Source organism: Psychrobacter sp. Arc29 (genome assembly GCF_041431175.1).
GTDB lineage: Bacteria > Pseudomonadota > Gammaproteobacteria > Pseudomonadales > Moraxellaceae > Psychrobacter.
In genome coordinates this window covers 428,132-484,739 of the sequence record NZ_JASMRR010000002.1, presented here as the reverse complement: position 1 = coordinate 484,739, position 56,608 = coordinate 428,132, and the positions used below count along the sequence as shown (strand labels likewise).

Genomic DNA, 56,608 nt, shown 5'->3' with positions numbered 1-56,608 from the left:
CCTGTTTAATGTAAAAAGCCAAATACTCAGGGTATCTGGCTCATTAAAAAATCATCAATCTATTTTAGGACGGGACATAGATATAATTAACTCGATTTTTTCAAATCATATATAGGGTAGAATTAAAAAATAATCGATACTATTGGTGTAAACATGAAAGAGTCCTTTATTCTATGTTCAAGTTGTTTTTCTAATCAAGGTTTAAAAATCTCGGCACAAAAACTTGGTATTAAAAAAGATATGAGATGTACAAATTGTGAAGATACTAAAGGTTACAAACTGACAAAAAGCATTTTAGAGGATTTAGCTCATCAATTTTTTGTAATGGGAAGTGGTGTTAAAGGTGATTATGGAAGTGCACCCCGCATCAAGTTCAATGAGTATCAAGAAACAAGCATCGTTTGTACAGACGACATTAATCAAGATATAAGGTTATTTGAAAAATATCTAAAGGTGGGTTTTTTTCATTATGGACCTAGGTTATGGACTCTTGGCTATATCACGCCCTTGGAAGACTTTCAAAATAAAGATAAGAGAATGGAGGTAATAAAGAGAATAATCAACGAATACCCTATTCTTGAACTTGATACTTCAAAAATATTCTACAGATTGAGAGTTGCACCAAGTGAACCTAGTAATATAGGTGAGTATGATAGCTCACCCTTTCCAGGAAAAGGTAGACTGGATTCAGAAGGCTTCAAGATATTCTATGCTTCACAAGATTTGGAGGTTTGTATTCATGAGTGTAGAGTAAGCGTAACTGATGAATTGTACGTCGCTACAATTAGACCTTTGAAAAATTTAAAGATGTTAGATTTAAGCACAGAAATTTTAGAAAACGTTACTGAGTTTGAGAGCTTAAATATTTTTCTTACAATGTTGTTCTATGCTGGCAAGCATTCTTACGAAATTTTGAGACTTCTAAGCTTGGAAGCTTACAAAAAAGGATTTGACGGTATTATTTTTCCATCTTTCTTTACACAGGCCAGACTAGGAGCGCTCCCATCACCTTCTACATATCAGAGTTTAAATAATAATATAGATGATTTTAAAGAAATTGAAGAATCTGGTAAGATCCCGAACATTGCTATTTTTGGCCAACCTATAGAAGATAAACTGGTTGAAGTACTAAGCATAAATAAGTTGTTTCTAAATAGAGTAGTGTATGATTACTTTTTTGGTCCAGCAGATGTGAACTAAACTTATTTCCACCTTATTGATTCTTAATACATGAGCATCTTTGAAAGCTTGTAATAGCAGGCGAATATAATTTTTAACTACCTACTTTTTCCCGAAGAAAAGCAGCACCTCAAAAGAGATGCTGCTTTTTTATAATATTTGACTGCTAAGCTAAAGAGTTAACTCTTCACATTCACCACATAACGCCCAACCACTTTGCTCGACATAAAGCGATCTAAGTATTCTGGCGTTTGCTCAAGGGTGATTTCTTCACCATAGCTCTCAAGATTAGGCAGTTTCATATCGGTGGCGACACGCTGCCAAATGGCTTCTTTGTCAGCCAGCGGGATATAGACAGAGTCAATACCCAGTAGCGACACCGCTCTGGTGATAAACGGCATGACCGTCATCGAAAACTCAGCACCGCCCGCTAAGCCGCAACTGGTCACCGCGCCACCTGCTTTGGTTTGTTTGAGTAAGTTAGATAAATACTCGCCGCCGATGGTATCAATGGCATTGGCCCATAGCTCACGGCCGATAGGTTTGCTACCGATTTCATTGATCGTATCGCGATGACGTACTTCACTCGCGCCCAGCTCTTTTAAATGCTCACTCTGTTCTGGTTTACCTGAGAAGGCAATCACTTCATAGCCGAGCTGTGCGAGGATAGCGATACTGATGCTACCCACGCCGCCCGTTGCACCAGTCACAGCGACTGGACCATCACTTGGTTTTGCGCCCATTTTCTCTAATTTTTGCACACTGAGCGCTGCGGTCAAGCCGCCAGTACCATAGGTCATCGCTTCTTTTAGCGTTAGTGTTTCTGGACAGGCCAGCGCCCAATCTGCTGGTATAGAGATCATTTGACCCAGACCGCCATCCGTATTCATACCGAGATCATAGCCGAATACCAACACTTCTTGTCCTACGCTAAATGTTCCTGATTTGTCACTGACGACGACGCCAGCTGCGTCGATACCGGGAGTATGTGGGTATTGTTTAGTGATTCTTTTATTACCCGTGGCTGACATGGCATCTTTGAAGTTCAATGATGAATAATGCACTTCGATGAGCAAGTCGTTCTTTGGTAAGTCACTGACATTGCGCTCTTGAATGCTTTTTTTGAATTCGCCATCGCTGGTTTCTTCAACGACTAAGGCTTTGAACGTTTTCTCATTTGACATGGTGATATCCCTATTACGTTTTATTGTTGATGTTCATAAGTCATGGCTCAACTATCGCATGCTTAATTATCTCATGACTGCAAAGCCAATAAAGCAAAAAAAGCCCACTGTACTTTAGGATAAATACAAATGGGCTTATTCTTATTCTATCGTACCTATAATGACGATAGTCATTGAAAGGTCAGTGTGTGAATTATAGTTTTGACGGTACTTTAAAGGTACTAAGGTTTTAATAATACCTTACCTTTTTTGCCAGATTGCACATCACCTGAGACGGCTTTGGTAATCTCATCAAGCCCATAAACCGCTTCAATTGGTAGTTTTAGATTGCCGTTGGTCGCGCGCTCTAGTAGCTCATCAATCAGACGCTGTTTATTGTCTAGATCCATTTCTTGGCTGGTTTTACTGCCCCAGAAGCCTTTAACAATCGCTTGTTTAAAAATTAGGCTGCCAGCGTCTAGCTGCATTGGTTTGCCTGACATAATACCAAACGAGACCAACGTACCATTGCTGCCCAGTAGCGACAGTAGCTCATTACTCGATTCACCGCCGACCGAGTCAACGGCAGCAGTGATTTTGTCTTCACCAATGATAGCGCGGACTTGGTCCTGCCAGTCATCATCAGCAGTGACAACATTATTTTTGATATCCAGCGCGGTCAGCTCTTCTAACGAGTCTTTGCTGCGTACAAGATTAATAGTGTTCACACCGCGTGCCGCTGCCAACATGGCTAGTGTTTTACCAACAGCGCCATTAGCCGCGTTATGGATGATCCATTGTCCGCTATCTACTTCCAAGAATTCTAGCAGCATTAACGCAGACAGTGGCATAGCAATCAGCTGAGCAGCCAGTTCGTCTTCGATGCTATCAGGGATGACAAATACCATGTTGGCAGGGGCGACGAAATACTCTGCCCATGTTTCGTGCACACTGGCACAGGCCACGCGCTGACCGACACTTAAGTCTGTGACCTCATCACCGACCGCATCAATAATTCCTAACGCTTCGCTACCGCCAACTGCTGGCATTTCTGGCTTGTAGCCGTATTGCCCGCTGACAGTCAGCATATCGTGGTTATGAATGGGAGAGAGGATGGTTTTGATACGTACTTCGTTGGCAGCAGGCTGCGGCATAGGACGCTCGCCCACGCTCAGTACGGTAGAGGGTTTGCCAAAGTGATCATAAGTAGCAACGCGCATAAATTATCCTTAATCAATTATTTGTTGTTATGTGTGTGGGACCCAGACCACCACGTTATGGTGTAGCTGTCGTACTGTGTGATCTGGTTTAAATATAATCAGTATGGGTCATACTATAGATAACAATAGACTGGTCGTCTAGTAAATAGATGATGACGTTATGTAGGGTTTTGTTTCAGGTAGATTGAATACTCAGTCATTACCTTGACAGATATTGGCATATACATATTCTGCCATTTAGCATTTCCAGCATGATTTTGTCTCAGTCTTACAAAAATAAATAGAGAGAAAATAAAATAATCAGAAGACTGCAATATAGAAAATAAGTTCGGATATCCAGACTGTTTTAGCATTGCTGCTATACCATTATTTTTACATCAATTTTGTAGACAGTGATTAGTTATTGAAAACAATATTATAAGTAAAATTTACAACATTTTTCTGGAGATTTTATTTAGCAGCCTTTGAATATCAGCATTGATAATAGTAAACACTGAGCAAAAATATCAAATAAATTTTCTGAATGAGAAATTTATGAGCGGTATTATATTGCTGATGAATGGTAAAATTATGATCAAAAAATTCATAATACAATCGGGATTCTATTTGATTTTTGTCTAGAAAAAATGATTTTTTCATGCTCCTGTCACGTCAATATGCCACTAGAGCGCACCAAAAATTGTTGACATTTATATTGTTTTTCATTACTAATGGTTATCCAATATATTACCGAATATTATCCATATTTATGCATATTAGCAGTATTAAGTGTCAATTTTGATTCAATAGTTATATCTCAGTGGTTGAATCAAGCGATGAACGGTATAAAAGTAGACTGTGAAAACAGAATGGAAGATATACTTTTAAACCTATGAAAAATAATGGTTTCAGGAGAGATAGAGTAGTTCTTGCCTTTGATAATCATTGCCTGCCGTGACTATTGTGATAGCGATTGATGAAGTGGATAGTATCAGTATACGGATAAATTAAATGGACTTACTAAAACTGAGTAAATCTGCCCAGCCACCTATTCGCTAGGATGTTATATGATACCTGCCTCTAACCACCTTTTTAAATATGCACTTTTGCCTACTTGTATAGCACTGACTATGTTCGTAACTGGCTGTAGTGATAAGTCTGCAAACGATGGCACAACCACTCAATCTTCAAATATTGACCCTAATGTATTGGCTGATAAGCAAGAATTGGTTGTCAATAATGCCGCCGAGCCAGAGTCGCTGGATCCACACAAAGTATCAGGGGTTCCTGAAGCTGGTATTGACCGACAGATGTTTGAAGGTCTAACCAATACCGATGCAGATGGTAAGACCATTCCGGGTATGGCGACCAGTTGGGAGAGTCCTGATAATAAAGTATGGACGTTTAAACTGCGTGATGCCAATTGGTCAAATGGCGATCCTGTGACAGCAGAGGATTTTGTCTATAGCCTGCGTCGTCTGGTCGATCCAAACACTGCCTCCCCTTATTCGAGCTATTTAGTCGATGCCAAAATCGTGGGCGCTGAGCAAATCGTTGAGGGTAAGGCAGGCATAGACACGCTTGGCGTTAAAGCACTCGATGATAAAACCTTGCAGGTGACATTATCAGAGCCTGTCCCTTATTTTCCAGATATGATGATCCATAACTCGGTCAAGCCCGTCAACCAAAAGAATGTCGAAGAGTTCGGTGATAAATGGACTGACCCTGCCAACATCGTGGTTAATGGCCCTTACAAAGTCAGTAAATGGCAAGTCAACGATCAAATCGTCCTAACGCGTAACCCTGCTTACTACGATGACGCCAATACCAAAATTGATACCGTCACGATGCTCGCGATTCCTTCTAGTACCACTGATGTGGCGCGCTATCAGGCAGGCGAGATTGACATGACCTACAATGAAGTTCCGACTGAGCAGTTCGCTTCTCTCAAAGAACAGCTCGGTGATGAGCTCACCGTCTCTCCTTATCTATGTACCTACTATTACGAGTTTAATAACGTCAAACCACCATTTGATGATGTCAAAGTGCGCCGTGCACTCGCCTTGGCGTTAGATCGTGACACGGTGGTCGATAAAGTCATCGGTCAAGGGCAAACAGCAGCCTATCAGCTGACACCAACTGCGACCAATGGTGATGTAAAAAATACACCAGAGTGGTCAACGTGGGATAAAGAGAAGCGTCTTGCAGAAGCCAAGAAGCTGCTGAATGAAGCAGGCTATAGCGAGAGTAATCCACTAAAATTCGAGCTGCTATACAACACCAATGACCTGCATAAGAAAACGGCGCTCGCCGTCGACTCGCTATGGAAACAATCGCTTGGATTTGTCGATGTCAGTTTGATCAATAAAGAATGGAAAACCTACCTCGATACTCGCCGTAATGGTAACTATCAAATCGCTCGTGCGGGCTGGTGTGGTGATTACAACGAAGCCTCAACCTTCTTAAATATCGTAAAAACAGGTAATAGTAATAACCACGGCAAATACTCCAATGCCAACTTTGACAGTCTCATGGCGCAAACACTAAAACCAGGTGTGACGCCCGAGCAGCGTGTTGATTTATACAACAAAGCTGAGGCTGAGCTAGATAAAGACATGCCTTTATTGAATGTCTATCACTATGTCAGCCCTCGTCTCATTAAGCCTTATGTCATTGGCTTTTCTACAAAAGATGCCCTAGACAACTGGCAGGCAAAAGACTTGTCCATCGCCAAACACTGATAAATCAGGATTTTAATAGGTGAGTGCGATGTAGACCGCTTCGGCGGGCTCATCGCACGCGCTGCTATTGTTAGTAAGCAATTACTGCATGTTATATCTGTTGTATCCTTCCGGCTTTAATCAAGCTTATGAAGGGGCACTTCCATAAAGAGGTCTTATGTTAAAACTGATTTTTCGGCGTATTTTAGAGGCCATCCCGACCTTATTCGTTTTGATCACTGTCTCCTTTTTTATGATGCGCTTAGCGCCAGGCAATCCTTTCTCCGGCGAGCGTACCTTATCACCAGCCGTACTGGCCAATATCGAAGCCAAATACAATCTCAATGATCCCTTATGGTTACAGTATGTCCATTATTTGGGGCAGCTTGCTGTCGGCGATTTCGGTCCTTCTTTTAAATATAAAGACTACACGGTCAACGAACTATTGTCCCAGTCGTTTCCAGTGTCTATGGAGCTTGGGGTTTATGCGTTTATATTAGCATTGGTCTTGGGGCTGATTTTTGGGGTATTGGCAGCGCTGAAGCAAAACTCATGGCTCGATTATGTGCTGATGGCATTTGCAATGACTGGGGTTGTGATTCCAAGCTTTGTCAAAGCACCATTACTGGTGCTCATCTTTGCGATTATTTTGCATTGGCTGCCAGCGGGTGGGTGGAATGATGGCGCACTGCAAAATCTTATATTGCCCGTCACCGCTTTAGCGCTGGCCTATACGGCGAGTATCGCGCGGATCATGCGTGGTTCGATGATTGAGGTGATGAACAGCCAGTATATTCGCACGGCGAGGGCCAAAGGCTTACCGATGCACCGGATTGTCATGAAGCACGCACTTAGACCAGCGATGCTGCCTGTCATCTCATATTTAGGCCCTGCCTTTGTCGGTATTATTACAGGCTCTATTGTGATTGAGACCATTTTTGGTTTGCCAGGTATTGGGCAGTTATTCGTAAATGGTGCCCTCAACCGCGATTATGGCGTGGTGCTGAGTTTGACCATTTTGGTGGGTGTATTGACCATTACGTTCAATGCCATTGTTGATATTTTATACGCCATGATTGACCCAAAGATTCAGTATTAAATATGGCGAATTATTATTTAAGTAGATTATTACAAGGACAACTATGAGCCTTATTGTAGACCAGCCCACCGACATCATCCTGTCGCCAGCGAAAGAGATTAAAGGTCGCAGTCTTTGGCAAGATGCGTGGCGACGTTTTTATCAAAACAAGGCGGCCGTTGCCAGCTTCTTTATCTTATTACTGATTGGCGCTTTTGTCCTATTTGTCCCTTTGCTTGCCCCTTTTGGTTATGCCGAAACCGACTGGAACTTCATGCAAGCCGCGCCGTCTATCGAAAACAAGCATTACTTCGGTACCGACTCACTGGGTCGAGACTTATTAGTGCGTACTGCTGTTGGTGGTCGTATCTCCTTGATGGTTGGCATTGCTGGCGCGACGGTTGCCGTGCTTTTTGGTACTGTCTATGGTGCGACGTCAGGCTATCTTGGCGGCAAAGTCGATATGATTATGATGCGGTTTTTAGAGATTCTAAGTGCCTTTCCGTTTATGTTTTTTGTGATTTTATTGGTCACGATATTTGGGCGTAACCTAATCTTAATCTTTGTCGCTATTGGACTGGTGTCTTGGTTGGATGTGGCACGGATTGTTCGTGGTCAGACGCTCAGCCTCAAGAGTAAAGAGTTCATTGAAGCGGCGCACGTTGGCGGTGTCTCAGGCTTCAATATTATCCTGCGTCATATCGTCCCTAACGTGCTTGGCGTGGTCGTGATCTATGCCTCACTATTGGTACCGACGATGATTTTGTTCGAATCATTTTTGAGCTTTTTGGGATTGGGTGTGCAAGAACCGATGACCAGTTGGGGCGCACTACTGCAAGAAGGCTCTCGTACCATGCAAGTCGCGCCTTGGCAGATTTTGATTCCGTCGGCTTTTTTGGTCATTACGCTATTTTGCTTTAACTTTATTGGCGACGGTCTACGTGATGCGTTTGACCCTAAAGACCGCTAGGAGAGTGACATCGTGGTAACTAAAGATTTCAGTAACACCAGTAATAACAATCTTAATGATGGTTCTAATAACAGTCTCATTACACTTCCCAACACCTTGCTAGCAGTAAAAGATTTGTCCGTGCAGTTTAAGACTGAAGATGGTCTGGTGACAGCGGTGAATGGGTTAAATTTTGATCTGCATGAGGGTGAAACCTTAGGTATCGTTGGCGAATCAGGCTCTGGTAAATCGCAGACTGCCTTTGCCATTATGGGACTGCTAGCAAAAAATGGTCATGCCAAAGGCTCGGTGCGCTTTCAAGGTAATGAGCTACTAGGCTTACCGCAAAAGGTACTGAATAAAATCCGTGCCGAGCAGGTGGCGATGATTTTTCAAGATCCCATGACGTCGCTCAATCCTTATATGAAGATCGGCGATCAGCTCGCCGAAGTATTGATCTTGCATAAAGGCATGAATAAAAAGGACGCGTGGGCAGAGTCGATACGCATGTTAGATGCGGTCAAAATCCCTGAGGCCAAAAAACGCATTGGCATGTATCCGCATGAATTTTCAGGCGGTATGCGTCAGCGAGTGATGATTGCGATGGCATTGCTATGTCGCCCCAAGTTGTTGATTGCTGATGAGCCGACCACCGCACTCGATGTGACGGTTCAAGCGCAAATTATGGTGCTATTGAACGAGCTAAAACGCGATTTTGGTACAACGATCATCATGATTACCCATGATTTGGGCGTAGTGGCGGGTATTTGTGATCGCGTCCTTGTGATGTATGCGGGTCGCACGATGGCCTATGGCGAGACGGAGGAGATTTTTTATACTCCAACCCATCCGTATACCATCGGATTATTAAAAGCCATTCCGCGTCTGGATAATGAAATCGGCAAGCTTGAGACGATTCCCGGTAGTCCGCCAAACTTATTGGACTTGCCTGCAGGCTGTCCTTTTTATGAGCGCTGCCCTCATGCGATGGATATCTGCCGTGATATACCGCCGCCGCTCGAGTTTTTGCCGCACGATCGTCAGCGCGCTTGTCATTGGCATCCTGAAACAAAAACGGATACCTCGGCAGATATTCATGCCAATCATCAATCAGAGATAGAGGGGTAGACGATGATGACACAGACTTCTAATAGCAGCGTGACCCAGCCTAAAACACCGTTACTCAAAGTACGTGACGTTCACACCACCTTTAATATCAAACAAAAAGGCACTTACTTTTGGCAAAAGCCTGCGACGTTGAAAGCCGTCAATGGCGTCTCGTTTGAGATATTCGCTGGTGAGACCTTGGGCGTGGTGGGTGAGTCGGGCTGCGGCAAATCGACCCTTGCTCGTACTATCGTGGGCTTAATCGAAGCCAATTCTGGTAGCATTCTGTTCAATGAGGAAGAGCTAGTCGGCGCGTCCAAAAAAACCATGCGAATGAAGCGAAAAGACATTCAAATGATTTTTCAAGATCCGCTCGCCTCCCTAAATCCGCGAATGACCGTGGGCGATATCATTGCCGAACCGCTACGTACATATTATCCAAAAATGAAAAAGAGCGACGTACAAAGCGAAGTACGCGAAATCATGAAAAAGGTTGGACTACTGCCCAATCAGATCAACCGATATCCACATGAGTTCTCAGGTGGACAGTGTCAGCGCATCGGCATTGCCCGCGCTTTAATCTTAAAGCCCAAAATTATCATCTGTGATGAGCCCGTCTCGGCGCTTGATGTCTCTATTCAAGCGCAGGTCATCAATTTATTGCAAGACATCCAAGAAGAGATGGGACTCGCGCTCATCTTTATTGCCCATGATTTGTCGGTGATCAAGCATATTGCTGATCGGGTGCTGGTCATGTACTTGGGTAACGCCGTCGAGCTTGGGGTGAATAAAGCCGTGTACGGCAATCCGACTCACCCTTATACTCAAGCATTGATGTCGGCTGTGCCGCTGCCTGATCCGATTGCCGAGCGTAATAAAACGATTCAACTATTAGAAGGCGATTTGCCAAGTCCGATTAATCCGCCCTCAGGCTGCGCGTTTCGGACGCGCTGTCCCCTAGCGGATGAGGAGTGTGCCCAAATTAAACCTGTGCTGGAAGGGAATATCAATCACCGAGTGGCTTGCCTAAAAAATAAAGTCGAGGTGGTATCCTAGGGTAACAATCCTTTAATAATAGACGACTGTGTTAAGTTACTTTATAAGGAAATACCAAAGGTGAATAACATCATCTTTGGTATTTTTTTAGATAAGATAGTTTGTAAAAAATGCTGTTTTGACGTTAGCAAATCCAGATCCTCAATAAAACTCAATCTTACTCAGCACATGCTCCTGCACCATATAAGCACAAAAATACGCGCTGGGCCACGCCACAATAAAGGCCAGTCCCCATGAGTGCAGCAGCTCAGCAAAAAAGCCATCAACAAAACCCACCTTGATAAGCATCAGCGCCGCTGAAATAATCAGCGACATCATCAATGCCATGAGGCCCGTAAAGATCAGGCGATAGTATTTGCGGCGGGTGCGGATTCTGATGGTGGGAAAATTGGCCATATATTTGGTTGTCCTACAAGTGATAGCAGTGCTCATGATACGCCGTGATGATGGACTGGTAAAATCGTTATTATCAATAGCTAGGTTTGTTATATCTTGATAGCTGCCTGATCATAACGATTATGTCTCGCATTTTCCGTTTGAAAGCTCTCGTTTCGCAGGTAATATCTTAAAAATAATAATGAAAAATAGTTCATTATTTATAGTCTATTTTGCGACGATAATCTATGATAACCAAGACTAAACGATAAATAGGACAATAAAATGGCAGACCAAGCACAGCGAACACTCGGCATTATTGGTGGTATGAGTTGGGAGAGCACCGAAAGCTACTATCGCATTATTAACGAAGGCATCAAAGCTAAATTGGGTGGATTACATTCAGCAGATTTATTGATCCATAGTGTCGATTTTGGCCCCATCAATACGCTACAAGAAACGGGTGAATGGGAAGAGTTGGGCGCAATGATGGCGAGTAGCGGCACGCGCTTACAAGCGGCTGGCGCGCAAGGGCTCATGATCGCCTCCAACACCATGCACAAATTATTTGGCGATGTAGAGGCGGCGACTGATCTGCCATTGATTCATATTGCAGACGCCACTATCGATGCTATCAAAGCACAAAATCTTAGCAAAATAGCGTTATTGGGTACGCAGTTTACGATGACCCAAGACTTTTATAAGCAGCGTCTGATGGATGCAGGTTTGCAAGTACTGATACCCGCCGAAGACGCACGCGCAGAAGTACACCGTATCATCAAAAAAGAGCTGTGCGTCGGTAAGTTCAAAGACAGCTCACGCCAACATTATATCGATGTCATAAGCAAGCTTGCTAAGCAAGGAGCAGAGGGCGTGATACTAGGCTGTACTGAGATTGGCCTGTTGATCACGCAAGACGACAGCCCAATCCCTGTATTTGATACCACTGCCATTCATGCCGCCGCCGCAGTAGATTTTTTATTGGCTGATGCAACGTTGTAATGTGTTAGTAATCAACACTTAGCCCAGCAAAGATTTTTACATGCGGTGATTTTTGTTAGGTCAAAGTTATACCACATACCAATGAACAAAATCCGTAATGATCAAGCGCTGTTAAGCTAGGCATATATATAAACCACGCTATGATCCTTTACTGTTCTTAATCATACGGTGTCTGTACAGTCGTCTACGAAGTCGTCGATGTAGCCTTGTGATACGGCGCAAAGGGAGTAGTTTCCATACAGTCGTCGGGGTGATATCACGACACGACGCAGAGGTGCCACCATGCACACGATATCCTTCACTCCCTTGTGCAGCCTCTTCGGCAATCAGTTTTTTACCCTTGCGCCATCCGCCATACAGATATAGCCCAGCGCCCATCAGAGCCGTGGCTACCATGCCTGCTGGGAACGACAGCCAAAGCGCGTCCTCACCGAGTAGGGGATAAAGCCCAAACGCAAATCCAAGGCGCACGGGGTACATCGAGATCGCCATAACGACCAATGGCCAAATCACATAACCGTTCGCCCGCATGGTGCCAAATAGCACTTGCGCTATCCCAAAAAAGATAAAACCCCATGTCGCCATGAGCTGAATGTGTTCCCCGATTGGCAACGCCTCGCTATCACTACCAAGGAAAAAGCCCAAAATAGTGCCATCAAAAATCGTCAGCACCGCGATAATTGTGCCTGTCAATATCACGTTAAAAATGAGTCCCCATCGGGTGATATCTGAGACTCTACCCCATTGATTGGCCCCGATGTTCTGTGCGACCATCGCACTGGCTGCGGCACTTAGCGCCATTGCTGGCATCTGCACGTATGTCCAAAGCTGTTGGGTGGCACTATAGGCAGCGGTGGTCTGTACCCCTTCACGGTTTATCAGTGACAGCATCGTCAATGCCGCCGAAGAGATGACGATCATCTGCAGGCCCATCGGCAGCCCTTTTGAAAACATTGATTTTAAAATGTCTCGGTCTGCGCGCAAAAAGCGCAGCTCTGGCATACTGAGTGTCAGCACAGAGCCACGCAGGTACATCGTGATAACCATACCAATAAGTGCTAGCGTGTTTGCGGCGGCGGTGGCGAAGGCTGAGCCAAATATACCCCATTCGGGAAAAGGCCCTAGACCCAAAATCAGCGTCGGTGTCAAAATCAGATCGATAATCACCGATATAATAATAAACCAAAGCGGCGTCGTAGAATCACCTGTTCCGCGCAGTGCCATCATGATCAGCGTAAACGTGAGAGTGACGGGCATCGCAACGAAAATCATCCGTAGATAGGTCAGAGCCAAATCCACCGCACTGGCTGGCGTGCCAAGCAAATCCAGCAGCATTGGCGCAAATATCCATCCTCCTGCCGACACCAAGATACTGATCGGAATAATACTGCCGAGCGCCGTGCCCATGGTTTTTTTGACCATCGCCTCATCACGGCGGCCCATGGCCTGACCAATCAGAATAGTAGACGCCATACCAAAACCGAAAACGAAAGAGATGAGTATAAACATCAAAATGTTGCCGTTCGCTGTCGCGGCGAGCGCCTCTTCTCCTAAAAAGCGGCCCACCCAGACGGCATTGATGGAACCATTCAACGACTGTAGCGCTGACGATCCAAGGGTTGGCAAGGCAAATAGGAGCATCGTTTTGGCAATCGATCCTTCGGTGAGGTCACGCCGTTTGTCAGTGGCAATACTGGTGTCGCTCAATGTCTTTCCTTTTGCGCCATTCAAGTGGGCTTTGATTTATGATAAAAATGCGTCTTAGGATAGGGGTAGGTAACGAACTTGAAACTGATCGCATAAAAACGCTTATTATAAATGACAATGCCCGTGCCATTTTTATTAGAACGGTAAGCAAACCACGTGCTGACATAAACCCTAGTACGAAATGTGTTACTAACGTTGTTACTGTCCTTTTGATGTCGTGTCTTATATACGGTTAGGAGGCCAGTTCAGTTTCTACTGATCAAAAATCCAGAAAAGGAGGATGCTGATTTGACTACAAAGTAAGAGATTTATAAATATAAAGCCGCATTTATCGTTAGAATCATAGCGTAGATACTTTTTATACTATAATTGATCCAATTTAAGAGTGGATTGACTGTATTTCTAACAAGGATGTTTCGATGACACTAAAACGTTTAAGCCTTGTCGCCCTATTTAGTCTTTCCGTCATAGCCTGCACCACTGCGCCCAACACGCTTGCGGTGAATGCCACCCAAAAGCTGATACAGTTCGAGCGCAATAAAGCTAAGCTTGAAAAAAAGGTATTGACGCTGGCTTCTGGCGATACCATGACCTATCTAGAAGGCGGTAATATCAACGGCGAGCCGTTATTGCTCATCCATGGATTTGGGGCAAACAAAGACAACTTTACCCGTATCGCTAGAGAGCTGAGTGATTATCATTTGATCATTCCAGACTTACTGGGTTTTGGTGAATCCAGTAAACCGCCGCAAGCTGATTATCGTGCCGATGCTCAGGCGCAGCGTTTGCACGAGCTGTTACAAGCAAAAGGGGTCGCGTCTCATATTCATGTCGGTGGTAACTCAATGGGCGGTGCCATTAGTGTTGCTTATGCCGCCATGTATCCTGATAGCGTGGGCAGCTTGTGGCTACTCGACAGTGGCGGCTTTTGGTCAGCAGGGTTTCCAAAAGACAGGTTTAATGATGATAGCTTCGACAACGACAACAGCCCGCTGTTGGTCAAAAACACAGAGGATTATTTTGCTTTGTATAATCTCGTGATGTACAAGCCGCCTTATATTCCCAAAACCGTGCAAGCCGTCTTTGCTCAGACCAATATCGCTAACCGAGAGTTGCACGCCAACATTCTCAAGCAGATTACCGCAGACAATGTGGAAGCACGTGCCAAAGTCATCGCGCAGCGCAATATACCCACGCTCGTCGTCTGGGGTGCTGAGGATAAAATTATTAAGCCTGAGACCGCCGCCATCATGACCAAACTGATGCCACAAGCACAGCTGATTATGATGTCTGAGGTCGGTCATGTGCCGATGATCGAGGCAGTAAAAGAGACGGCCAGTGATTACAAAGCGTTTCGTGCAACGCTTAAGGGTCAGTAATTCACAAGTCTTTTATTAATCGCGTTAGCAAGGCGTCTGTACTTTCGTTTCTGACCAACGTGACGCCTTGTCCTGCCCATAACGACAGATGCTCGGCGTCCAAACGCTTGGTCGCATCCGCCCGCATAAACTTGGTCATGGCATTGAGTTGCGGGTAGGGCGGTAGCGCATCCGCACGCTCAAATTGTGCAAAGTCACGCAAATAGTCGTTCAATAATCCACGCGCAAGCTTGCCTGAGAACAATCTGGTTAAGCGTGTCTCAGTACTGCGTCTACCTTGACTGGCATCAATGAGCGCTTGCTTATACGTATCATTGATACCGCATTTATCTGTGGTCAAAAACGCCGTCCCCATTTGCGCAAGCTCAGCCCCTGCCGCTTGTACTGCCTTGATATCCTGTCCCGTCATAATGCCACCTGCGGCAATCAACGGAATATCTGTGCAAGCGCGCGTTTGACTAATCAGCGTCAGCAGTCCTAATGGATCAGTTTCACTTTGTGGCAACCAACCACCGCGATGTCCGCCTGCTTCCGCCCCTTGCACGCACACCGCATCTGCACCAATCTCGCTCCATGCTTTGGCTTCCAATGGATGGTTTGCCGTACCGATGACACGCGTGCCGACACGTTGCAGACGCTGAACTTGCTCGGCGCTGATAATACCAAAAGTAAAACTGGCGACAGGTACGGGATTGTCATACAGGACTTGTAACTGCTCAGCAAAGCTCTGTGCTGGACGCGCGGGTAGCGTAAATTCAATATTATGCTCTTGGTAATACTCACTTAGCCAAGTCGGCATGGCGGTATCAAAGCTGCTCGACTCCTGCTCAGATAACACCATCAGATTGATCATAAAAGGACGGTCGGTTAGGGTTTTAATCGTATTGATTTGGCTATCCAAAACGTCTGGCGCGGTCATACCAGCGCCTAATGAACCCAGTCCGCCAAAGTTACTGACACTCGCAATCAGCTCAGGAGTGGTAGCTCCGCCTGCCATTGGCGCTTGGATAATCGGGTAGGTGAGGTTAAGCGTATTGAGTAAGCTCATGATTGGCTCCTTTTTATTAGGATATTTGCATGACTTACTGTAGCAGAGGAAGGCGGTGCGCATGTTGGATAGTGTTTATTTAGTTGCTAAATAGGGTGGTGGATTTTGACTACAGAGTTGTAGTTAAAATATTTGACTATGGTTTTGTAGTTAAGTCATGCATCAAAATCCTTAATTATAAATTAGTTTATTCGAGTATTTATAATGTAAGATACAATTATCGACTTCTCGTAACAATCCATCCAATGAGCTACCAAATGAACCCAATACTACAAGAATATGACAGTTCAAAAAATGTATTAGATAACTTGGATAAGACTCTTCTTACTTTAATAAACTCATTGCTTGAGCAAAAAAATATTAGAGTACATCAGGTACAAACTAGGGTTAAGAATAGAAGTAGCTTAGAAAATAAAATCATAAGAAAAAGTGAAAAATATAAGGTCTTGAACGATATTACGGATATAGTTGGTGTGCGTATAATTACCTATTTTGATGATGAAGTAGACCAAATTGCAACTATGATTGAAGAAGAATTTGTTATAGATCAGGACAACTCTGTAGATAAGCGAAAAATAGATAATGATAAATTTGGATATAGAAGTCTACACTATGTGGCCAACTTAAAAAAAGATAGGACAAATTTACCAGAATATTCTAGTTATAGAGACCAGAAGTTTGAGTTTCAAATTAGGACAATCTTACAGCATTCATGGGCTGAAATTGAGCATGATTTAGGATATAAGGGTGAGTTTGAAATTCCTTCTACTGCAAAACGTACTTTTTATCGGGTTGCAGCTCTTCTGGAACAAGCAGACATCGAGTTTGTAAAGTTGAAATCAACTATAGCGGAATATGAAACCAGTTTGAGTCAAGATATTAAAACTAATCCTAGTCAAATTGAAATAAACAAAGCCTCTCTAACTTCCTTTATGAGTGAGAATGCCAATGTAATAAATTTTGAAAATGATGTATTTGTTGGTGAATATAATTTGGTTGTCGATGAGTTTGATATTGAAAGGTTTACTCATGATAAATTAATAAATAGAATAAAAAAATTAGGCATTGAGAATATAAAGCAACTGGAAGAATTTTATTTGGATAATGAAGGATTACTTAGGGACAGTATCGAATCTATTCTTCCACACGAAAATCGTCCTTCCGTTATACGAGGTGATTCTGTATTAATACTAATAAATTATACATTTTCTGACCGTAAAATTTAGAAGTACTATGAAAAAATCATTAATATTTCTTCAAGTATGAAAATTTTATCTACTAATTATTATAAACCTATCTTGTCGCTACCGAACAGTTAGTAAACTGACTTACTATACAAAAAAAGAGCCAATCATCCAAGCCACCAAAAAGATGACTAAAAAAACTGACTCATTTTTATAAATCAGCAGCCCAACCACACCATCACCGCTAATCGGCAAACTCCAATGACACACCCTAAACAGACTGATTCTAGTTCTCTACTTCAACGGACTTATCGTTAGTATGACGCCGAATCCGTCTGGATCAGTTAACTCAATGCCGTTTTCATTCCAATAAGGATTTTGTGAGGTGACTGGTAGTATATCTGCCTGTTGCGCTCTATCTACAACGCTTTGGATTTCCTCTTCGCTATCTAAGTAAAATACGATCAAATCGTCCCTATCAGGATGATGGTTTGCTTTATCAGCGGAATAGGTAAATTCCATATGCCAATCCTGATTGGGAAATCCTAAAAAAACACCATCGTAACCATTATGGTCTTTGAAGCCGCCCAGCTTTTCTAGCCCAACAATGTTCTGATAAAAATCAGTAATAATGTCCAAATTATTGGTGTGTCGTGCATATCGAAATTTCATAAGTATCCTTACTCATTTAGGAGGAGCGGTATAGAGTTCAAATCAGTGACAACCAAATAAAGATAAAATGAGGATAACAGTGGTCGCATAACTGTCTTCGAACTGACCATGATATAAACAATTCAAGCACTGATTTATTGTACACAAAAAAAGAGCCAATCATCTAAGCCACCAAAAAGATGACTAAGAAAATTGACCCATTTTTATAACTTTGCTTTTTAACTTTTATGATTAATTCAACTGCAACGACCCTTTCGCATTCATCAACAGCTCAACCACGTCATCACCGCTAATCACCTCAAAGCGTTTGTCGATGTCTGCTTCTTCCAAACCATTGTGTTTCATACAGGCACCGCAGACCAATACTTGTCCGCCTTTCTCGATAAAAGCTTCTAGCAATTCGCCAGCAGGCTCAAATGGCGCGCCAATATTGACATCGTCTAGCGCATTTGGTTTTGCCAGATGTACCGCATCTACCATCAATATCACCGTGGCAGAGTGGCCTTTTTTGAGTGCTACGCCAGCCATGGTGAAAGCTAGAGTGATTTTGCTTGGGTTTGATTCACTATTATCAAATAACGTACCGACAAAATCCGTCGTGTTAGCCATATTATTCTCCTTATCAGACTATATTTAGTTGAGTCGAATGTCATACTCACTCATATCCTAACATTTATTATATATATTTATATAATGAGTTGTTATGAAATAGTAGCCATAAGGTTACTTGCTCGTGACGTGCTCTAAATGAATGCTCAGTAAGAGTCGTTTTAAGCCAAGCGGTTTGGTTGTCATTCCGTTGGTGGCCACGGACGATCAGCATCGCTCTCTATCCATTCGGCGACATAGCCAGTTGGCGGTAGGTCCCAATCAGACTGCCCCAATGCTGCCAGTACTTGTGCCGTGTCGATCACCCGACCGCCTTTGGTCACGCCTGTACGCAGTAGCGCAGAGGAGCAAGGTTTGCCTTTGACCCACATGGATTGCTCGATATAGAGCCAGCGCGCATCGATACCGACTATTTTGGTCTTTAGCGTGACCTTTTCAAAGGCGCGAATACGCTTACGGTATTGAATGGTGCTGCCAGCGATGACCAGACCCCAACGCTGTTTTAGCAGCTGCGTGCCAAGTCCGCTACGCACTGCAAAGTCCATACGCCCCAAATCATACAGCGTGAATACGCGACCGTTATTCATCTCCAAGAAGTTATCGATGTCTGACAAGCGACAGCGAAACTGAATCTCGCTGGTCTCTTTTAGGGTTAAGGTATCGCCCTTTTTTGCTTTTAGGGCAGCATGAGCGATGGTGCTGGCATAACGGATAAATGGGTACATAAAGTCGTCTCGAAGGTTTAAAGGACAGCATTAAAAGTCGTTAAAGTAGGATGTATTGTCAGGGCTGCTTAGGCCTATTTTTTACGTGACTCGACCCCAATCCAATTGAAGTAGGCACTCACCGTTTCGGGTATCCAGTTGATATCAAATTTTGAAGATTTGCCATTAATATTGTTTTTGGCTTGACCTTTATCTGAGCGATAACGCAAATAGCCGATATGTCCACCATGCTCAGTATCTAAGATAGTAACGCTATCGGAGACATCGTTTGGTGTCGCGGTAAAGCCAATAAACGGGTCGTCTTTTGCGCTGATGAGTAATAAAGGCTTGGTCACTTTTATCAAATAGGGAAGGGCGGACGAGGCTTGATAGTAGTGGTTGTTAGAGCGGTAGCCGTGACGCGGCGCGGTAAAGATATCATCAAAGTCACTGATGCGATTGACGGCTTTGATCGAGTCGATTTCCTCTTGAGTAATGTCATTGGCCAAGGCTTTTTTGATAATTGGGTTGAGCAAATAAGGCGTATAAATTCGATGGCTCAAAAAGCTGTGCATACTAAGCGCCGCTGATGACATATCGACTGGCGCGGAGATAACTACGGCACCTTTACAAAGAACCTTGTCTTCGTATTCACCCATATATTTTGCCAGTGCATTGCCACCCAAAGAGACACCGACCGCATAGATATTGGCGTATCGTTGCTTTAGATTTTGCAGCGCGTGATGCACTTCATCGGTATCACCCGCATTATAAAAAACTCTACCATTAGCAGGAATACCGCCGCAACTACGAAAATGTGCCACCACAAAGTGCCAACCTTGCGCGTGCATCTGGTAAGCCAATGCGCGCGCATAATGGCTGTCGCTGCTGCCTTCCATACCATGGAATAAGACAATCAATGGCGTTTGCTCAAGCGCACCGTTTTTTGATGTGTCTACAGGGTGCGCATCATAAAAATCGTAGGCAATATCACTTTCATCCAAAGAGTCTTTTGCTACCACACGGCGATAGGTTGGTGCTTTTGGCGCAAAAAACTTGGGCAAGATGCTTTGCAAGTGTGGATTGGTCAGCCAAAAGGGTGGCTTAAAAGGCGCTGGAGAGAAAGGTTTGGTTGAGGTTGGCATATTTGGGTCTTATTTAATGATCGTGGAAAAACAAAAAAGTAGCGTGATAAGGTTGTTTTATCATAACGCCAGTATCTGTAAAAACCAATAATTTTCAGTGAACGCATGATTACTGAAAATGGCTGACAAGCTAATAAATGGAGACTGAATACAACTATAGTGAAACCATTATAAAAATGGTATAGCAAGATTAAACGCTATTTTTCGCAGCCTCTGGAAACGCAGTCACAGCAAGCAAGAAAAGTAGCATTTAATCGAGCGCGTTTCCTATGCTGTATCAATTTTATTGAGGTTCTACTATATCTAAGCGACTAATGAGAAAGGTTAATCAGTTTCTTCTAGACTTCTGGCTGATCCAATACGCGACCATCCATCGCAAGTCGCTCTTTTAAGCTGTCGATATCTGCCTCAGCCAATGTCGCAGTCAAGGTGACTTGTTTGCTATAGGCGACATCATCGATGTGACCGCCGAGATTTTCTATCATATAGCGGCACTGTGCTTCAGTCGCAAACTCTGCGAGTATCTGAATCTGTGCCATGGGTACATAGGGATTTAATGTCATCTCATCGACCGCCGCTTGGGCAGAGCCTGCATAAGCGCGAGTGAGACCACCAGCTCCCAGCTTAATACCGCCGAAATACCGCACCACGATGATGATGACATTGCCGATGGACTTGTGTTGTAGGACATTTAATATTGGTCTGCCTGCGGTGCCGCTTGGCTCGCCATCGTCGTCAAAACCTGCACTGGTAGTATTGTCAGGGTCACCAATGATGTAGCCCCAGCAAAAATGCCGCGCATCAGGATATTGCTCGCGCAGTTGTTCCACGTGAAACATGGCTTGCTCACGCGAGCTCACCGGATACGCGTAAGCAATAAACTCAGATTTCTTAATTTCTAGGCGCGCGGTGACGGCACGTTTTAGCGTTTGATAGCTCATATTTCATCAGGCTTAGGTTGGATATGGTAAACTTAGCTCACTTTCACTGTCGTCCGTATTGGGTACAGTGTTCATTTCATTTTTCATTATAGTACCATTTCTAACCATCGAAGATAACGAGCTACTCACGGCTGAGTGCTGGCGTCGTTAGTTTCTGATTTAGGGCTGGTATCATAAAACCGATGGTAGTAAATAGTATGCGTTTAGATAAATTCATTAGTAAAGCCACCGAGCTGTCGCGCAAAGAATCAAAAAAGATCATGCACGCGGGCGAAATCACTGTAAACGATCAAGTGGTCAAAGACCCTGGCCTACATGTCGATGTCGTCAACGATGATGTGATGTGGGCAGGCGAGCCACTGTCAGTTGCTGCGGGCAATCGCTATATCTTGCTGTATAAGCCTGAAGGCTTTGAATGTACGTTAAAAGTCAAAGAATACCCAATCGTCACTGAGCTGATCGCCGTGCCAGAATTGGGTAGTTTGCGTATCGCTGGACGTCTCGATGTCGATACCACTGGCGCATTGCTCATGAGTGATGATGGTGGCTGGCTACACCGTGTCACCAGTCCTAAGCATGAACACGCCAAAGTCTATGAGCTGACTCTAGCATCGCCGATGGATAGCGATGCCCAAGAAAAAGCCGTGAAAAAAGTCGCTGAAGGGATTCTATTAGAAGGCGATTATGAGCCAACCAAGCCTGCGATTCTTGAGTTCATTGATGAGACACACGCCCGCCTGACGCTAGAGCAAGGTAAATACCATCAAGTCAAACGCATGATGGGTTACTTTGGCAATAGAGTAACTGAGCTGCATCGTGCCAGTATCGGTCATATCAATCTAGACGGCCTAGAAAAAGGCGACAGTCGCTTCTTAACGCCAGAAGAAGTCGCTAAATTTTAATTTCTAGTATTTACATAAATACTGTTTTTAAATTGCTCTCTTCTAAAAAACATCAGCAGCCACGACATCGTGTGCTGCTTTTTGCTGTCAGCTATTTTTACCTATGATTCTCCTTCGCTATTTTTGCGGTCTGCTTGTGTTGCCTATCTCTTAAAGCTCAGTAGCAATTTTGCAAAACTGCGCTTTTATAACTTTGCAAAAAATTCCTTTGTGCTAAAGTCTGTCTAATATTTTAATATACTCTTTTACATAATATAATTGTGATTAATAAGAGCTGGCTTCGTGAAGCATTGCATTTATTAAAAACCAACTGGGACTGTTTCTGTGACATTATCTGTATTTAAATTTGCGAGCTTAATCAGCGTCATCCTACTAGCCACCACTGCTTGTGCCCAATCAAGCTCAGCGGATGCGACGAGCACCCAATTGAACCAAAACAATCAAAGCGTGCAGACGAGCAAAGCGGTAAGTGCAACGGTCGATAAGCGGTTGCGCCAAGTGCTGACCCAAGCAGGTATCAAAACGCAGATTACCTCTATTGTGCCGTCCAAATTACCCAATATGTATCAGGTAAATTTGGCTGGGCAGCCACCACTACACATCACTGAAGATGGTCGCTACGTCATTCAGGGTGAGTTACAAAAGAATCCAAGTAAGCGGGTAGTGACCAAAACACCAGTACGCAGCACGAGTGCGCAGGTAGGCAAGCCTGTCAGTGCAGCAGTCAAATCGGCGATGCTTGCCAATACGCGTGCGCTCAAAAACATGAGTGCAAAAACGCCGTTCTTTTATACCGCAGTACCAGGTGTCATCTGGGGTGCGACTCTCGAAGGGGTACCTTTTTTGCTATCGGACGATGCGCAGTACATCACCGATGGTGAGATATCAGTGATCAAAAACGGTCAGTTTATCGGGCTCGATGAGAATTTTGAAAAACGTAAAAATCAATCGGTGTTTGCAACATTGGACGAAGGTCAGCTGATTATTTATCCGGCGACCAGTCCTGAGAGGGCGGTGATCTATGTGGCTGATGACGTCAACTGCCCGTATTGCCGCCGATTTCATCAGCAAATACCCATGCTCAATGCCAAAGGTGTGACGGTAAAAACCATCGGCTATCCGATATACGAGCAGTCACCTGAGCAAATGCGTGGTATTTGGTGCCAAAGTAGCGAGAGCAGTCGTCGTCAGGCATTCGATAAGGCGATGCTACAAGGTGAGATGACACCTGCACCAGCAAGTTGCAACGTCGATCACGTGACGCCCAATCGCGAAAAAGCCGCTGGACTGGCAGTGATAGCAACGCCTGCCATTTACCGTGAGGACGGTGTGCTATATCAAGCAAGTTTTGAGAGTCCTGAGTTTTTAGGATTTTTAGGTATCGAATAATTATATGGGTACCGCTCAAGATCTTTATTCATCACTATCTTGAATGAAGTAATAAAAAACCGCTTTATGAGCTGATTCATAAAGCGGTTTTTATCGTTTAACTTATCAATATTTCAAATATTAAAAGCGGTCTCAACTTGTTTATGGCAAGACAATATCGACGATCTTCCATTGAACAAGTCCTTGGCGCTGCATCTCGATAGTGAGTGGATAGCCTTTGACTTGACCACTGATATTGAAGCAATTGATACCGCAGTAGCTCAATGTTGGCTTGTCGCTATCGTTGCCTTGTGCCGCCTGCTGCTCAAGCTCCGCCGCTTGTTTTTTCATGACTTGCTGGATTTGACTCTTGACCACAGCATCGACGTCGCCACGCTGAATGATCAAGCTTTGAATCAGGTTTCTCAAGTCAACTTGATCGCTAGCGATTGCCCATGCGGCGGCTAGCTCTTTGGTTGCTGTATTCGCTTGACCCTGAGTGTTGATGACTTTTTCGATATTTTGCGGGGTGATAGCACCATCAACCGCTTGTGTGATAAAACCATTGGCAGCCTCAGTCAATGGCTCACCGCCGAGCTCAGCGATTAATGGATACTTAGTCATGGTCGTAGCAAATTGATCAGTTAGCTGAGTTTGGATGCTTGGACGCACTTGCTCGTAATCAATGGTCGCTGCGATAGCGGCACCGTCTTTGGCATCATAAGCATTTTTGAGCTGATACGCACTGTAATAAGGGGAGCCTGCATAGATTGCTACGGCAATCACGATTAATAAAACAATCAGCTTTTTCATAAGACTTGGTACCTTGTTGCATGTTGTCGCAAACGTTGTCGCTATAGATATAAATGACCGTAGATATGGCGATAAATACTAGCACGACTCGTCATTATTCAGGTATGAAAAGCTTTGTAGTAATCTTAATAAATCGTGTATATCGCAACCTAACTGCCCTAACTACGAATTTCATGACTTAAGCGCTTGATAAATCAGCAGACCATCTCCATAAATAGCGCAAACTTTTTATAATTGATTTGGCTAAGTAGCCCCCACCGTATTTGTTCGTTACATGCACATATTATCATCCTGTGACATTGTGGTTTTCCATGTTTCACATGAAACATTGCCGTGTGATTGTGTATGAGATGAAGACCGTTAATGATCAAAGCTAATGAACTAACGAGCTGGTGGTGCTACGAAGACGATAGGAGAAACCATGAGTAAACGCGATTTTTATGAAGTATTAGGTGTCAGCAAGACCGCTGACAGCAAGGAGATTAAGCGAGCCTACCGCAAGCTTGCCATGAAATATCATCCAGATCGCAACTCTGATGACCCTGATTCTGAAGACAAATTCAAAGAAGCCTCAATGGCTTACGAAGTACTGAGCGATGAAGAAAAGCGCTCAGCGTATGACCGCATGGGTCATGCTGCCTTTGAAAATGGCATGGGTGGTAGCGGCTTTGGCGGTGCAGGCGGCGGCAACTTCCAAGACATTTTTGGTGATATTTTTGGTAACTTTGGTGACATCTTTGGTCAATCACGTGGCGGCGGTGGTGGACGATCGCGTCGTGGCTCTGACCTGCGTTATGTGATTGAGCTGACATTAGAAGAAGCAGTACGCGGCTGCAAAAAAGAAATCAGCTTTACCGCGCCAGCGCCATGTGACACTTGTGATGGTAAAGGCGCCAAAGATGCCTCTGATGTCGTGACCTGTCAGATGTGTCATGGTCAAGGCCAAGTGCGTATGCAGCAAGGTTTCTTTGCCGTGCAACAAGCTTGCCCGCAGTGCGGCGGCTCTGGTAAGCAGATCAAAAACCCTTGCCCTGACTGTCATGGTAATGGTGTCAAAGACAAATCACGCACGCTAGAAGTATCTATCCCAGCGGGCGTCGATGATGGTGATCGCGTCCGTCTGGCAGGCGAAGGCGAGGCTGGCGGCGCAGGCGTACAGAATGGCGACTTGTATGTCGAAGTACGCGTCAAACCGCACAACGTCTTTACGCGTCAAGGCGCCGATCTATATATGGATGTGCCAGTCAGCATCACTGATGCAGCACTTGGTAAAGAAGTTGAGATCCCGACCTTAGATGGCAAAGTAAAAATCAAAGTGGCAGAAGGTACGCAGAGTGGTAAATTGCTACGTGTACGCGGTAAAGGCGTGACGCCAGTACGCACCACGATGAAAGGCGACTTGATTTGCCGTGTGGTCATCGAGACCCCTGTCAACCTAACTCGTGAGCAAAAAGATCTATTGCGTCAATTCCAAGATACGTTGGATGACGACAGTAAGCATCAGCAGTCGCCACATAAAAAATCATTCTTTAAAAAGATTGGCGATTTGTTTGACTGATTATTTAACTCAGACAGACTGTTGTTAGATAGCTATACTGAAAGCAAGCCCAAAGGTTTCACATGAAACCCTTGGGCTTTTTCTTGTGCTGATAAAAAACCACTCAGTTAACGATATTTGTTAAACTGACGATAAATGATATCCAAAAATAACCCCACCAAATATAAGGTATGTAAGGTAGAGATATGAGTCAACAAACAAAAGAACAAGCCATCAAAGTTGGTGTGATCGGTGCAGGTGGTCGTATGGGTCGTATGCTTATCGAAGCCGTACAAAACAATGTACACACGATACTTAATGCGGCGATTGAGCGTCAAGGATCTAGTCTCGTCGGCGCGGATGCAGGCGAGGTGGCTGCTATCGGACGTTTAGATGTGCAAATCGTTGACGAGCTAGAAGCTGTGATCAGTGATATCGATGTGCTGATTGATTTTAGTTTGCCTGATGCGACTGAAAAAAACATGCAAGTTTGTGCCGAGCATAATGTCGCGATGGTTATTGGCACGACAGGATTTAATGAGGCGCAAGAGCAGGTATTAGCAGAGGCCAGTAAAAAAATCGCTATCGTCTACGCAGGTAACTATTCAACAGGCGTTAACCTGTCATTGAAACTACTTGGCATGGCAGCCAAAGCATTTGGCAATGATGCTGATGTGGAGATCATCGAAGCGCATCACAAACATAAAATCGATGCACCATCTGGTACCGCATATATGATGGCAGAAGCCGTCGCAGAGGCGCGCGGACAGAATCTAAAAGACGTCGCTATCTACGGACGCGAAGGACAGACTGGCGAGCGCGAATCAGGCACGATTGGCATTCATGCCGTACGCGGTGGAGAAGTCGTAGGCGATCATACCGTGATGTTTATCGCTGATGGTGAGGTGGTCGAGATCACCCACCGCGCACGAGAGCGCATGACGTTTGCCGCAGGTGCTGTACGTGCCGCGACTTGGGTGACCGAACAAGCAGTCGGGCAATACAATATGCAAGATGTGCTGGGTCTGAATGATTAGGTAGCATTGAAAAAGGCTCAAGAAAAATGAGAGAGTGCATGTGAATAATGTGAAGCGTCATATAAAGCATCAGTTAACGAGCACTGTATTTGCGATCAGTGCTGCTAACAATATATGCTTACCAGCGCTTGCCTTAAGCCTGACAATTTTGCCGATAGCAGTACAAGCCAGTAGTGATCAAACCTATGTGGTTGACACTTATGGCGGTGCCGCGCTACTGCCAACAGTAAGGCAACAACTCGATAATAGCGCTGATGGTGGTACCGTCAGCGTATACCAAGATAAGCTCGTACTAATAACGACACCCCGCAATTATCAAATGATACAGCAGCTACTCACGCAGATTGACCGTCAGCCACAAGCGCTCACAGTCGCTGTGCGTGTTGGCAATAGCAGCAGTGTTCAGGATAATATTCGGCAGGGTCAAGTCATCATTACCAATCGCGGTATCCAAGGTACAGGCGTAATCGATCAATATAACCGCCAGCAGCAAGGTAGTAGCTTCTACCAAGTACAAACGCTGTCTGGTAGTGCCGCTAGTATCAGTACCGGCACGCTCTATTCATTGACGCAGAACTATCGTGCCACTATTCAACCAAATTATCATTATCCCATTGACAGTCAGCCAAGTGCGCAGATTATCATTCAGCAGCAAGTATTACTGTCAACGACGCAAGGCATTGCTGTCACACCCAGACTGCTGCCTGATGGACAGGTCGAAGTGAGGTTGTCACAAATTGAAGAGCGACTGGCACGATCCAACTCATCCTACAATAGGTACGGCACGAGCAGTAATAGCATCCAAGGTCAAAGTCTAAACAGTACGCTCACTGTGCCACGTGGACAATGGGTGACAATTGGTGAGATTTCACAACGCTCCATCAGTAGCGGCAGTCGAACGGCCAATAGCAACAATAGTGTACCGATAGCTTTATTGGTGCAATAACTCATCAATCAGATAGCCAAATACAAAAAAGCGCGGTGCTGCTATTAATAGCACCGCGCTTCTCTATAGATAATAGTTGTAAAGACTAGTCAATATAAACCACTTCAAGCGGCGGAAAACCATTGAACTCTACCGATGAATACGAGTTGGTATAAGCACCCGTAGTGAGCCAATAGATTTTGTCACCAATCTCAAGCTCTTCTGGCAACTGATAGCCTGCTTCCTCATACATGATATCCGTTGAGTCACAGGTTGGACCTGCTAGTACGACTGTCCCCTCACTGGTAGACGTTTCCATTTTCGGAGTGTAGACAGGATATTTGATGGCTTCGCCTAGCGTCTCGATTAAGCCTTGGAATAAACCGACATCCGTATATACCCAGCGCGCCAAATCTGTATCTGATTTGCGAGAGATTAGTACCACATCACTCACCAAGACACCTGAACCACCGACCAATGAACGACCTGGCTCTAGAATAATCTCAGGCATCTCGTCATCATTATAATCATCAGTCAAATAGCTGGTAATCTCTTCTGCATAGACCTTGATAGGATTGACTTCGCTGATGTAGTTGGTTGGGAAGCCGCCACCTAGATTGATCATTTGTAGCTTGATGCCTTCTTCGTTCTTCATCCAGTCAAACATATACTTAACTTTGGCTAACGCATCATCCCATGCAGCAACGTCTTTTTGCTGGCTGCCAACGTGGAACGAGATACCATAAGGTACCAAGCCAAGCTCACGCGCCTGAATGAGAAGGTCGATAGCCATATTAGGGTGACAGCCAAACTTACGTGACAATGGCCATTCTGCTGTCTCTGACCCTTGCACCAATATGCGCACAAATACTTTAGAACCGGGGGCATGTTTGGCAATATTTTTTAGGTCTGCTTCTGAGTCGGTCGCGTACAGATCGATACCTTTTTCGAAGGCATACTTAACATGGTCGGCTTTTTTGATAGTGTTACCATAAGAAATGCGCGAGGGCTCAACGCCGCAATCAAGCACACGATCCAGCTCATAGATAGAGGCACAGTCAAAGTTAGAGCCAAGTTTTGCTAGCAGATTGATGACCTCAACTGCCGGACTTGCCTTCATCGCATAATGCAATTTGGCATTCGGAAACAGGCTGACCATCTCATGATATTTGGTCTCGATACGACTCAGGTCCACCACTAAAAACGGGGTCTCGCGACCTTCAGCAGCTTTGGTAAATTTCTGCCAGCTGGCAGGTTCAAAATATTGGTCAATTTTGATCATTGTCATAGTAGTAAACCTTTGGTGAGAACAGTATCTGCTAAAAAATTGGCACCATATAGTGGATATCAGAGAGTAACATCCACTATAGGCATCATTATGTAAAGGAGAAAGAGATTAAGAATTGATCGGTTGAGGCTGCTGTTCAGCTGATGATGCGCCTTGTTTTTCGCGTATCTTGAGGACTTTACGAACTTTATCACGGGCACGTGTTTGTTTCAAACGAGACAGGTAGTCGACGAATATCACACCATTGAGATGATCCATTTCATGTTGGATACAGACGGCAAGCAAGCCTTCTACCACTTCGTCAATGACGTCGCCGTTCTCGTCTAGTGCTTCGATACGTACTTTATTAGGGCGCTCGACTTTGTCGTAGACATCTGGGACCGAAAGACAGCCTTCTTCGTACGGTTGTTTTTCTTCTACCAATGGCGTGACTTTTGGGTTAATAAACACTCTTGGCGCGTTTTTGTCTTCGGACAAGTCCATCACGATTAACTGAATGTGACGATCGACTTGGCTTGCGGCAAGGCCAATACCTTGAGCATCATACATTGTCTCAATCATGTCTGAGATTAAGGTTTTGATTTCAGCAGTCACTTCCTTGACTGGCTTGGCAATCGTGCGCAAGCGGGGATCTGGGTAACTTAAGATAGGGAGTAGTGCCATAACGCTCACCTCAATGATAGGGACAAAATAGGGTTGATATTATAAGATAAATGGGGACAAAAGTAATGCTTATCAATACTTTCCCGTCTACATCACGTCTCATGCATTCACAAATTAAATATTTTGATAGATATCTGGACAAAAAAAAGCCTCACTTAACGCAAGGCTTTTTTGTAGATACTCTATCTGATTAGCCATTATGCACGGCGTTTGTTTACAATCATTTCATACAAAAACAGCAAAATGATCGCGCCGATAACTGAGAAGATAAGACCAGTGAAACCGCCATCTGCGTTGATACCAATTAAGCTCGCTAGGAAGCCACCTAACATGGCACCGACGATACCCAATACGATCGTCATGATCCAGCCCATAGGGTCGCTACCTGGCTTGATAGCACGTGCCAATAAACCTGCAACCAAACCTACGATAATCATCCAAATAAAGCTCATGTTATTCTCCTAAATTGTTAATATTTATAATATGTTGCTAATTTAATAACTCCATTGTAAAGATTCCCCAAACGCAAGAGTAAGCAAAAAATGTTACCTGTGTAGGGCCTATGTGAGGAAAAAGTCAGATTTGCTATTACGTAGGTGCAATAGGTAAACGGAAGGTTACAAAGGTAGCCGTGGTGCTAACGAGTTGTGTATTAGCAGGCAAGCCGTGATAAGAGAATTGGTTGAAGAGTAAAGAAAAGCGCATAAAAAAGCGTAGCCCGTCTATGAGACAGCCACGCTTTTATTTGATACTGATTTATTGGATATTAATTTTTTAGATACTAAGTATTGAGTTTAAGGTTCAATCAATCGTTTATTTATCATGCAATGCCGTTAATAGACGCTGATGAATCCCCTCAAAACCACCATTGGACATCACGACTATCGCATCGCCTGCTTGAGCATGATTGCTGATATGCTCGATAATAGTATCGACGCTAGACATTACTTGCTGGTTGCCGATGGAGTCACTTGCAGCCGTGGCTTGTTCGATGACTTCTCTCAAGCCCCATTCTAGTCCCGCCGGCTCATACCACAATGTATAGTCAGCGAGGGCAGCTGACTCAGCCAAGCTGTCTTGGTGAATGCCCATTTTCATCGTATTACTGCGCGGCTCAATAATCGCCCAAATACGTCTGCCAGCCAGTTTCTTTTTGGCACCGTCTAATGTTGTGGTAATCGCAGTAGGGTGATGGGCAAAGTCATCAAAGACTAAGACATCGTTTACATCACCGATCAACTCCATCCGGCGTTTGATACCAGCAAAAGCCGATAATGCGGCGCAAGCGGTAGAGATGCTGACACCGACATCATAAGCGGCCGCGACGGCAACTAAGGCATTGTTGACGTTATGAATACCACTCATGCCCCAGTCGATGACAGCGGCTTCTTGGTCAGCAGCAAAACTGACTTTAAACTGACTGCCATCTTCGCGAATGAGTTTCGCTTGCCAGTCGCTATTGTCTTTAAGCGTACGGTCGTTTTTACTGGTATTAGATGCGGTAGTATCGATGACAGCGGTACGCCATATAGGGGTCCAAACGCCTTTTGCTAACGTATCTTCTAAGCTAATAGTTGCTGCAGGCATGATGATTTTGCCCGTGCTTGGAATCATGCGTACCATGTGATGAAACTGCGTTTGGATCGCATTCAAGTCAGCAAAAATATCGGCGTGATCAAATTCTAGATTGTTCAAGATAGCAGTGCGCGGACGATAATGAACGAATTTTGAACGTTTATCAAAAAACGCAGAGTCGTATTCATCGGCTTCAATGACAAAATAACCAGAAGGCGCTGTCGTATCACCGTTAGTTTTTTCTGCCCCTAGATAGCTACTGTGTGCAAATACTTGCTGTAAGTGCTCGTCAGTGGTATTAACTAGTGGTACACCGCCAATTAAAAACCCTGTATCGATACCAGCGTAATGCAGTATCCAAGCAAGCATGGTTGTCGTTGTCGTCTTGCCATGAGTACCAGCAACCGCTATCACGTGGCGCGATTGCAGCACTTGCTCTGACAAAAACTGCGGACCTGACGTGTAGCGCAGACCTGTATCTAGCATATATTCAATCACATCCATGCCGCGCTTCATCGCATTACCAACGACGACCAAGTCTGGCGCTGGTTGCAAATGCTTTACGAGATAGCCTTCTTCGATAGTGACGCCCGCATTTTCAAGTTGGGTAGACATAGGAGGATATACGTTGGTATCTGAGCCAGTAACAGTATGCCCAAGTTCACGCGCCAACAATGCCAGCGAGCCCATAAAAGTACCACAAATACCAAGAATATGAATATGCATAGACGTTCCGTACGAGCTTGAATAAGTGAAATAGAGAGAGTAAAAATAAAGTTTTGGGTGCTAAGGTGTTATCAGTCGTGATTAACGTTTTAATCAGTCGTTGCCATGGCAGTAGTCTGGCAGACAAGCGATCATTGTAAAGTAAACGCTGTTCGATGACCAACAAAAAACGCCTAACAAGTAGGCGTTATCTAGCTGATAAATGCTGTCTTATTTGGCAGCATACCAAGCATCTGCTGTCTATTTACGTGACAACGTATAGTCATTATTTAGGTTTTTTTGCTCATCTATCAAAATCAGATGATTGTCTTGAATATAATAAGACTCAATATGTTTGTCTTCATATACAATGGTAATTTTGTCTTTGTCTTGACGATAAACGCCAGACTCAAGTAATGGTGCGCGCTGCTGTTCAGCATCGTGATAGGTGCTAGATTTTAATACAGAACCATCAGAAAATAGGTTCAAAGTGACATCAATACTATCGCAGTCTTCACAAGGCACCATACCACCATAATCACCCATTAGCGTGGCTTGCAGCGCACTACTGTTTGATTCCGAGTGTATAGTAGAAGGATGCATATGCCCCTCATTACTGGATTGGGCAGCAGCAATAAGTGATTGCCCTTCTGTAGATTCATTCAAACTGTCATCGGGATTTGACTCAGACATACTGTCGCTTTCTATCTCTTCTGATGTGCTCTGCGGATCAGACTCTGCTGACGCATCGACAAATGAAGCTTTAGTCCTCATGTCTTGATCAGAATTCGAGGAGGCGCTATCACAGCCTATCAATAGCACACAGAGTGGTACCGCTAATAAGAACGGTCCCCAGCGTCTAATGACAGTAGATGTGGTAGAGCAAATAGGTGCAAGATATATCATGGTCATACCAAAACAGTTTTTTAAATAGTGTGTCTAAAAATCACCCATGCTATCGGTAACATTAAGCAAATATCGTTACCAAAAACGCGAGACAATGGGTCGTATAAAATTTGCGATAATATAAATATTGGAATTTGAGAGCGTACCTGATCTTTGAAATATAGACAATTCATCGCTCAAAAGCGACGGAGCTCTCATAACTACTCACTAAAAAAATAGGCTGTCTAAAGGTATCAAAGGGTTATAGATATATCTGTGGACTTTTTGTTGTGTTCAATATGCTCGGTATGGCAAAGTAGGCTCTATCGGTTTGTCTAACATAGGTAATAAGAGAGGTTTAACAGTCGCAGATAATAAAACAGACATTGCATAGCAAAGTATGAATGTCTGTTTAGAAAGAAGTGATAACGGTAAAATATAAAGCGATTTTAATGAACTATCGAGCGATAGACTGATTGGTAATAGGTCGTACGATACGCCACAATATCACCCCATGCGCCACAAGAAGTACGCTAAATAGGATCAACGACAGCTCAGGGATACTAAGTCCGACAAACGTCCAATCGATAGAAGCACACTCACCAGAACCTGCAAATACTTCTTTGAACACTTGCAACATAGGCAAGGTATCTAGCCAATAGTCCAAACCTGGGCCGCATGACGGTACTTGATCGGCAGGTAGGTGCTGTAGCCAAACATGGCGTATAGCGACAGCAGTAGACCAGCCAATGCCTGCCAGACTACCAAGCCATAATAGCAACTTCACCACTTTGGATTTTGGATTAAACAATGCTGATATCAGCGCAAAACCGCCCATGACTATTAGACCAATACGCTGAAAAATACAGAGCGGGCAAGGCGAAAGCCCTAAATGACGCTGCAAATAAAACAGCGCAAAACTCATGCCTATTATGGCCATCAATACTAAAAATATTTGCAAGTTACGGTAAGTGGTCAGCTGTCGCATGGTGCGTTACTCTTATGGTTTCATCTATACAGAGGTTAGGAGGCAATCAGGTCTAGCGATACTGCTGTAAAAAGTCCATAAAGTCTTCTGTCTCAGACTTTTCAATATCAGCCTGCTGCAAGATAGACTTTTCTGCCAATACTTCATATTTCGCTTGGGTGTTTGGACTGAGAGTCTGCTGTAATAATGACTCGCGATGCTGCTGCGCCAATGTAAAGCCAAGCTGCCATAGACTGCCTAAACGTTTGCTATCAGAGTTCACTTGCGCGGAGATCGTCGACTCAGAGTGCCCTGCTTTGCCTTGCATTAGCGCAACTGCTGCACGGTAGTCGTTACCACCGTAGTGAGCGTCTAGCAATGCGGCAAGTGGCTGCATACGCTCCAGATGCATCAGCATCCAGCCTTCAAGCGATTGCTCTTGACCGTTATTGATGATGTGTAAACCTTCACGGCGACCTTCGTTGACCACACGCTCTAGGTTAATAGCGAGTGTCTCTTCTTCTTCAGGCAGCAAATCAGGTGAATCGCTGAATAGACAGTAGAGCGCCATGACTTCTAAGAAGCAAGCACTAGAGAGACGAATACCAACATCGCTATAAGGATCGAGATCAATAGCACGAAACTCAACGTAAGCAATACCGCGACGCTCAAGCGCTTCGGTTGGTGTCTCACCACTCATCGCAATTTGCTTAGGACGGATAGGGCTATAGTATTCATTTTCTATCTGAAGGATATGATTATTGATCTGAATTGGATTACCATCTTCATCTTCCAGACCAAGCTTAGCAAAGCTCTCATGCGGTGTTTGGATCGCGCGGCGTAGTCCAGCGACATACTCTGGCAAATAGTTATAACGAATATCTAGCTGCTCTTGCACGCTATTGGTGTAGCCAAGCTTGCCCATACGCAGACTGGTGGCAGTCGGCTTATAGTAGGTTGAGTCATTTAATAGTTCTAAGTCATGCTCGCGCCCTGCAACAAAACAAGGACATACGCTTGGACTTGCACCCAATAAATACAACACAAGGCTGGTCAGTCGCTTAAAGTTGCGAATAAGCCCTAGGTATTTCTCGTTTTTGAACTCTGTTAGCGTCTGCTCTTGTGCCGTTGAGGTTTGCGCTTGCCACGTTTCAAAGAGCGTGTCACCAAAAGATAGATTGTAATGTAACCCTGCGATTGTCTGCATACGGCGACCATAGCGGATACCAAGACCGCTGCGATAAAGGGTTTTTAGCTTGCCCGTATTGGAGCTACCATAATCAGCCAGTGGGATATCTTCATCTTTAGAAGACAACATGCAAGGCATTGATAGTGGCCACATCAGCTCGCCTTCCGGCATACCTTGATACACCAATACATGCAATTGGCGCAGCATATTGAGTGTCTCTTTTGGCGAAGCTTTTGGTTCAGTGATAAGTTCAAGTAGGCTTTCTGAATAATCGGTAGTAATAAAAGGGTGGGTCAATTTTGATCCCAATTTGGCTGGATGCGGTGTCTGTGCCAAAAAACCATCAGGCTTCACGCGAAGGCCTTCTTTTTCGATACCACGAAGCATACCCGTTAAATGCTGGCTGTCAAACCAATTGGGAATGTCAAAATTAACAAAGCTACTCGCAAAATTACTCATAATAGTCATCTATTGTTATTCATTATGGCGGATCAAAACACGATGGGCGTTTGTCCATAAAAGAGGTAAATGTTCGGTCAATAATCCCGTCAGTTTAGCTCAAAGCCGTGGTTAAAACCACGAACAATTACAAATACGATAAGCTTTAGGCGAGCCGAATGGTCTAGATTTTACTTAATATTTTAAGTCAAATTCGTTAGCCAAAAAAAGCATCTACCCAAGAGATAGATGCTTTGACGGTCATGCTCTAAGCCATCAAACACAGTGCCAACGCACCATGGCATCATCCATACAGTCATGGCGTTGTCGTCAGTTTAAATAGAAAACGACGAGCCACAGCCGCAAGTGGTGGTTGCATTTGGGTTGGTCACGACAAAACGTGCGCCTTCTAACCCTTCAGTGTAGTCAACGATAGAGCCTTGCAAATATTGATAGCTTAGTGAGTCAACAACCAAAGTCACATCACCATTATCAAAATTGGCATCGTCTTCATTTAAGTCGTTGGCAAAGTTAAATCCGTAAGAGAAACCTGAACAGCCGCCGCCCGTCACATAGACGCGTAGCATAAGCTCGCTATCACCTTCCTCTTCGCGCAGACGACGTACTTTTTGTGCCGCACTGTCGGTTAGGCTTAATACCGTAGGATCTACTGGCTGATTTGAGCTTGGATTAAATTGGTTGGCTGATTCGTTCATATCTACCTCAGTTGCTAGGATCAAATGCGGTCGTCGTCCTGTTTGGGTTTGCAATAAAATGATTGCAAATAAAGATACGCACGGCGTTTGATTTAATTGGGTGCTGTCGTTATGGCAAAGCTATTGGTGCATTATAAGCTGTTTGTGCAATATCAATACGGTGTTTGTGCCACCAAAGCACTTTATTGATGGTGAGCACTTATCTTTAGCAGTATATCATAATGGGGGTATTCATTCGCTTGTCAAGAGTCATCGTCCTCACCAGAACGGATGAATCAAAACTTTTATAGCTATCAAGGCTGTACTCATGATTTGTGCGAGAATATATGACTGCCAAAAGTCTTATGATAGTCATTCGTATCGATAGGCTGACAAGGATTATATAATCTAGGGTCATTGGCATAAATACTTAATTTTAAAACACTTCGTTTTGAAATAGTTATTTAATTGTTTGCCTATGTGGCAAGCGTTTGAAATAATAGCCGCCAGTTGGCATACCCTATGTGTGTTTCTTATTGCCCTATATTTATATTATTGCTGAGATGAAGAAATTATATGATCGAATTTAAAGACGTTGGTGTTCGCCGTGATGGTCGTGAATTGTTTGCAGGTGCAAGCTTTCAGCTACATCCGGGTCACAAAGTTGGCTTAACAGGCAACAACGGCACCGGCAAATCGACTTTGTTTGCCTTATTGTTGACGCAAATGGGCAAGGGCGATACCGAAGTCACGCTCGATAGAGGTGAGGTCAGTATCCCAGATAGCTGGCATGTGGCACATATGGCGCAGGAAGTGGGTGCGACGACGCAGTCTGCGGTCGATTATGTACTCAGCGGTGATGAGCAGTGGTATGAAATCAATACGGCCCTCAATGACTTAAGCAGCGTCAGTGATGAGCAAATTGGCGTCTTGCATCAGCAGTTCGATGAAATTGATGGCTATCGCACGCCGACTAAAGCGGCGCAAATCATGGCAGGTCTGGGCTTTAATACCAGCCAGCATGAACTGCCAGTAGAAGGGTTTTCTGGTGGTTGGCGTATGCGTTTGAATCTTGCCAAAACCTTGATGAGCCGCGCTGATCTGATGCTACTCGATGAGCCGACCAACCATTTGGACTTAGATGCTATTCTGTGGCTGGAGACTTGGATCAATGCTTACATGGGTCTGGTCATCGTAATCTCGCATGACCAAGCATTTTTGGACGCCACGGTCGGTCATATCTTGCATGTCGAGCAGCAAAAAATCACCCTTTATACGGGTAACTATCAGCAGTTTATTCGCACGCGTCACGAGCGTATGGCGCAGCAGCAGCAAGCGTTTGAGAAGCAAGAAGCGACCAAGGCACATTTAGATGACTTCATTCGTCGTTTCCGCGCCAAAGCCAGTAAAGCCAAGCAAGCACAGAGCCGTATCAAACAGCTAGAGCGTATGGCAGAGCTGTCACCGATGATGGCGGACAATCCGTTCTCGTTCCAATTTTATGAGCCAGCAAACATGAGCTCACCATTGATTGAGCTGACCCACGCAGATATTGGCTATAGCGAGACGCCACTGCTACGCAATGCCAACGTGCAAGTAACACCAGATACGCGTATCGGCTTGCTAGGTATGAATGGTGCAGGTAAATCAACACTTATCAAGGCATTGGTCGGTGAGCTTGGGGTGTTAACAGGCACCTATCGTGTCTCTGATACCCTAAAGCTTGGCTATTTTAACCAGCATCAAATGGATATCCTGGATGCCAAAGCAACGCCGATAGAGATGCTGCGACGCCTAGCAGGCAAAACCTCTGATGCATTGTTACGTTCATTTTTGGGCAGCTTTGACTTCCGCGGGGATCGCATCGATACGCCAAGTGAGTTATTCTCTGGTGGCGAGCGTGCGCGTTTGACCTTAGCACTGATTGTCTGGCAACGCCCCAACGTTCTTGTACTCGATGAGCCAACCAACCATTTGGACTTACAAATGCGCCAAGCATTGACCATTGCCTTGCAAGGTTTCCAAGGCGCCGTGGTATTGGTTTCGCATGATCGCGAGTTGATTGCTAACGTCTGTGATGAGCTGTATCTGGTACATGATGGCAGAATTGATGAGTTCGACGGTGACATCAGCGACTACGGTAAATGGTTGGCAGAAAAGCGTAAGCAAGAAAACGCATCAGACAAAAGTACTAGTAAGAAGAAAAGCAAAAAAGAGAGTAAAAAATTCGTTTCACGTGAAACAAATAATGGTCAGGTAAGTAATCAAGTAAGTAATCAGGTAAACAATAAAGCGTCTGATAATTCATCAAAAAGTAAAGTGACGACGCCTGCGCTTAGTAAAGAAGAACAACGTAAACTGGCGGCAGAGCAGCGCAAACGTACCGCACCCATCCGCCGTGAGATTGAAGAGACTGAAAAAGCATTGGCCAAGATTGATGAACAGCTTGCAACGCTAGAAGAAAAGCTGGCCGATACGGATTTGTATGAAGAAAGTCGTAAGTCTGATTTGCTTGTCTTGCTCAATGAGCAAACCGCGCTACAGCAGCAGCATAGCGATAAGGAAGAAAAGTTATTGCTATCGATGACGACGTTAGAAGAAATGGAAGCTGAATTTTAGTAGCAAGTCATATGAGATTTGGCTGTTGAGCGATTTTTCTCTTAAGTAATCAAACATAAAAAAGGGAGGGCGTCAGCCCTCCCTTTTTTTACATCGTTTTTTGCAACATTATTCTTTACGATACTTACCATCACCATAAGAGAGGATTTTCATCGTTGTCGTACATAACTGGCAATCTATTTGACTGGCAGCAGCTTTTGATAAATCAAGAATACGGCCGCTAATATAGGGGCCTCGGTCTGTGATTTTGACCACGACACTTTCTTTTGTTTTTTGGTTGGTCACCTGTACTTTCGTACCAAACGGCAGAGTTTTGTGTGCAGCTGTGAGAGAGTTCATGTTAAAGATGCTACCACTCGCTGTGCGTTTGCCATGAAACTTACTACCATAATAACTGGTATTAGCAGCAAAAAGAGTTGTGCTCAGTAACAGTGATAGTGTGACAACCAAAGACTTGATTAAATAAGACATTCATTACCTTTAAGCAGTTTATGAGATAGACAGCTACTCTTGCCTATGTTGTCATACCCCCTACGAGTATGAATAATGAGGGGATTTTACAAGAATGAGATTGTCATATTATTACAGCTGTGTAAAAAACTCATCAGGTCAAATACTTGTTTTTTAAGAAGAAAAAGACAGTTTTGGTAAAAAAATTGATGTCATAATTGATACAAATGCGCTTATAGAGAGTGATTCTTATAAAGAGGTCAACAAAATACTAGAAAGCGAATAATATAATGTAAATAGGTAATATATAAATACAAAGACTATCGATATAGCATCATTAAATCGGTTTATACCTATGAAAACACTGACAATTAAATGTAATTAAAACTTTCTAAATTGTTTCTAATATGCTGATATAAAGAATTAAATACTATTTTGAGCGCTTTATAAAAAATATTTATAAATTAAAAAATATCCCTCTCAAAGTAGAAATACTTATTCATATACATTTCAAAGTCTTAGCACAGCTTCACGTCATGACTGTTAATATTTATATAACGGTATTTATTTTTATTATTGCTATCATGAAGTATGGACTATAAAAAATGGTTGTATCGAGATCCAGTAGCCGTTTATAGCGTATCGTTTGAAACTGGTAGACCGATATCACTAATGCGTTTTTATTTTGAGGAAAAATAACATGGCAGAGAAAAACTACTATGACATTTTAGGGGTTAAAAAAGACGCCTCAGCCGCTGATATCAAAAAAAAATACCGTAAGCTGGTACGTCAGTTTCACCCTGATGTCAGCGATGATCCAGATGCTGATAACAAGATTGCGGAGATTAATAACGCTTACGAAACGATTAGAGATGAAGACAAGCGTGCTGAATACGATGCGATGTTGAACAACCCATTTGCAGGGCAAAGCGGTGCGGGTGGGTTTGGTGGACAGGCTGGTGCGTCTCAAGGCGGCTTTCGTTGGGAAGACATCAAAGGCCAGTTCGGCGATGGTGAGGCGTTTGGCGATGGCGGCTTTCGTTTCGATGATATCTTTTCAGCGTTTGGTCGCGGGGCGCGTGGGTCGGCTAGTGGACAGGCAGGTGGTCGCTCTCAAAGTCAAGGATTTGACCAATTTGGCGGTGGGTTTGGTGCACAAGATAGCAAAGGTCAGGATCAACATGCAGAGATTACGGTTGATCTATCTTCAGTCTATCAAGGTGATGATTATAGCATCAAGCTAAACGTCCCTGTGCGTCAGCCTAATGGTGAGGTGAGCTACGACAACAAGACACTCAAAATCAAAATTCCAAAAGGCATCACCGATGGTAAGCAAATTCGCTTGAGCGGACAAGGTGCTGCTGGCAGTAGCAACGGCAAAAATGGTGATTTGTTCTTAAAAGTTAAAATTCGCCATGATGCCAATATTCGTATAGAAGGTGCAGACGTTTACCAGACTGTCAATATCGCACCATGGGAAGCCGCACTGGGTGAAAAAATCAATGTCAGCACGCCAGCTGGCACGCTTGGTGTGACTATTCCCAAAAACAGCAAGTCGGGTAGCAATCTACGTCTAAAGGGTAAAGGTATCCCTGCCAAGCAAGCGGGCGACTTATACTTAACCTTAAATATCATCAACCCTGATGTCAGTAGCGATGCGGCAAGACAGGCTTATGAGCAGCTCAAGCAAGCCTTTGCCGACACCACTATCAACCGTTAATCCATGCGCTTGATGGTCGACATTCATCATTATAGTTAGTCATAGAGATGAATGCACCAAGGATGAAATAAAGAGAAAACGAGGATAATAGCTATGAACCACTCGCCTGAATTTACCGATATCATTATGAGCTTAGATGAGCTTGTCTCTGCTTGTGGCCAAGAGCGCCAATGGGTCATCGAATTGATTGAAGAAAGTATTATTGAATACGATGTGCCAGAACGTGAGCAATTCACTGGCTACCAGCTGACAACCGTGCGCCGTGCCTCACGACTCAGCCGTGATTTTGATGCCAGCGTACCTGCCATTGGATTGATACTTGAGCTGTTAGATGAGGTTGAGCAGCTACGTCAACTAAAACGTCAAATAGAGATGCAAACACCAGTAATCGAAATTGATGTAGACAATTTGAAGTAGTTAAAACCTAAAAATACCGCATAAAAAAAGGGCCAGCTAAAGGCCCTTTTTTATATTTGCAGAAAATGCTTTGCTAAAAACTAACGTGAATAAGTAGGGTCAGCCGCTGCGGTAAATAAAACATCAGTTGACGAGTTCAGAGCCGTCTCTGCCGAGTCTTGAATCACGCCGATGATAAAACCAATCGCAACCACTTGCATAGCAATGTCATTAGGTATGCTAAATAAGCTCGCTGCTAATGGAATCAGCAGCAACGAACCACCAGCAACACCAGAAGCACCGCAAGCACTAATCGTCGCGACCAGACTTAATAAAAGCGCTGAAGCAAACGTCACTTCGATACCCAACGTGTGAGCAGCGGCAAGCGTTAATACGTTAATAGTAATCGCAGCACCCGCCATGTTGATGGTCGCACCCAGTGGAATGGTTACTGAATAAGTGTCCTCGTGCAATCCAAGCTTACGTGCAAGGTTCATATTGACGGGAATGTTGGCAGCTGAACTGCGCGTAAAGAATGCGGTGATACCTGATTCGCGTAGACATTTGAATACCAATGGATATGGGTTTTTACCCGTCTTAACAAGAACAATAAGCGGATTTGCGACCAGAGCGATAAACAGCATACAGCTGATGAGCACCATCAAAATACGAGCATAACCTGCCAAGGAAGCAAAACCTGTCTCAGCGACCGTACTAGCAACCAAGCCCAAAATACCAAACGGCGCTAGAGCAATAATCCACTTAACCACTTGTGAGATGGCATCAGCAAAGTCACCCACGACAGTGCGCGCCGTGTCACTGGCTTGACGCAAGGCGAAACCAATAATGATTGCCCATGCCAAGATGCCGATATAATTGGCTTCTGCGATGGCATTGACCGGATTGGCGACCAAATTCATCAACAAATTCGTCAACACTTCTTTTAAGTCGGCAGGTGGTACTTGTGCGATATCAGCGTTGATCAAGACCAAGTCAGTCGGGAATAAAAAGCTGGCACCGACTGCTGTTAGCGCTGCCAAAAAAGTGCCGAACATGTACATAATGAGCACAGGCTTGACATAGACTTCATTACCACTGCGATGCTGGCTGATCGCTGCCATGACCAGAATGAATACCAGTACGGGAGCCACTGCTTTTAGGGCGCCGACAAACAGCGTACCAAGCAGGCCTATTGCAGTACCGATACTTGGTGCGAGCCAACCGATCAGCACACCTAACACCAAACCAATAATAATGAGCGGCACCAGCCCGATACGCTGATACATCGCAATCAATGAACGCATTTGTACATCCTCGACGTTTGTCAAAAGTAAATGAATTGTTTGAGCGAAAAATTTATCGAGGGATGGTAGCATTTTTTGACATATTCGCATACCACTCATAGCAGTGGAGGCGATGCATAAAGCGAAGGGTAACAGGCAAAATATAACGAGTGTGCTCAAATGTGGAGCAAATATAGACGAAGGCTAATTAGCGCAAATGGCTAGTTAATGAGATATTGAAAGTAGTGATGAAGCGCAGAGAGAAGTGAACGGCAGCGCTATACCTTAAAATGGGTTAACTCATAGCCTAATTGCTGATAGGCTTTATATTTATGGCGACCTTCTTGGGTACTGGTGGCATCAGGTCTGATTAGCTCAAGGACTCGAGATGGCTTGGCATTATTGGTCGCAGCCATAAAGTCAGTCACCGGACGCGTCGTCGTATTGAGCACGATACCATTAAAGTCTGCTGGCATATAACTGCCAAGCAATACGGGTGCTAACGATTTGTTGGCGTTAGAGTCAGCGGCTTTAGAATAAATATCCGACAGGCATTGATGTGGGATAAAGCTCGTGGCATCTTGTGCCCAAAGCGCCTCATCTAGCGTTGACAGTAATGTCTCATCGTCGACAAGAATCAGCAAGGACTGCGTGCTTTTGTTCAGTGCTGTCTGAGTCAACTGACAAATAAAGCCCAAGAAATCTTGGGCTTTACTCTCACTTAATACATAAAAACTGATCTTCATAGAATGGTTTTCATAAAGTGTTTTATAAAATAGCATTTATCAATAAACGGTCATTAATGCACTGCCATTAATCGATTAAGCCATATCCGCGCTGTTTTTTAGATATTGCATAAATAGCGGTACTGGACGCCCAGTTGCTGCTTTATCTTTACCTGAGTTCCATGCGGTACCAGCGATGTCTAAATGCGCCCATGCCTGACCTTCTTCAATGAAACGAGATAAGAAGCAAGCGGCAGTCACTGCGCCCGCACCTTTACCACCGATATTTTGGATATCAGCAATAGGTGAGTCAATCAGTGCTTGATACTCGTCGTCTAGTGGCATGTGCCAGATAAGATCACCTGATAAATTGCTCGCATTCTCTAGATCAAATAATACATCTTCATCGTTACTAAAGACTGCCGAACGCACATGGCCTAATGCAACCACACAAGCACCCGTCAACGTTGCAACATCGATGATGGCTTTTGGATTATAGCGCTGTACATAGCATAAGGTATCAGCCAACACTAAACGACCTTCGGCATCGGTGTTCAAGATTTCAACAGATTTACCATTCATGGCTTTGACAATATCGCCTGGACGTGTGGCATCACCTGATGGCATGTTTTCAGCACAGGCGAGCGCGCCCACTACGTTAATCGGTAGACGTGCTTCACATAAGGCTTTGATGGTACCGAGCACTGAGGCTGAGCCACCCATATCAAACTTCATCTCATCCATTGCCGCACCTGGCTTGATTGAGATACCGCCTGAATCAAAGGTCACGCCTTTACCGACCAAGACGATAGGCGCATCATCATTGCTAGCTTGTGCATTATCGTCGCTAGCTTTGTCGGCTTTCTTAGCAGATTTCTTGGTTGGTAGTTTATCAGTGAGCGCTTTTTTTAGACCAGTCACTTTAGCATTGCTAATCGTCTGCTCAGTGGTGCCAGCGTTTGCACTAAATGAGGATTTACCGCGGTACTCCATGATGACAAGCTGACCTTCTTTGGTAGAGCCTTGGGCCACTGATAAAAAGCAGTTCATCCCTAACGCTGACATCTCTTCTTCACCCAATACCTTGACGGTCAATAGGTCAGGATAGGTTTTTGCAAGTTCTTGTGCTTGTTCTGCCATATACGCAGGGAAGCAAATATTACCTGGCTCATTAGCGACGTCACGAGTGAGGCTTTGACCGGCGAATACTGCCTCAGCAAATGCGAGTGCAGGCTGTAGTGAGTCATCTGCCAATAGATAAACATCAGTCAATACAGGCGTCGCTTGCTCAGATTTATATTTGTCAAAGCGGTAGCTGGCTGCCAATAGGTTTAGGGCAAATTGACCAAAATGGCTTTCTTCTAGCGCATCACCTAGTGCAACGGTAATAGACGATACACGCTTTTGCGTGCTGCTATAGATGGTCTTGGCAATTTTTTGCAGTACGGTATTGCTGAATTTGTCCGTGTTACCGACACCAACCAATAACAACTGCACAGGGTTTTGTTTGGTGGTTTTTTTATCCCCTGCCAATGCATAATCAGCAACGGTCTCACAGGCTGTTCCCTTAAAATGAGAGACTTCAATCAATTGCTCAATACGAGCGGTATAGTCAGTCAACACAGAGTCGGCTAGGATATTTTTCTTGTCATCAACCAAGACAACCAGACAAGCGTCGTCTTTACTTTTGGCTTCTTTTTTGAGAATTTTTTGCGTATGAGTCTTTGGCAGATGCTGAGATAATTTGATATTCATATAGTTATCCTTATTAGAGTTATGAGAATTATAGAGCTAATGAAAAAGCTAGTGCAATTGCTTATGCCTGTTAGATTATTAGATTATTTGGCCTATAGAGCAATCACGATAGTGTAGCATATTGCGATGATAGTGCGTAGTTTGCAAAGATTAGGTAATAAGTCCGAACAATATTGCTGTGTCAATTTACACTACAATGCGACGATATATGTAGCTATTCCTAGTGCGTCATGAGCCTTGGCTCATGACGCACATTGAATGATGAGATACGGCACTTATTACAGTGACTATTAATGTGTCAAATTAATTATTAACCAATTCAGCAGTCGTCACTAACGCACTAAATCTGTCCTGTAGCGCTGCCATCGCGGTGTCATGCATGACCTCAGCACTGATGGTTTTTCTAGTAGCACTTGGGAGATCGCGAGTGGCACAGGCGTCGTGACAGACAAAACTGTCAAAGCCCAAATCGAATGCGGCGCGGGCGGTTGAGCTGACGCACATATGACTCATGAAACCCGCAAAAATAATTTGTTGTTTGTTTGCAGAGGAGAGTAGTGATTGTAGCTGCGTATCATAAAACGCATTGGGATGGTTTTTGACAATCACGGTTTCGCCATCATGCGGCTGTAGTTGCTCGACTATCTCGACGTCAGATGATAAGGGATCAAAGACATTGCCATTTTCTGCACCATGATGGGTGATGTGAAAGATAGGGACATCTTGCTTGCGGGCTTTGTCGAGCAACTGGCGCGCATTATCAATCGCTTTGGCGCCCGCTTGCCCCAGCGGCATCGCGCCATCAACATATTCGTTTTGATAGTCGATAAGTACGATAGCGCAATTTGACCAATCAAGCGTATCGAACTGACCACCAGCAAGTTCAAGTAGGGTTGCGGGCGTAGATGTGGTATTAGTCATTGGTATTCTCCATTACATTAGATGACATAAAATTATTTTTATCCGTCAGCCAGTCTAGCAATTAATAACAGAGATAGAGGTTCGATGATACGAATGACAAACAAACCTTTCCAAACTAAATAAATAAAAAACGTATTGGAGAAAACACTGTTAAACCAATTCCATATAACATTTTACTAACGATTTATCCAATATTTGATATATTTATCGTCTACTAATAGTAATGCACTATCAGTAAGGTGTACGTAATGTTTGCAAACACATTTCACAGCCATTTTTAGGCAAAACATGCTAGGATTAGCGGTTATATTTGTCACTTGTGTTTGTTGAGTAGGACTAATCAGTTACTCAGTAATTGTCAGTATTATTTGACTGTTTATTTGACCGTATATGATGCCTATGATGCATTGTTATTGTGCTCAAATATGACGATAAATCCCCAATCAATCATGCGCATACCAACTGTTTAAGAGTACCCATTGTGATATTACGCCGCTATATGACTCGACAAGTTGCCTCGACCACTGCTTTGGTGCTGGGGTTTTTGGTAGTAATGATGCTTGGCGGTCGTTTGATACGTTATTTTGGCATTGCTGCTGAAGGACGTTTGGATATCAGCTTACTTTTCACGATTATTGGGTACAACCTGCCATATTTTCTAGAATTGATATTGCCGCTAGCCTTTTTTATCGCGTTGATGCTGGTGTTTGGTCGCCTATATGTCGATCAAGAAATGGCCGTTATCAATGCCAGCGGCGTGTCTCGCGGTAGGCTGGCGCGCTTGATGACGCCATTGATATTAGCGTTGTTTGTTGGTGAGGCGGCATTATCTATCGTTGGCAAACCATGGGGCGTGCGCTCATCTGAGGCCGTGTGGCAGCAGCAAGCATTGACCAGTGCGTTTGATTTGATTCGCCCGAATGAGTTTATCAGTAGCGGTAACTACCATCTATACGTGGGTAGTCTCAGCGATGATAAGAAAAAACTGCAAGATGTGATACTGATTCAGTCTGAACCGACGCCAAAAGGTAATACTGTCAAAAGCGCTGACATGAATAATACGATTGATCAAGAAACCGCTGATCAAATGGGTATCTCTGATATGCCAAAAGATATTATAAACAGCGATGCAAAAGATATCAGTAAAGATACCATTACGCTCGCCAAGCGTGCTGAACAGGTCAATACCGGCAATAGTGGTGTGACCCAGTTGGACTTGTTCCAAGGTCGTCGTTACGAAGTGGGCGCAGGCAGTTTAAAGTACAATCAAGTCGCCTTTGATCGTTATCGCATCACGCTGACTGAATCCTCGCAAGACGTCATCACTGAAGACAATATTGAAACCCAGCCAATTGGACCGCTGTGGCAAGCGGCAACGGGTGACGCGCAAGCTGGTACAAATAACGCGCTGCGTGCCGCCCAAGGTGAGCTTGGCTACCGTCTGGCACTGCCATGGCTCATGATTATCGCACCGATGCTGGCAGTGCCGCTTGCGCAAGTGCGTCCACGTCAAGGGCGTTGGCTGCGTCTATTTCCCTCTATTTTATTGTTTGTCAGTTGTGCGCTAGGCATCATCTCGCTTAAGAATGCCGTGAGTAAAGGCAGCATTAGCGTATGGGCATATGCATGGCTGGTATTAGGCTTTATGGCGCTAGCGCTTTATCTGAATTGGGGTAGCCGTGTGCAACATCGATTGCGCTTTCGTAAGCAAGAAAATAGGCTAGCTGCTGCCACATCGATCAACGGTATGGACAATCAACACAATAGCTCACAAGGAGGGCAGTCTTAATGCGCTCTTTATTTGCTAAGTCTGCAGACTCCGATCAACTGGCCAAAAAACCTGCCAATTTAAAAGTCCTTGGCCGTTATGTCAAACTCAACGCCTTGCTTGCTATTATCGCAGCCGTCGTTGGTTTATGGACACTGCAGTTGGTGTTTTCTTACTTATCAGAGCTGGATTCGTTGGATGACAGTTATACGATGGGTCAGGCACTTAAATATATCTTTTATCGTTCGCCGTACTTCTTAGAGCAGTTCATTCCAACGGGTGCGCTGCTCGGTGCCGTCATAGGATTGGGCTTACTCGCCAATAAAAGTGAGCTGGTGGTGATGCGCGCGGCTGGGGTCAGCATCTATCGTATCGTCGGCTGGGTATTACAACCTGCTTTGATTTTTGTGCTACTGGCATTGGCGATTAATCAGTTCGTGCTACCGCATTCTAATCAATTGGCAAAGCAAATCAACGATGAGGACAACACCTCGCTAGTCACTTCGGTGCGCGGCTATTGGACGATACAGCCACGATTTGATAGTGCAGCGGATGGTAGCGCGACACCTGATGGCAGCGATATTTTGTATATCGATTATGCCGATGTTGCGGGTAATATCGGTGAGGTCAAACGCTGGCATTTGGATAATAATGGTAATTTGCAAACCGCCGTTCATGCTAATGGTGGAAAATATACGGGGCGTGAGCCTATCGATGTGACCAGTGACAAGCCAAGCGAGCAGTATCGCTATGAGTGGCAGCTAAATGATATGGTCAAGCTTAGCATTAATCAGGGCTTTGAGAGTAGCCAAGCCATCTCACCATCAGATACGCTCAGCTTACCATTTGCCCCAGAGTCGGTGTACTTGCTAACGCGCAAGGCAGAGGACTTGTCATTGACGCAGCTGTACGAGCATCGCACCTTTATGCGCCAACAAGGTAATCGATCCTTAGATCATGAAGTGGCGTTTTGGCAAAAACTGCTGTCACCTTTATCAATATTGTCGCTCGTCATCGTTGCTTGCTCATTCGTCTTTGGCTCGCTACGGACACACAGTTTGGGCTTGCGTATCGTAGTGGCGCTACTGTTCGGTCTGCTCTTTAGCTACATTCAGGACTTGGTTGGCTTTATATCGCTTGCTACAGGATTCTCGCCCATGCTTATGGTGCTGTTACCGATTATCGGTAGTGCAGCGCTCGGTGGCTACTTAATTAAGCGGCAGATGTAGACATGCTCTTGAATACGTAAATGAGCCAACAAAAAAGCACGCTAAATCCATTTTAGCGTGCTTTTTTTGTGACGATCTTTTATGGCTAGATGCTAAAGACTAAAGACTAATCTTTGGTCGCCATGGTAATCGTATAGGTTTTACCTTGTTTGATCTTTTCGCTATTGCCAAACACTTCGGTAAACGAGCGCTTCATAAATTGGCGCAAGCCATTAATGGTCACCACATAAAAACGTCCACCTTTACGCATGCGGGCATAAGCATCGAGGAAATACAGATAATGTTGCTCTTTACCAACTTTGGCGGGCAAGTTCGACATCACCAAACTAAAGTCTTTGTCTTTTGCGACATGGTTGAAGCCATTTGATAAATGCACATCGACATTGTTTAGACCGTTTTTCTCACAGTTACGGCGTGCATATTCTACCGCCATAAAGTCTTTATCAATTAGCGTATGCTGACCATTTGGACATTCACGCGCTGCCGTCATACCAAGCACACCATAGCCACAGCCCAAGTCGATCGAATCATCATCGTCTTGGAAATCTACATAATCAAGCAGCATCAAACTGCCATCATCGAGCTTTTGCGGTGAAAAAATACCCCACGTGGCCGCAAAATCAAACGGCTTACCCAGCACGTCTTGGCGAAAATTAATGTCTTCGCGCCAGTGTTGGGCGTTTTTGAGGAGGTCGGCAGGTGGTCTATGGCTCATGGGATTCTCAGATAATAGATAGCTAAAAGGAGGTGCGTTGTCCAATTAGGACAGTGCGCATCGTGTGATTGGTATTGTAACGAGAAAAGGGTAGGTTTGCAGCTATCTATTCATGGAATTGTATTGGGAGGATTTGTAAGGGGAGCTAATCGCGCCTTCTGCCTGTATCTAAACCTCCAAGCGGGGCGGTCACTATTGACTAATGGCATTATACTTAGTGATACTGCCCTTAGTCTAGTGACGCAACCCGCTCAGACGCACAGGGTATCGCGACAGTCACGGCTAAAAAACCTAGTTCGACTCAGGTTGAATATGTTTCTCACTAAAATTTTAGTGGATGAGTTTTACGTATAGATAGTAAGGTGCAAGACGTATTTTACGATTTAAAATAAAGGTAACCAAATACAAGTTTATTTATCATACTTAGATAGCATAGAGCTATCAAAACTTTTAAAGTTTTTGCTTCTTTCTCTTGCTTCTCTCCACTCACTGTTGTTCTGCATTTTTTCATCTATCGTTTCTACTAGATTAGTATAAAGTTGCGCTATTCTCTCTCGCTTAATTTCTTTGTTTGTTTCCTTTTTCTTCTCCCATACTGCATCAATAATTTCATCAAGGAACTCAGTTGTAATAACCTTTGATTTATCATTGTCAAAAGCTAAGAAAGGAATTAATAGGGAGCTATTAGAAGACTCGCCATCTTTCCCAAAATAGTTTTTATGAAGCTCGCTATAACAAGCTAATTCTGAAAAATTTTTCAATTCATCAATTTTTTTAACTTTATCAGATACAATAAACAATCTCTTTTTGTTGTCTGCATTCAAAATTCCTTTTAAGTATAATAATAGTGAGTTATCAAAGTTAATCTTTTTGTTTCTAGTAAAGCTCATTTGATTATACTTTTCACCTCGGATAATCTCATGACTCCCACCCATTTCATACCATTCATCAATAAATAGCTTTATAAAAAAATCGCTTCCAGATATGCTCGTTAATATTTCTGTATCTCCGATTTCTAAACCGTTCTTAGCAAGGTTGCTAACACTACCTACTTGATCAAATTTTATAACTAACTTATTAACATTAAGTAATTTTTCAAAAGTATTTTTATTGAGTAGTTTTTTTCCAAATATAGCTTTATCTTCATTGAAGAATTTCAGCTTCTTCCATGAGCTATCGTCTTTATAACTCTTAGCTTCGAATCCATACATTCGGTTATAAGCACTAATAACTTTTGTATTCTTAAATTTACTCTCAATTAGATCAGTATGTTTATCAACTAAGTCTTCAAATATGTTTTTAAAATAGTTTTCATCAATAAGTTTTTGTGAGAACTGTTGCTGCCATTTGTTTCTATCAATTTGTAAAGCTTCTTTAGCATTAAATCCGTAAAAGTCTATTGTTCCTGGAACAAAATTGATATTCATATAGCTTACTTTCTGTCCACGGAAGAGGCCTTGCATATCGACATGTAAGTCAGTTAACGATATATTAATCGGATGTAATTGAATATCTATATAAAGATTCTTATTCTCATCCCAAATACGAGGTTCAGTGTGTCTATTATTGCTTCCTAATTCATTCCATCTATCGCTTAAAGTAACAACAGCAGGTGTTTGACTTATAATGGAATTAGATACTTTTTCCATGTAATAATGAGCGTTTACATAGTCGAAGACAGAACCTTTGAGCCTATCAAATCTATCATGTACCTCAAATCCGAAGTCATTCAAGTGATAGCTATGCTTCGATAGCGACACCTTAACAGTTAACTTAGTGCCATAATCTCTACTCATATCATCTGCTAACTCTTCAATAAAACAAAAGCCATTTTTTTTAGTCAATGGTGATGTTAGCTCTATTTTATATGCCTTATTATCTTTTTTGCTTTTTGTTTCAAGTATTATTTTTTTATCTATATCGGGAAGGCTTTCCATTAGTAAGAATGCACTATGCATTCCAATACCAAATTCACCTGATGGTCTCATCCATAGGGGCATCGTAGTTATGATTCTACGTTTTTCAATATTACGGTTTGAACCTGCTATTTGCTGCATATATTCTAAGTCTTTAAGGCTTATTCCTAGACCTTTATCAGAAACTGAAAACTCCCAAATACTAAACTTCTCATCTTTACAGTCCGATACCTTTGCTAAATCAATCTTAATAGGGTATCTAGTAAGAACCTCTTGAACAGTTTTATGAAATGGATGCATATGAGATAATATAGTTTTAGATTCACTTAGTTCACCATATTCAATCCATGCTCTAAGCAAAGTCGCATCTACTGCGTTTTGAATGAGTTCACGAAAAATATTTGTTTTATCATCATATAAATTCTTACCTTGTAATAATTCAATAGCATTTTTTTCATCAATGCTAAACTTCATTGGCTTGTCGTTAATTAGTTTTTTAGAGGTTGTCATTTCTACAGTTAGTTTTTCAACCGTCGGTAATAACCCAAATTTTCTGTGAGGGACTATGTTTTTCCATTGAGACATCTGGTCTTGAAGCTCTTCCTTTATCCACCCAAACCATAACTGAGTTTCGATATAGGCGCTTTCATTATTACACTCAGCTGTAATACTGACAGTTTGATTATCTAATTGAAACTCTCTAATAGACTTATGTTTATCTAAGTGTGCCTGACTTATTGAAGGGGTGTCATAAACTTGTTTTGCCATAACAGGACAAAACCGATTATCATCGATATCAAATATATCTCCTAAACGCAATAAACATGCTACAAACCGTGGATGACAACTTTCAGTGCCCAAACCAGTTTGTCTAAAAGGAAGTTCTGTCATAACGCGCTGAAAGCTTGTACCATGAGCAAGACAGATTTGACCTAAATAAGTGTATATTCTATTTGGAAAAATTTCAGTTCTTGGAGAACTAATACCTAATTCATTGAAAGGATCTCTAATGATTTTTTTAGAGTTTTCTTGATGATGTTTCCTAAACCACTCAGCTATCATCTGTCGGTATTGTTCAATACCTATTTGAGGATGATCATAATTACTTAAGGCTACTTTCCAACCTTTACTTAAATAATTAGATGCAAACTCATATAGGTCAGTAGACTTATCATTTGCTAAAGATTCTACAAACTCTTTAAATTCATCTGATTCTGTTACCTTAACTGCCTCTTTGGCATCAAATAACATACCGATATCATGCCAATATGCCGATTCAAGTATGAGCCATGTATCAGTAGCACTGAGTAATTTCAAGTTTTCACCTAAAAGTCTTTCAATATTTATCAGTATTTGCTTTGAATGAGAAGAGTTATGACTACTAAAATGTGGAAAATATCCAGCAATATTTTCTAATGACTTGCTAACTAATTTTTCGTCAAAACTCCACTGTGCGAGTAGAATTGATGTATTAGAATCTTCTGCTGCTTTGTTTTCTAAATGCTTGATTAATTGCGTACTCATATTTGATATCCATTCTTGATAGAGTTCATTTTTTAATAATAGTGCATTTGTTAGCTTTGTTCTTATTCAAAATCTTATTCCCTGCATGAAGCCCTTCATATAATGTTTACAATCTAATCATTACCACACAGGTATAGGTTTACGTGACCAATATCATTTTAATATTACTTCCCCAAATGCTTCTTTAACACATGATCAAACACAAACGGCCCAAAGGGCAAAAATGAACCAAGCACACCAGCAGGCAACGCCCATAGTGGCATTTTGATTTTATGCGCCGTGATAAAGAGCACCACAATATAGGCGATGAACAACACCCCATGCACAGGCCCGACATAGCTCACCATTTCAGGCATATCCATCATATATTTGAGTGGCATCGCGATACCTAAGAGCAGCAGAAAAGACGTGCCTTCCAAATAACCCATGATGGTCAGTTTTTTCAGCGCAAACTCTTGCGCTTTGGTGAGAGTGGGCTTGGAAGATGGCTGAGCTTGCGACACGGTGTATTCCTCTGGCGATCATGAATCAATATTTAATGACAATTCTGCTCACTGCACTACCCAAAAGCCTATCCACGCGGATGATGCGCGGCATGTAACTGCTGCAATCTTGCCGTCGCTACATGGGTATAAATCTGTGTGGTGGACAAGTCACTGTGCCCTAATAACAGCTGTACACTACGCAGATCGGCGCCATGATTGAGCAAATGGGTTGCAAAGGCATGACGTAAGGTATGAGGTGATAGTTCCTTATCAATACTAGCAATTTGAGCGTATTTCTTAAGCAAATACCAAAAATTCTGCCGCGTCATATAACCACCTTGCGCAGTCAAAAACACCGCTTGGCAGTTGCCAGATTTTAGATGGGCGATCAATTCTCCGCGCCCATGCGACAGATAATCTTCTAGTGCATCGCTGGCGTATTCACCGAGTGGCACCAGTCGGGTTTTATTGCCTTTCCCTGTGATTTGTAGCCAGCCAGAGTTTAGATTGACTTGCTCAAGTGACAGATTAATCAGCTCACTGACGCGCAAACCGCAGGCATAGAGCACTTCTAGCATGGCTTTATCACGCAATCCAAGCGCCATACTGGTATCAGGTGCGGCAAGGAGATTATCGACATCAGCCTCGGCTAAATCCTTTGGTAACGGGCGTCCGAGCTTTGGACTTTTGATACGCTCGCAGGGATTATCCTCGCGCAGATTGCTCGCTATCATCCATAAGTAGAACTGTCGTAAGCTTGAGAGCATACGCGCTTGCGTGCGCGGGGTTTTGTTATCTTGAGCGAGTATTGAGAGACAGTGCAGCACATCATCAGGCTGCCAGCGGGTCAGGGCGATTGGGTTGGTCAGCTCGCAAGAGCGCAAGTCGCGCACATAAGCATTACGGGTACGCGTTGCCAGACCACGTGCTAGCATGGCTTGACGAAATTCCGTCATATAAGACGGCTCATCATCGACTGCCAGCGCTTTAGGCTGCCTTTGCTGTACGGCGCGATCACGGCTCATAGGATGCTCGGATATAGGTCAGATATAAATTAACCACTTTTTTTCTTCACCACATAACGATAGAGCGTCACGCTTGCTGGCGTGGTGTCATCACTATCAACAGTGATTTCATCGGGGTCAGCATCTAGGTTGATATTTTCAGCCAGTGTCTCTTGACTGAGTAGCTCATGACCCAGATGACGACAGAAATTTGGAATGTCGCGCGTGGTAGCAGGATCAGTGGCCAGTATCTCAATCACCTCACCGCTATCTGCTTTGCGGATGACTCGGTGCAGCATCATGACAGGCTCAGGACAGATCAGCCCTTGCGTATCTAGGTGATGGTCGATGGTCGTATCTGGTATAGAAGTAGTCATAGTCATTATCGTAAAGCTAAGTAGATAGGTTTAAGAATGGATCGTTTGTTTAATCGCTTACTGAGGTGTACTGTCTAGATCGTCTACTGCTGCTGTCTCTTCGTCAGTATTTGCCACGTCTAAAAAGTTAAAAAAACGCTTAAAACTGACCTTGAATAAAAATGCCACCCCAAGCCAACAGGACAGCCCTAACCATGCCGTATCGGCAAATAATAAGCCACCGATCAATATGATGGTCGATACGCCAATACTCATGGCAATCATCGATGGCTGATTTAAGCGATAACGATAAACCACAAAAGCATCATAAAGCGTAATGGGAATGGTCAACGCAACCAAGGCATAGGGCAGGTTGTAAAACAGTTGATACAGCAGCTGATTGTCATGAAACATCTTGATACTGGCAATGGTGCCAAAGACTATAAAGGCCAAAATGGCCGCATAAATAAGATAGATCGCTATCTGATTTGCACGCTGCGCGCCTCTAATACGAGCAATAGCAAGCGGAGCAAAACCATGTTGCGACTTAGTGTGCAAGTCTTGGTCTAGGGCAGTGGTCATAGTAATCAGTCATTTATCTGTGAATAGGTACGATGTAGCAAAATGGTGCGACAGAGACAACAGTGTCTTCTACCTATTTTGCCTAATTAGTCTGCTTTGACCGCATCAATAGCGATACTACTATTTGGATCCGCAAAGTAGGTCGACATCAGGATACAAGCAGAGATATCATCAATCGGATCACGTTCATGCTTAATCCAGCCGTTGTCCCATGCGATTTCTCTTGCTTCGATAGAGGTTAAACGCTCATCACATAATGATACGGTCACTGGTAGATGCTGCTCCATAATTCTATGAGCCAGACGCCGCGCGAATTTATGTGCGCGTTTTGAGAGCATGGAGCTGCTACCATCCATATTAAGTGGCAGGCCGACCACGACCTGTGCCACGCCCCAGACTTTTATAATACCGATGAGATTGTCCCAGTCTGGCTGACCATTATTCATCGCCAAGATATCAAAAGCGCGTGCGGTTTGGGTCAAGCTATTACCGAGCGCCATGCCCATTTTTTTGACACCATAATCTAGCGCCAAGATAAGATGCGGCTTTATTTCTGGCTCAGAGTCGCCAAGACCGTTGATATTAGACTCATTACTGTCAATACCATTTATATCAAGATCATGATCTGCAGCTTCTGTGCTATCTACTGTAAAAGTACTATCCACCATAGTGACGGCTATCCTTTATATCTTTATCTATTGTGGCTTTATCTGTATTCGTAGAGCACAATGCATAGAACATGTGCTATTAAGCATGACCGATGTCACTGCTAAGATAGTCAAAATTAACGCCGATTTTGTCAGCGGCGATTTGCCAGCGCTCTTCGAACGGCGTATCAAACAATAAAGTCAGATCAGCAGGGCAGACGAGCCAATCACCATTACCCAGTTCTTGGTCTAACTGTTTTTTGCCCCAGCTGGCATGACCCAAGCACAGTTGATAGTGACCGACGCCTT

The 56,608-nt window shown here is 43.7% G+C and carries 50 protein-coding genes and 1 pseudogene (1 of these 51 only partly in view); 19 read left to right on the top strand and 32 right to left on the bottom strand.

Going from position 1 to position 56,608, the window contains the following annotated elements; all coding sequences use genetic code 11:
* Positions 1-153 precede the first annotated feature (153 nt).
* The gene (locus QO189_RS05000) at positions 154-1,200 is read left to right on the top strand and encodes an RES family NAD+ phosphorylase (RefSeq protein WP_371531779.1); all 1,047 of its coding nucleotides are present in this window, start codon (positions 154-156) and stop codon (positions 1,198-1,200) included.
* Between the two features lie 158 nt (positions 1,201-1,358).
* On the opposite strand, the gene QO189_RS04995 is transcribed toward QO189_RS05000, so the two are convergent.
* Together QO189_RS04995 and QO189_RS04990 are read right to left on the bottom strand one after the other, a co-directional pair.
* Positions 1,359-2,363 carry a YhdH/YhfP family quinone oxidoreductase gene (locus QO189_RS04995; RefSeq protein WP_371531778.1) on the bottom strand — a complete coding sequence of 335 codons (1,005 nt, stop codon included), beginning with the start codon at positions 2,361-2,363 and terminating at the stop codon, positions 1,359-1,361.
* A gap of 221 nt (positions 2,364-2,584) precedes the next feature.
* Entirely contained in the window at positions 2,585-3,562 is a 978-nt protein-coding gene (locus QO189_RS04990) for a zinc-binding dehydrogenase (RefSeq protein WP_371531777.1), read from the bottom strand.
* 1,109 nt (positions 3,563-4,671) lie between these two features.
* On the opposite strand from QO189_RS04990, the gene QO189_RS04985 reads away from it, so the two are divergent.
* The 5 genes from QO189_RS04985 (at position 4,672) to oppF (ending at position 10,451) form a co-directional block, all read left to right on the top strand.
* Complete coding sequence (locus tag QO189_RS04985; protein ID WP_371531776.1) at positions 4,672-6,282, top strand: ABC transporter substrate-binding protein; 1,611 nt, start codon at positions 4,672-4,674, stop codon at positions 6,280-6,282.
* A gap of 157 nt (positions 6,283-6,439) precedes the next feature.
* Entirely contained in the window at positions 6,440-7,360 is a 921-nt protein-coding gene (gene oppB / locus QO189_RS04980; RefSeq protein ID WP_371531775.1) for an oligopeptide ABC transporter permease OppB, read from the top strand.
* Positions 7,361-7,403: 43 nt separating this feature from the next.
* On the top strand, positions 7,404-8,309 hold the full coding sequence (oppC, locus tag QO189_RS04975; RefSeq protein WP_371531774.1) for an oligopeptide ABC transporter permease OppC: 906 nt from the start codon (positions 7,404-7,406) through the stop codon (positions 8,307-8,309).
* 78 nt (positions 8,310-8,387) lie between these two features.
* Complete coding sequence (gene oppD, locus QO189_RS04970) at positions 8,388-9,416, top strand: oligopeptide ABC transporter ATP-binding protein OppD (protein ID WP_371531794.1); 1,029 nt, start codon at positions 8,388-8,390, stop codon at positions 9,414-9,416.
* 3 nt (positions 9,417-9,419) lie between these two features.
* Positions 9,420-10,451 (top strand): murein tripeptide/oligopeptide ABC transporter ATP binding protein OppF, encoded by a 1,032-nt coding sequence (gene oppF, locus QO189_RS04965; RefSeq protein WP_371531773.1) that lies wholly within the window; start codon positions 9,420-9,422, stop codon positions 10,449-10,451.
* Positions 10,452-10,592: 141 nt separating this feature from the next.
* Here oppF and QO189_RS04960 read toward each other — a convergent pair whose 3' ends face one another.
* Positions 10,593-10,847, bottom strand: a complete 255-nt coding sequence (locus QO189_RS04960; protein WP_201508331.1) for a DUF2798 domain-containing protein — start codon at positions 10,845-10,847, stop codon at positions 10,593-10,595.
* 264 nt (positions 10,848-11,111) lie between these two features.
* On the opposite strand from QO189_RS04960, the gene QO189_RS04955 reads away from it, so the two are divergent.
* Positions 11,112-11,828, top strand: coding sequence for an aspartate/glutamate racemase family protein (locus tag QO189_RS04955; protein WP_371531772.1), 717 nt, complete (start codon positions 11,112-11,114; stop codon positions 11,826-11,828).
* A 138-nt stretch (positions 11,829-11,966) separates the two neighbouring features.
* On the opposite strand, the gene QO189_RS04950 is transcribed toward QO189_RS04955, so the two are convergent.
* The gene (locus QO189_RS04950) at positions 11,967-13,535 is read right to left on the bottom strand and encodes an MATE family efflux transporter (protein ID WP_371531771.1); all 1,569 of its coding nucleotides are present in this window, start codon (positions 13,533-13,535) and stop codon (positions 11,967-11,969) included.
* Positions 13,536-13,954: 419 nt separating this feature from the next.
* Here QO189_RS04950 and QO189_RS04945 point away from each other — a divergent pair, with 419 nt between their 5' ends.
* Positions 13,955-14,914, top strand: a complete 960-nt coding sequence (locus tag QO189_RS04945) for an alpha/beta fold hydrolase (RefSeq protein ID WP_371531770.1) — start codon at positions 13,955-13,957, stop codon at positions 14,912-14,914.
* Position 14,915: 1 nt separating this feature from the next.
* Here QO189_RS04945 and QO189_RS04940 read toward each other — a convergent pair whose 3' ends face one another.
* Positions 14,916-15,962, bottom strand: a complete 1,047-nt coding sequence (locus QO189_RS04940) for an NAD(P)H-dependent flavin oxidoreductase (protein ID WP_371531769.1) — start codon at positions 15,960-15,962, stop codon at positions 14,916-14,918.
* A gap of 257 nt (positions 15,963-16,219) precedes the next feature.
* Here QO189_RS04940 and QO189_RS04935 point away from each other — a divergent pair, with 257 nt between their 5' ends.
* On the top strand, positions 16,220-17,188 hold the full coding sequence (locus QO189_RS04935; protein ID WP_371531768.1) for a GTP pyrophosphokinase family protein: 969 nt from the start codon (positions 16,220-16,222) through the stop codon (positions 17,186-17,188).
* A gap of 252 nt (positions 17,189-17,440) precedes the next feature.
* Here QO189_RS04935 and QO189_RS04930 read toward each other — a convergent pair whose 3' ends face one another.
* The 5 genes from QO189_RS04930 to QO189_RS04910 all read right to left on the bottom strand — a co-directional run bounded on the left by QO189_RS04930 (position 17,441) and on the right by QO189_RS04910 (position 21,217).
* A complete protein-coding gene (locus QO189_RS04930) occupies positions 17,441-17,818 on the bottom strand; it encodes a VOC family protein (RefSeq protein WP_371531767.1) in 378 nt (125 codons plus the stop codon).
* A 231-nt stretch (positions 17,819-18,049) separates the two neighbouring features.
* Positions 18,050-18,427, bottom strand: a complete 378-nt coding sequence (locus QO189_RS04925) for a DsrE family protein (RefSeq protein WP_201599434.1) — start codon at positions 18,425-18,427, stop codon at positions 18,050-18,052.
* Positions 18,428-18,609: 182 nt separating this feature from the next.
* Positions 18,610-19,152, bottom strand: coding sequence for an acyl-CoA thioesterase (locus QO189_RS04920; protein WP_371531766.1), 543 nt, complete (start codon positions 19,150-19,152; stop codon positions 18,610-18,612).
* A gap of 74 nt (positions 19,153-19,226) precedes the next feature.
* Entirely contained in the window at positions 19,227-20,276 is a 1,050-nt protein-coding gene (locus QO189_RS04915; RefSeq protein ID WP_371531765.1) for a YheT family hydrolase, read from the bottom strand.
* A gap of 338 nt (positions 20,277-20,614) precedes the next feature.
* A complete protein-coding gene (locus tag QO189_RS04910) occupies positions 20,615-21,217 on the bottom strand; it encodes a YigZ family protein (RefSeq protein WP_371531764.1) in 603 nt (200 codons plus the stop codon).
* A gap of 197 nt (positions 21,218-21,414) precedes the next feature.
* Between QO189_RS04910 and QO189_RS04905 the strand changes: the two genes are divergently transcribed.
* Positions 21,415-22,119, top strand: coding sequence for a pseudouridine synthase (locus tag QO189_RS04905; protein ID WP_371531763.1), 705 nt, complete (start codon positions 21,415-21,417; stop codon positions 22,117-22,119).
* A gap of 324 nt (positions 22,120-22,443) precedes the next feature.
* Positions 22,444-23,508, top strand: a complete 1,065-nt coding sequence (locus QO189_RS04900; RefSeq protein ID WP_371531762.1) for a disulfide isomerase DsbC N-terminal domain-containing protein — start codon at positions 22,444-22,446, stop codon at positions 23,506-23,508.
* 141 nt (positions 23,509-23,649) lie between these two features.
* Here the strand turns inward: QO189_RS04900 and QO189_RS04895 are convergent, their stop codons facing one another.
* Positions 23,650-24,300 carry a DUF2939 domain-containing protein gene (locus QO189_RS04895; protein WP_371531761.1) on the bottom strand — a complete coding sequence of 217 codons (651 nt, stop codon included), beginning with the start codon at positions 24,298-24,300 and terminating at the stop codon, positions 23,650-23,652.
* 421 nt (positions 24,301-24,721) lie between these two features.
* Between QO189_RS04895 and dnaJ the strand changes: the two genes are divergently transcribed.
* From dnaJ to QO189_RS04880, 3 genes are all read left to right on the top strand, one after another.
* On the top strand, positions 24,722-25,858 hold the full coding sequence (dnaJ, locus tag QO189_RS04890) for a molecular chaperone DnaJ (protein ID WP_371531760.1): 1,137 nt from the start codon (positions 24,722-24,724) through the stop codon (positions 25,856-25,858).
* Positions 25,859-26,043: 185 nt separating this feature from the next.
* The gene (gene dapB / locus QO189_RS04885; protein WP_371531759.1) at positions 26,044-26,874 is read left to right on the top strand and encodes a 4-hydroxy-tetrahydrodipicolinate reductase; all 831 of its coding nucleotides are present in this window, start codon (positions 26,044-26,046) and stop codon (positions 26,872-26,874) included.
* A gap of 40 nt (positions 26,875-26,914) precedes the next feature.
* Positions 26,915-27,820, top strand: a complete 906-nt coding sequence (locus QO189_RS04880) for a hypothetical protein (protein ID WP_371531758.1) — start codon at positions 26,915-26,917, stop codon at positions 27,818-27,820.
* Between the two features lie 85 nt (positions 27,821-27,905).
* On the opposite strand, the gene QO189_RS04875 is transcribed toward QO189_RS04880, so the two are convergent.
* The 8 genes from QO189_RS04875 to erpA all read right to left on the bottom strand — a co-directional run bounded on the left by QO189_RS04875 (position 27,906) and on the right by erpA (position 36,225).
* On the bottom strand, positions 27,906-29,081 hold the full coding sequence (locus tag QO189_RS04875; RefSeq protein ID WP_238036501.1) for a type III PLP-dependent enzyme: 1,176 nt from the start codon (positions 29,079-29,081) through the stop codon (positions 27,906-27,908).
* 114 nt (positions 29,082-29,195) lie between these two features.
* Entirely contained in the window at positions 29,196-29,750 is a 555-nt protein-coding gene (gene def / locus QO189_RS04870) for a peptide deformylase (protein ID WP_371531757.1), read from the bottom strand.
* A gap of 197 nt (positions 29,751-29,947) precedes the next feature.
* Positions 29,948-30,202 carry a GlsB/YeaQ/YmgE family stress response membrane protein gene (locus QO189_RS04865; protein ID WP_058024727.1) on the bottom strand — a complete coding sequence of 85 codons (255 nt, stop codon included), beginning with the start codon at positions 30,200-30,202 and terminating at the stop codon, positions 29,948-29,950.
* Between the two features lie 361 nt (positions 30,203-30,563).
* Positions 30,564-32,051, bottom strand: coding sequence for a UDP-N-acetylmuramate:L-alanyl-gamma-D-glutamyl-meso-diaminopimelate ligase (gene mpl, locus QO189_RS04860; protein WP_371531756.1), 1,488 nt, complete (start codon positions 32,049-32,051; stop codon positions 30,564-30,566).
* Positions 32,052-32,291: 240 nt separating this feature from the next.
* Positions 32,292-32,936 carry a copper resistance protein NlpE N-terminal domain-containing protein gene (locus QO189_RS04855; protein ID WP_371531755.1) on the bottom strand — a complete coding sequence of 215 codons (645 nt, stop codon included), beginning with the start codon at positions 32,934-32,936 and terminating at the stop codon, positions 32,292-32,294.
* 436 nt (positions 32,937-33,372) lie between these two features.
* Entirely contained in the window at positions 33,373-33,903 is a 531-nt protein-coding gene (locus QO189_RS04850) for a disulfide bond formation protein B (RefSeq protein ID WP_371531754.1), read from the bottom strand.
* Positions 33,904-33,955: 52 nt separating this feature from the next.
* Positions 33,956-35,530, bottom strand: a complete 1,575-nt coding sequence (gshA, locus tag QO189_RS04845; protein ID WP_371531753.1) for a glutamate--cysteine ligase — start codon at positions 35,528-35,530, stop codon at positions 33,956-33,958.
* A 314-nt stretch (positions 35,531-35,844) separates the two neighbouring features.
* On the bottom strand, positions 35,845-36,225 hold the full coding sequence (gene erpA, locus QO189_RS04840; protein WP_371531752.1) for an iron-sulfur cluster insertion protein ErpA: 381 nt from the start codon (positions 36,223-36,225) through the stop codon (positions 35,845-35,847).
* A 555-nt stretch (positions 36,226-36,780) separates the two neighbouring features.
* Between erpA and QO189_RS04835 the strand changes: the two genes are divergently transcribed.
* Positions 36,781-38,823: an ABC-F family ATP-binding cassette domain-containing protein gene (locus QO189_RS04835; RefSeq protein WP_371531751.1), complete on the top strand. Its 2,043-nt coding sequence runs from the start codon at positions 36,781-36,783 to the stop codon at positions 38,821-38,823.
* A 108-nt stretch (positions 38,824-38,931) separates the two neighbouring features.
* Here QO189_RS04835 and QO189_RS04830 read toward each other — a convergent pair whose 3' ends face one another.
* Complete coding sequence (locus QO189_RS04830) at positions 38,932-39,294, bottom strand: septal ring lytic transglycosylase RlpA family protein (RefSeq protein WP_201599450.1); 363 nt, start codon at positions 39,292-39,294, stop codon at positions 38,932-38,934.
* Between the two features lie 679 nt (positions 39,295-39,973).
* On the opposite strand from QO189_RS04830, the gene QO189_RS04825 reads away from it, so the two are divergent.
* Both QO189_RS04825 and QO189_RS04820 read left to right on the top strand, forming a co-directional pair.
* On the top strand, positions 39,974-40,993 hold the full coding sequence (locus QO189_RS04825) for a DnaJ C-terminal domain-containing protein (protein ID WP_371531750.1): 1,020 nt from the start codon (positions 39,974-39,976) through the stop codon (positions 40,991-40,993).
* 93 nt (positions 40,994-41,086) lie between these two features.
* The gene (locus QO189_RS04820) at positions 41,087-41,410 is read left to right on the top strand and encodes a chaperone modulator CbpM (RefSeq protein WP_201599452.1); all 324 of its coding nucleotides are present in this window, start codon (positions 41,087-41,089) and stop codon (positions 41,408-41,410) included.
* Between the two features lie 80 nt (positions 41,411-41,490).
* Here QO189_RS04820 and sstT read toward each other — a convergent pair whose 3' ends face one another.
* The 4 genes from sstT to QO189_RS04800 form a co-directional block, all read right to left on the bottom strand.
* Positions 41,491-42,693: a serine/threonine transporter SstT gene (gene sstT, locus QO189_RS04815; protein ID WP_201599453.1), complete on the bottom strand. Its 1,203-nt coding sequence runs from the start codon at positions 42,691-42,693 to the stop codon at positions 41,491-41,493.
* A 257-nt stretch (positions 42,694-42,950) separates the two neighbouring features.
* Positions 42,951-43,418: a DNA polymerase III subunit chi gene (locus tag QO189_RS04810; protein ID WP_371531749.1), complete on the bottom strand. Its 468-nt coding sequence runs from the start codon at positions 43,416-43,418 to the stop codon at positions 42,951-42,953.
* A gap of 75 nt (positions 43,419-43,493) precedes the next feature.
* The gene (locus QO189_RS04805) at positions 43,494-45,152 is read right to left on the bottom strand and encodes a leucyl aminopeptidase (RefSeq protein WP_371531748.1); all 1,659 of its coding nucleotides are present in this window, start codon (positions 45,150-45,152) and stop codon (positions 43,494-43,496) included.
* Positions 45,153-45,455: 303 nt separating this feature from the next.
* Positions 45,456-46,073 carry a cysteine hydrolase family protein gene (locus QO189_RS04800; protein WP_371531747.1) on the bottom strand — a complete coding sequence of 206 codons (618 nt, stop codon included), beginning with the start codon at positions 46,071-46,073 and terminating at the stop codon, positions 45,456-45,458.
* 499 nt (positions 46,074-46,572) lie between these two features.
* On the opposite strand from QO189_RS04800, the gene lptF reads away from it, so the two are divergent.
* Complete coding sequence (gene lptF / locus QO189_RS04795) at positions 46,573-47,862, top strand: LPS export ABC transporter permease LptF (RefSeq protein WP_371531746.1); 1,290 nt, start codon at positions 46,573-46,575, stop codon at positions 47,860-47,862.
* A complete protein-coding gene (gene lptG, locus QO189_RS04790; protein WP_371531745.1) occupies positions 47,862-49,070 on the top strand; it encodes an LPS export ABC transporter permease LptG in 1,209 nt (402 codons plus the stop codon). Before lptF ends, lptG begins: the two co-directional genes overlap by 1 nt.
* A gap of 106 nt (positions 49,071-49,176) precedes the next feature.
* On the opposite strand, the gene QO189_RS04785 is transcribed toward lptG, so the two are convergent.
* The 8 genes and pseudogenes from QO189_RS04785 to QO189_RS04750 form a co-directional block, all read right to left on the bottom strand.
* The gene (locus QO189_RS04785; protein ID WP_371531744.1) at positions 49,177-49,785 is read right to left on the bottom strand and encodes a class I SAM-dependent methyltransferase; all 609 of its coding nucleotides are present in this window, start codon (positions 49,783-49,785) and stop codon (positions 49,177-49,179) included.
* 410 nt (positions 49,786-50,195) lie between these two features.
* Entirely contained in the window at positions 50,196-53,225 is a 3,030-nt protein-coding gene (locus QO189_RS04780) for an ATP-binding protein (protein ID WP_371531743.1), read from the bottom strand.
* 164 nt (positions 53,226-53,389) lie between these two features.
* Positions 53,390-53,728 (bottom strand): DUF3817 domain-containing protein, encoded by a 339-nt coding sequence (locus QO189_RS04775; protein WP_371531742.1) that lies wholly within the window; start codon positions 53,726-53,728, stop codon positions 53,390-53,392.
* Between the two features lie 68 nt (positions 53,729-53,796).
* On the bottom strand, positions 53,797-54,735 hold the full coding sequence (gene xerD, locus QO189_RS04770) for a site-specific tyrosine recombinase XerD (protein WP_371531741.1): 939 nt from the start codon (positions 54,733-54,735) through the stop codon (positions 53,797-53,799).
* Positions 54,736-54,878: 143 nt separating this feature from the next.
* Positions 54,879-55,091: pseudogene (tusA, locus tag QO189_RS04765) on the bottom strand (sulfurtransferase TusA); the annotation flags it as partial.
* A 57-nt stretch (positions 55,092-55,148) separates the two neighbouring features.
* Complete coding sequence (locus QO189_RS04760; RefSeq protein ID WP_238035941.1) at positions 55,149-55,652, bottom strand: hypothetical protein; 504 nt, start codon at positions 55,650-55,652, stop codon at positions 55,149-55,151.
* Positions 55,653-55,738: 86 nt separating this feature from the next.
* On the bottom strand, positions 55,739-56,320 hold the full coding sequence (gene ruvX / locus QO189_RS04755) for a Holliday junction resolvase RuvX (RefSeq protein ID WP_371531740.1): 582 nt from the start codon (positions 56,318-56,320) through the stop codon (positions 55,739-55,741).
* 79 nt (positions 56,321-56,399) lie between these two features.
* A protein-coding gene (locus QO189_RS04750) for a YqgE/AlgH family protein (protein WP_058023618.1) crosses the window boundary here: on the bottom strand, positions 56,400-56,608 show its 3' portion. 355 nt of this gene lie beyond the right edge of the window; the window shows 209 of its 564 coding nt (coding positions 356-564); the start codon falls outside the window, past its right edge; it ends in the stop codon at positions 56,400-56,402.

What these genes read in the sequence shown, in the direction of transcription:
- QO189_RS05000 (WP_371531779.1), top strand. Translation starts at nt 154, where the DNA reads ATGAAAGAGTCCTTTATTCTATGTTCAAGTTGTTTTTCTAATCAAGGT.
- QO189_RS04925 (WP_201599434.1), bottom strand. Translation starts at nt 18,427, where the DNA reads ATGGCTAACACGACGGATTTTGTCGGTACGTTATTTGATAATAGTGAA.
- sstT (WP_201599453.1), bottom strand. Translation starts at nt 42,693, where the DNA reads ATGCGTTCATTGATTGCGATGTATCAGCGTATCGGGCTGGTGCCGCTC.
- QO189_RS04915 (WP_371531765.1), bottom strand. Translation starts at nt 20,276, where the DNA reads ATGCCAACCTCAACCAAACCTTTCTCTCCAGCGCCTTTTAAGCCACCC.
- QO189_RS04825 (WP_371531750.1), top strand. Translation starts at nt 39,974, where the DNA reads ATGGCAGAGAAAAACTACTATGACATTTTAGGGGTTAAAAAAGACGCC.
- QO189_RS04940 (WP_371531769.1), bottom strand. Translation starts at nt 15,962, where the DNA reads ATGAGCTTACTCAATACGCTTAACCTCACCTACCCGATTATCCAAGCG.
- xerD (WP_371531741.1), bottom strand. Translation starts at nt 54,735, where the DNA reads ATGAGCCGTGATCGCGCCGTACAGCAAAGGCAGCCTAAAGCGCTGGCA.
- oppB (WP_371531775.1), top strand. Translation starts at nt 6,440, where the DNA reads ATGTTAAAACTGATTTTTCGGCGTATTTTAGAGGCCATCCCGACCTTA.
- lptF (WP_371531746.1), top strand. Translation starts at nt 46,573, where the DNA reads ATGACTCGACAAGTTGCCTCGACCACTGCTTTGGTGCTGGGGTTTTTG.
- QO189_RS04910 (WP_371531764.1), bottom strand. Translation starts at nt 21,217, where the DNA reads ATGAGCTATCAAACGCTAAAACGTGCCGTCACCGCGCGCCTAGAAATT.
- lptG (WP_371531745.1), top strand. Translation starts at nt 47,862, where the DNA reads ATGCGCTCTTTATTTGCTAAGTCTGCAGACTCCGATCAACTGGCCAAA.
- QO189_RS04985 (WP_371531776.1), top strand. Translation starts at nt 4,672, where the DNA reads ATGTTCGTAACTGGCTGTAGTGATAAGTCTGCAAACGATGGCACAACC.
- QO189_RS04805 (WP_371531748.1), bottom strand. Translation starts at nt 45,152, where the DNA reads ATGAATATCAAATTATCTCAGCATCTGCCAAAGACTCATACGCAAAAA.
- QO189_RS04960 (WP_201508331.1), bottom strand. Translation starts at nt 10,847, where the DNA reads ATGGCCAATTTTCCCACCATCAGAATCCGCACCCGCCGCAAATACTAT.
- QO189_RS04835 (WP_371531751.1), top strand. Translation starts at nt 36,781, where the DNA reads ATGATCGAATTTAAAGACGTTGGTGTTCGCCGTGATGGTCGTGAATTG.
- ruvX (WP_371531740.1), bottom strand. Translation starts at nt 56,320, where the DNA reads ATGGTGGATAGTACTTTTACAGTAGATAGCACAGAAGCTGCAGATCAT.
- QO189_RS04830 (WP_201599450.1), bottom strand. Translation starts at nt 39,294, where the DNA reads ATGTCTTATTTAATCAAGTCTTTGGTTGTCACACTATCACTGTTACTG.
- oppF (WP_371531773.1), top strand. Translation starts at nt 9,420, where the DNA reads ATGATGACACAGACTTCTAATAGCAGCGTGACCCAGCCTAAAACACCG.
- QO189_RS04855 (WP_371531755.1), bottom strand. Translation starts at nt 32,936, where the DNA reads ATGATATATCTTGCACCTATTTGCTCTACCACATCTACTGTCATTAGA.
- QO189_RS04760 (WP_238035941.1), bottom strand. Translation starts at nt 55,652, where the DNA reads ATGACCACTGCCCTAGACCAAGACTTGCACACTAAGTCGCAACATGGT.
- QO189_RS04945 (WP_371531770.1), top strand. Translation starts at nt 13,955, where the DNA reads ATGACACTAAAACGTTTAAGCCTTGTCGCCCTATTTAGTCTTTCCGTC.
- QO189_RS04800 (WP_371531747.1), bottom strand. Translation starts at nt 46,073, where the DNA reads ATGACTAATACCACATCTACGCCCGCAACCCTACTTGAACTTGCTGGT.
- QO189_RS04955 (WP_371531772.1), top strand. Translation starts at nt 11,112, where the DNA reads ATGGCAGACCAAGCACAGCGAACACTCGGCATTATTGGTGGTATGAGT.
- QO189_RS04820 (WP_201599452.1), top strand. Translation starts at nt 41,087, where the DNA reads ATGAACCACTCGCCTGAATTTACCGATATCATTATGAGCTTAGATGAG.
- def (WP_371531757.1), bottom strand. Translation starts at nt 29,750, where the DNA reads ATGGCACTACTCCCTATCTTAAGTTACCCAGATCCCCGCTTGCGCACG.
- QO189_RS04850 (WP_371531754.1), bottom strand. Translation starts at nt 33,903, where the DNA reads ATGCGACAGCTGACCACTTACCGTAACTTGCAAATATTTTTAGTATTG.
- oppC (WP_371531774.1), top strand. Translation starts at nt 7,404, where the DNA reads ATGAGCCTTATTGTAGACCAGCCCACCGACATCATCCTGTCGCCAGCG.
- dapB (WP_371531759.1), top strand. Translation starts at nt 26,044, where the DNA reads ATGAGTCAACAAACAAAAGAACAAGCCATCAAAGTTGGTGTGATCGGT.
- QO189_RS04865 (WP_058024727.1), bottom strand. Translation starts at nt 30,202, where the DNA reads ATGAGCTTTATTTGGATGATTATCGTAGGTTTGGTTGCAGGTTTATTG.
- QO189_RS04895 (WP_371531761.1), bottom strand. Translation starts at nt 24,300, where the DNA reads ATGAAAAAGCTGATTGTTTTATTAATCGTGATTGCCGTAGCAATCTAT.
- QO189_RS04995 (WP_371531778.1), bottom strand. Translation starts at nt 2,363, where the DNA reads ATGTCAAATGAGAAAACGTTCAAAGCCTTAGTCGTTGAAGAAACCAGC.
- QO189_RS04935 (WP_371531768.1), top strand. Translation starts at nt 16,220, where the DNA reads ATGAACCCAATACTACAAGAATATGACAGTTCAAAAAATGTATTAGAT.
- QO189_RS04780 (WP_371531743.1), bottom strand. Translation starts at nt 53,225, where the DNA reads ATGAGTACGCAATTAATCAAGCATTTAGAAAACAAAGCAGCAGAAGAT.
- QO189_RS04930 (WP_371531767.1), bottom strand. Translation starts at nt 17,818, where the DNA reads ATGAAATTTCGATATGCACGACACACCAATAATTTGGACATTATTACT.
- mpl (WP_371531756.1), bottom strand. Translation starts at nt 32,051, where the DNA reads ATGCATATTCATATTCTTGGTATTTGTGGTACTTTTATGGGCTCGCTG.
- QO189_RS04785 (WP_371531744.1), bottom strand. Translation starts at nt 49,785, where the DNA reads ATGAGCCATAGACCACCTGCCGACCTCCTCAAAAACGCCCAACACTGG.
- QO189_RS04920 (WP_371531766.1), bottom strand. Translation starts at nt 19,152, where the DNA reads ATGTACCCATTTATCCGTTATGCCAGCACCATCGCTCATGCTGCCCTA.
- gshA (WP_371531753.1), bottom strand. Translation starts at nt 35,530, where the DNA reads ATGAGTAATTTTGCGAGTAGCTTTGTTAATTTTGACATTCCCAATTGG.
- QO189_RS04875 (WP_238036501.1), bottom strand. Translation starts at nt 29,081, where the DNA reads ATGATCAAAATTGACCAATATTTTGAACCTGCCAGCTGGCAGAAATTT.
- QO189_RS04990 (WP_371531777.1), bottom strand. Translation starts at nt 3,562, where the DNA reads ATGCGCGTTGCTACTTATGATCACTTTGGCAAACCCTCTACCGTACTG.
- QO189_RS04905 (WP_371531763.1), top strand. Translation starts at nt 21,415, where the DNA reads ATGCGTTTAGATAAATTCATTAGTAAAGCCACCGAGCTGTCGCGCAAA.
- erpA (WP_371531752.1), bottom strand. Translation starts at nt 36,225, where the DNA reads ATGAACGAATCAGCCAACCAATTTAATCCAAGCTCAAATCAGCCAGTA.
- QO189_RS04810 (WP_371531749.1), bottom strand. Translation starts at nt 43,418, where the DNA reads ATGAAGATCAGTTTTTATGTATTAAGTGAGAGTAAAGCCCAAGATTTC.
- dnaJ (WP_371531760.1), top strand. Translation starts at nt 24,722, where the DNA reads ATGAGTAAACGCGATTTTTATGAAGTATTAGGTGTCAGCAAGACCGCT.